Below are 55711 nucleotides of genomic sequence, written 5' to 3'. Positions count from 1 at the left end.
GGGCTTCGGGATCTTTCTTGCGAATGACACGCACGATCTTTGCCAGCTCTTCCATCAGGTCAGCGCGGTTTTGCAGTCGTCCGGCGGTGTCGATCATCAAGAGGTCCGCACCATCGGCTTCGGCCTTGGTCATCGCGTCAAAAGCAAGACTCGCAGGATCTGATCCTTCGGGCGCAGTCAGCACCGGCACACCGGCGCGGTCGCCCCAGACTTGCAGTTGCTCCACGGCGGCGGCGCGGAATGTATCACCTGCCGCAATCACCACGGATTTCCCTGCCGCGCGGAACTGGCTGGCGAGCTTGCCGATGGTGGTGGTCTTGCCAGAACCATTGACGCCAACCACCAGCACCACCTGCGGTTTAGACGGATAAAGCGGCATCGGACGTGCCACAGGCTCCATCACGCGGGCGATTTCCTGCGCCAGAAGCTCTCGGATCTCGCGACCCGACACCCGGCGCCCCATGCGACCTTCGGCGATATTGGCGGTCACCCGCAGCGCTGTATCGACCCCCATATCGGAGGCAATCAGCATCTCCTCAAGGCTTTCCAGCATATCGTCATCCAGCACCCGACGCGGCTCGGACGCTTTGCCGCGCCCCATGAGCCGACCCAATAGGCCCGGTCTGGATGCCTCCGCCTGCGGTGCAGGGGCGGGCGGAATGATGGGGTCAGGTGCAACGGTGGACGCCCCTGCCGCCGGTGTGTCGGCGGGGGGTGCATCGGCCGGAACTGGCGTTGTCTCTGCCGGAGGCTGCGTCTCTTGAACAGGCGCGGGGTCCGGGGTGGTCTCCGGCACGGGGTCCGGGGTCACGGCCCCCTCTTCCACAATCGCATCCACCTCCTTGCCGAGGCGGGATGAGGATTTCAGCAACCGTTCCTTGAGCTTTGAAAAAAGCGCCATCTGGGTCTCCGCAGGGTCGTTTGACCCTCACCTAATGCGCTTTGACGCGGGATGCAAAGCGCAATGAGATGTTTCACAAGAGAAGCACCGCGAAAAACAGGGCCTGCGCCCCCCAGTAAAGCACCCAGACCGTTGGTGCGGTCAGGCGGCGTGCGCGGTGCGCGGGCGGCAGCACAAAGGTCTCCACTGCCAGAACCATATCGGACAGCATGAACATCACCGCCGCGCCCCAGATCAGCGGCTGAGGCAAGGTGAACCCCGCCAGCGCCATCGCGACAATCACCGGCACATACAAAAGCACCGCCACACGCATCTCGCCCGCATGACGCGCCAGCATACGCGCCATCCCGATGGCGATCAGAAACAGCAACAATACGGCCCAGAGCATGGGCGCAGTTGCCAGCCGTTCAGGGTCTGACCCCGGCAGCGACAAAAACAGCCAGACATAGGCCAGATGCCCAGCGGCGAAACTGGCAACACCCGCGAGAAACGCGCGCGCTCCCGGGCGCGACAGGGCCAGATCGCCTAATGCACAGAGCCCCAGCGCCACGGCGAGGAGTGGCATCTTGAGGGCAGCCATCAGTGCCAGGATGAAAACCGCTCCGGTTTTTAAGGCAGACCGTCCCCAGCTTTCTCGGGCATGTACCAGACAGAGATACCCCAGTGCCAAAACCCCTGCCCCCAAAAGCCCAATCATGTTTGTGGTCATATGTTGCCTCCCCTGCGATCTTTCGGCAGGTTGCGCCGGGCGTTGTAGAAGGTCAAAACTGACCTTGCGCCACCTTGCCGCGCAGTGCCCTCTTGGCGCAGCCGCCAACATACGCCATGGTGCGTTTATGTTTGCATCACCTTCACAGATTGTACCTGCCTTGGCGCTGGGATTATCCCTTGGATTTTCCGGAGCTGTAAAAGCCGCTGATACCGAGCGTTTTGACAGCTACACACAAGGCCGCACCATTCATTTTGACTGGGAAGGTCAACCCTATGGAGCGGAACGCTACCTACCGGGGCAGCGCGTAATCTGGTCTTTTCTCGATGGGCGCTGCATCGAGGGCGAATGGTATATGCAGGCGGGCGATATCTGCTTTATCTATGAGGATCGCCCCGATGCGCAGTGCTGGAGCTATCAGATCGACGCCACCGGCCTGAGCGTCACTATTGAACGCGACGCTGGTCCGGCGCTGACGCTAACCGAACAAAAACGCCCCCGTGACGAGATGATCTGCCTCGGCCCGGAGGTCGGGGTCTGAGGCCCTGAGGGATGCGAGGCTCTGCCTCGCGCTCCGGGATATTTTGAGTTAGAAGAGATGGGCGTCAGAAGAGCGAGCCTTGCTCTCCCGGTGTTTTGGGGGGCTTGGGCGCGGCTGGTTTGGGCGCGGTTTTCTTTGGTGTTGCTGCGCTGGCGCCGATCTCCACCGTGCCATCCGCAAATTCGATGGAGAGTACAGCCGCGTTGCGCGCGCGCAATGTATTGGTGACCAGCGCATCCCCATCGCGCACCACCGCATAGCCACGGCTGAGGGTGGCCTTGTAGCTCAGGATTTCCAATTGGCGCGCGGTTGCCGACAGGCGATCCGCGTGACGCTCGATCCGGCTGGTTTGCGCGGCATTGAGGCGCTTGCTGATCCGGTCGAGCGCGTCGCGTTTGCGCGCCGTGTCCTGCTGGATCGGGCGAAGCGTGAGGCGTGACGACAGGTTCTTCAGGCGGTCCTTGCGTGCCTCAACAAGGCTGCGCAGGGTGGCCGGACGCAGGGAGGCTGCGCGCTCGCTGAGCGTAAGTTTGCGCCGTTGCACGCCTGCAATCAACGCATTGGGCAGACGGTCTGACACCCGGTCCAGCCGCTGGCGCGGGGTTTCCAGCAGCGTATCCGGGCGCGGCAATGCGCGAGCCACATCGCCCAGCCGTTGGCGGCGCAGCTGCACCGCGCGGCTGGTGGCATTGGCCATACGCGCGCCCTGGTTTTCAACCCAGCCCAAGAGTTCGAGCCGCACCGGCACTGCATGTTCCGCCGCAGCCGTCGGCGTGGGCGCGCGCAGGTCAGAGACATAGTCAATGAGCGTTGTGTCTGTCTCATGCCCAACTGCAGAGATCAGCGGGATCTGACTGGCGGCAGTGGCGCGGGCCACGATTTCCTCGTTAAAGCCCCAAAGATCCTCGATCGAACCACCACCACGGGCCACGATAATCAGATCAGGCCGGGGCAAGGCACCGCCGGGGCTGAGGCTGTTGAAGCCCTCAATGGCGCGCGCCACCTCGGGCGCGCAGTTGCTACCTTGCACGGCAACCGGCCAGACCAGCACCTTGCGCGGAAACCGGTCCCGCAGCCGATGGAGAATATCGCGGATCACCGCCCCCGAAGGCGAGGTCACCACCCCGATGATCTGCGGCAGATACGGCAGCGGTTTTTTGCGCTCCGGTGCAAACAGCCCCTCGGAGGCCAGCTGCGCCTTGCGTTTTTCCAAGAGCGCCATCAGCGCGCCCTGCCCCGCAACCGCGACCTCGTCGACGTTCATATTGTACTTGGATTGCCCGCCAAAGGCCGTCAGGCGCCCGGTGACAACCACCTCCAGCCCTTCTTCGGGCACCACGGAGAGGCCCGAAATCTGACCTTTCCACGTGGTGCAGGCCAGCACCGAGCGGTCGTCCTTGATGTCGTAGTAAAGATGCCCGGAGCGCGCCTTGAACACCCGCCCGACCTCGCCGCGCACCCGGACGCGACCAAAACTGCCTTCGAGCGTTTTTTTAATCTCGCCGGAGATCTCGGAGACAGAAAACTCTGGCGCGTTCTGGCCCGGAGAGGGATCATCAAGGAGGTCGGACATGGGAATTTCGGGCTCCGGTTTGATCTGCGATTGGATCTGGCTGCTCTGACACCTGCCACCGGAGGGAAACCCCGGCAAGGGCGTTCTTGTTTATACGTCGCACACAGCATAGAACGCGCATCAACCAAGGCCAAGCAGATCGGAGAATGGCTCATGAATATCCTCATCCTCGGCAGCGGCGGGCGGGAACATGCACTTGCCTGGGCGGTGATGCAGAACCCGAAATGCGACCGGCTTATCGTGGCGCCGGGCAATGCGGGCATCGCCAAGATCGCGGACTGCGCCAGCCTCAATGCCGAGGACGGCGGCGCGGTTGTGACCTTTGCCGAGGAAAACGCCATTGATTTTGTGATCGTGGGACCTGAGGCCCCGCTGGCCGCTGGTGTGGCGGACCGCCTGCGTGATGCCGGCATTCTGGTCTTTGGCCCCTCTGAGGCCGCCGCCCGGCTGGAGGCCTCCAAAAGCTTTACCAAAGAGATTTGCGACGCGGCCGATGCCCCCACTGCAGGGTATGGCCATTTCACCGATGCCGAGGCCGCCAAGGCACATGTCCGTGCAAGCGGCGCGCCGATTGTGGTCAAGGCCGATGGTCTGGCCGCTGGCAAGGGCGTGATCGTGGCGATGGACGAGCAGACCGCGCTGGATGCCATCGACGATATGTTCGGCGGTGCCTTTGGTGGGGCGGGCGCAGAGGTCGTCATTGAGGAATTCATGGAAGGCGAAGAGGCATCGCTCTTTGTGCTCTGTGATGGCGAGGAGATCCTGTCCATCGGCACCGCGCAAGACCACAAGCGCGTCGGCGAAGGCGACACCGGCCTCAATACCGGCGGCATGGGGGCCTATTCACCCGCCCCAATCCTGAGCGCCGAGGTTGAGGCGCGCGCAATGGAAGAGATCGTCAAACCCACCATGCGGGTGATGGCCGAGCGCGGCATGCCCTACCAAGGCGTGCTTTATGCCGGTCTGATGATCAAGGACGGTCAGCCGCGTCTGGTGGAATATAACGTCCGCTTTGGTGATCCCGAATGTCAGGTGCTGATGATGCGCCTTGGCGCGCAGGCGCTGGACCTGATGCAGGCCGCCGCCGAGGGCCGCCTTGCGGACGCTCGCGTCAACTGGGCGGAGGACCACGCGATCACCGTGGTGATGGCCGCCAATGGCTATCCCGGCGACTACCAGAAGGGCAGCGAGATCAAAGGCCTCGCCGCTCTGCCCGAGGACAGCATGAACATGGTGTTTCACGCAGGCACCAAGGCCGAGGGCGACAAGATCCTCGCCAATGGTGGTCGGGTGCTCAATGTGACGGCACGCGGCGACAGTCTCACGGAGGCCCGCGACCGCGCCTATGCGATGGTGGATCAGATCGACTGGCCCGAGGGCTTTGTGCGGCGCGACATCGGCTGGCGCGCGCTCTGATCCGGCCATGACTGTCGCGCCGGTTCAGATCCCGCCGAACAGCCCGCACTTGCAGGAGGTTCTGGACCTGATCCGGCGCAGCTTTGCCTATATGGACGGGCGGATTGATCCGCCCTCCTCCATGCATCACCTCACGTTGGACGCGCTTGCCGCACAAGCCGAGGCAGGCGAGATCTGGGCAATCGGCGCGCCTGTGGTTGCCTCATTGGTGCTGACACCGCGCGCCGATGTGCTTTATCTCGGTAAGCTCGCCGTTTCCGAGGATCAGCGCGGACAGGGGCTGGCACGCCATCTCATTGAGCATGCGGTCAGGCGCGCGCGGGCCTTGGGCCTCAATGCCGTGGAACTACAGACGCGAGTCGAACTGGTGGAAAACCACGCTACATTCGCCCGGCTGGGATTTACCCGCAGCGGCACCACCGTCCATGCGGGATATCAGCGACCCACCTCCGTGACCATGCGCCGGGAGGTCTGCTAATCCGCCTTGCAGGCCAGCGCAGAGGTCAGACCGGCCTTTTTGTCAAAGCGAGCGATGTCACAGCGCGTCACAGTGCCATCTTTCAGACGCGAGGCGACAATACGTGACCAGTCGGCATCGACGGTAATGATTTCGGGCCCTTGACCGCAATCGCGAATTCCAGATGTGATGAAATCCTGCCCGACCCGGTGATTGGTCAGCCCTTTGAGGGATGCGACCTCTACCAGTTTGCGCCCCTCATAGCGCCAGATCCGCAGAGTCTTGGCCAGATGTGGGCGGTCGATATAGGCGATCTCGATATTGCCGTCCCCATCAAGATCCGCCGCCCCAATAGGGGCAAGCCAGCGATTGCGCTGACCAATATGAGGAGTCTGAGCGAGTTTTTGGCCCTCAGCATCGTAAATCGCCAGCTGCGCGCCGTTTTCCACATCGGTTTCAATGACCACCACCTCGGGCAAACCGTCCCCTGTCACATCCCACAGGCGCGGCTCCAGATCCTCGAACACACGGGTCAGCGGCAGGCGCACTTCAAAACGGGCCTTCTGCTGGACAGCATTAAAGCGCGACGCCCCGGACCCGCCATTATCTACATGGATCAACAGGCTGCCGTATTCCACGTCATCGCCTAAGACTGCGTGGCCATATCGGGTGGTCGGCTCGGAAAATTCGGCGCTCAGAACACGCCAGTTTTCGCGCGCGGAGCCGGCTGCGGCATTCGCCAGCACCGCCAGCGACACACACAACGTTTGCGCCGCGCGGCGTATGGATGGGGGCTGCACGCGTGCCCGAGGACGCCGCGCCCTGCCCCCACCCGCCATCAGATCTGCTTTTCGGGCATATGAACCACCAGACCATCCAGCGCATCGGTGACCTTGATCTGGCAGGTCAGGCGCGACCGCGCGGCATCCGGCTCAAAAGCAAAATCCAGCATGTCCTCTTCCATGTCGTCCTTTGCGGGCAGTTTTTCCACCCAGTCCGGCGCAATATAGACATGACAGGTGGAACAGGCGCAGGCGCCGCCGCAATCGGCCTCGATCCCCGGAATATTGTTGTCACGTGCACCTTCCATCACGGTCAGCCCGTTGGCGACGTCGACCACATGTTCGGTCCCGTTGTGCTCGATGTAGGTGATTTTTGCCATGATCCGTCTTCCCTTTTTCGGTACTCGATAACATGTGTAGCGATCACGCTCGCACCGTTCCAGCCCCATCTGACACATCCCTCACGTCGCATGTCGTTTCCAACGGCCTGTTCTACATTTGCCCCGCGCGTGCAGCACCTGATACAACCTTTGCCTGCGTGTAAAATTCGTCTAGCATCGCCGCGAACCGGGACGCCGCCGAAGTGCCACCAGATTCCGGGCCCCAAGACTAAGGACCTGTCAGAGCAAATGCCCGCCCCGCAGCCTCAGCTTCCTGCCGCGTTATGGCGGCGGTCTGCCTTTCGCCTGATCCTCAACGTGTCCGTGGCAGGCCCATCCGTGCGGCGACTCGCGCCCATCGCCATCAGTGCCGGCCTGCTTGCGGGGTGCATGGCGCCTGCCCCCTTTGAACGGGTCGGACGTTCCGCCCCCCCCGGCGCGCCGCCCGGCACATGCTGGGAGTCGGTGATCATCCCCGCCCGTATCGAAAGCATCACGGAACAGGTCATGATCTCCGAGGCTGAGACCTCTGCAGATGGCACGATCACCAAGCCTGCGGTTTTTGCCACAGAAACCCGGCAGGAAATCACCCGCCCGCGCGAGGAGTCCTATTTTCAGACCCTCTGCCCCGATGAGTTGACACCAGACTATATCTCATCGCTGCAGCGTGCTCTGGCGGCCCGAGGTCTTTATGATGGGCTGATCACAGCCACGCTGAATACCCAGACCCGCGCCGCCATTCGCCGCTATCAACAAGAGCTGGGGATCGACAGTCAAACGCTGTCGTTGCGCGCCGCCCGCAGTCTGGGCCTCAGCGCGGTGGAACTCGGTGACTGACACCGCAAACATTCGACAATCCATGTGCAAGCTTGCGTGAACGCCTATTGCCGCTTAAAACCCGCAAAGCCGACACCCAACATACACCCCTCGGAGAACCATTATGGCCGCCGCTCCCCTCCCTGCCTCCAGCTTCCTGTTCGGAGCCTCGGAGCGTCTCAGGGCCATGCTGGACAGTCAGGCCACTGATGTGCACCTCGATACCGGGGATGTTCTGTTTGAACGTGGTGATGAGGGCGACGCCCTTTATGCGATCATCTCGGGCGCACTGGAGATTTCCACGCTCTCGGCGGCGGGGCGCAAGCTTTCGCTGGATATGATGCGCCCCGGCGCGATCTTTGGCGAGATTGCGATGTTTGATCCCGGCGAGCGCACGGCCACAGCCACCGCCGCCGAACCCAGCCACCTGCGCCGCCTGCGGCACCGCGATGTGCTGGCGCAGCTGACCAAACACCCTGAGCTTGCGGGCGATATGCTGAAACTCGCCGGGCAACGGATGCGCTGGATGAACACCCAGCTCAATGAGCAGGTGTTCCTGCCGATGCCGGTGCGGCTGGCGCGCAAACTTCTTTATCTCACGCCCGCAGATGGCAATGGCCAGTTGAGCCTGTCGCAGTCGGAACTGGCGGAATTTGTCGGCGCCACCCGTGAAGCGGTCTCAAAAACCCTGTCGAACTGGCGCAAGGCCGGTCTGATCGACATCAGCCGCGGTGGTTTGCAACTAAAAGACCGCGGCGGCCTCGCGGTTCTTGCCGATCCCGAAGGCATCTGAGCCTCCCCTCACCCGACATCTGTCGCAGAGGTATGTGGTTCTCGTCGTGCGACCAGACCTCTCGGTTACGCGGAACTGAGCGGACATGATCGACAGGGATGCAACACGAAACCGCCGTTGCAAGTGCGCCACAATCGGCACACAGGAAATCCAGCCAAGCAGAAACAATTACTTGTAGCCACTCGAAGATAAGCTCAGACTTTAGAGGGACGATGACACTTACAACTCATGGTTTTCGTTAGCGAATTTTACGCATTCATTTTTTTATGTATATACCTGCGATGGCCTTCGTGATTAGGTTTCAGACAGGTTTTGCAAGAATAAAGGACTTACATACTATGAAACGCATTTTGATGATTTCAACTTTGATGTTGATGACGGGTTGCGAAGTCCAAGATCCACAGACTCCAGAGTTTATCGCCCTGCAACAGGCCTGCCAAAATGGCGATACTCAAGCCTGCTTTCAAGTTGAGCAGATCAGAGCTGAACGGCAACGGCAACAGAACGAAATTCTCTTCGGCGGCGGCGATACGGTTATTGTTTATTAACAATCTCCAGCTCACTTGAGTTGGCCGATAAGGCAGTTCCCAAACTGTTCGTTGTTGTCAGCCGCGTCATTGCAAGATGACACACCGAAAAGTCTTGGACCAAAAACCTTTGACAAGACTGCCTTTGGTTATTGTTACATTATTGGACTGCCAATGAAGCGGTGACGCTTCGTATACAGCGCAGCATTAGTACACCACCGCCCGCCGCAGTCCACGCGAACACCTCCCGCCGACATCAAAAAAAATCCCGCGAATGTGACCTGTTTCACAGTCCGCCCTCACAGCCTCTGCCATAAGGGCCTCAAGGCGGTCATTCTCCTATCCATCCCAATGATCGTCCGTCCCATCGTGAGCCATGTGTCCGCCCGACACATGGCTCTTTTGGTTTCAAAGACGCCCCTGAAAAACAAAACGACCGACCCGATGGGGCCGGTCGCTGCGGTTGTGCTGACATGCCCCAGACCGGGGCACGCCGTCATATTATTCGAGGTTCAGCGCGACAAAGCGCGGCTCGCCCCCTCGGCGCACCATCAGGAAGATCGACTTGCGTCCCCCTTCTTCGGCAGCCGCGATCTGAGCTTCCAGATCCGCGATAGAGGACAGTTTGTTCTGTCCGGCTTCGGTGATCACGTCACCGGCGCGCAGACCTTTTTCCCATGCGCCAGAGGTTTCATCCACCGACAGGATCACCAGTCCGGTGGTGCCCGCATCAAGGTTCAGATCCTCGCGCATGTCGTCGCGCACAACACCAACCGTCAGGCCAAGCAGTTCTTTTTCGCCCTCATCGGGGATCGCCTCGCCAGACTCAGCACCTGCGTTGTTGCCAACCGCATCTTCGCGGCGGCCAAGCGTCACGCGCAGGGTCTCGGTCTTGCCGTCACGGAACACGACAACACGCACGGTCTTGCCAACCTCGGTGTCGCCCACACGGCGCACCAGATCACGGGTGTCCTTGACCTCAAAACCGTCAAAGCTGGTGATCACGTCACGCGCCAGAAGACCTGCTTCTTTGGCGGGACCCTCGGGGACATCGGTGATCAGCACGCCTTCGTCATTGGCCAGACCAATGGCCTCGGCCAAATCGTCGGTCACATCCTGAATGCGCACGCCGAGCCAGCCGCGACGGGTCTCGCCGAATTCCTTCAACTGGCCAACCACTTTGGTCACCACATTGGACGCCATGGAGAACCCGATCCCGATGGAGCCACCGTTCGGGGACAGGATCGCGGTGTTCACGCCGACCACTTCGCCATCCATGTTAAAGAGCGGCCCCCCGGAGTTGCCCCGGTTGATCGCCGCATCGGTCTGGATGTAGTCGTCATAAGACCCCGACAGCGCCCGGTTGCGCGCCGAGACAATGCCAGCCGAGAGAGAGAAGCCCTGCCCCAGCGGGTTGCCCATCGCAACCACCCAGTCGCCAACGCGGGCAGTGTCGCTGTTGCCGAATTTGACAAACTTCAGCGGCATCGGCGCATCCACTTTCAACAGTGCGATGTCGGTGTTGGGGTCAGTGCCAACAACGGTCGCGGGCAGCAGATCTGCGGGCTGGCCATCACCGGGGAAGAACTCGATCTCGATCTCGTCTGCGCCATCAATCACGTGGTTGTTGGTCACGATATAGCCATCCTCAGAGATCACAAAACCGGACCCCAGCGCAGAGGAGCGGCGCGGACGGTCGCCGCCGCCATTGCGATCTTGGAATTCGCGGAAGAAATCCTCAAACGGAGATCCTTCGGGCACGATACCTTGCGGTCCGGTGCGGCCCTCAACCACGGTCGAGGTGGTGATATTCACGACAGCCGGGCTGACTTTCTCTGCCAGCGGTGCGAGACTTTCGGGGCGGGCGGCCGCCGAGAGCGATTGCATGACCAGAAGCGCGGTCCCGAGGACCGCGATCCAGAACAGACGCCAGCCGCTCTGCGCGCCATTATGGGCGTGCTCACGGCTCAATGCCTTAGGTGATGTGATTGGATGCACGGACATACTCCTTGAATTGGCCTGTCAACTCTGTCTCCGCCCACCCCCGCATATAAGGGGAAAGGGCGAACCCGTGCCTCAGGCGCGGCACCTGACCTATAGCCAAGCGCGACGCGTTGGGGTGGGAAAACTGTGCCCTTAATGTAGCCACTCCGCGCGCAGCCGCAATGGGGCTCGCGGTCACCTCAATTCGACGTGAAGGCCAGTGAAGGTTTCGCGACCGCGTCCAGAGCGCAACAGGTAGGCGGTGAATGATCTGTCATACAGCATAGCACTGATTCAGCCGGAGTGTGTGAGGCCCAGAAAATCATCTGCCTCAGCACGGTGAAGAACGTCAGCCCCTTTCGCCACGCGCATGTTGGGCGTCGGGGTACGGGGCAAAGTGAGCTATTGCTGCTGCGCCAATGTGCCCTTGTTGTCGGCGCATTATTATTACTAATAATACCCTACCAGTCCGAATTTGCACACTTCTGCCCCATGAATAGGGAGTATAACCGTAGGAGATTGGGTGTTGAAAATAGGGTTATTTGTGGTCTGCGCCGGAATCACGGCTGCAGTCTATTTCTTTTTTTTTCAAGGCTCAGCCGCTGCACGCTTGTCCAGCAGTTTGAGTGAGCTTTTGGAGGAAGACGGCGTTGTCGAGCTACAAGATTGCAACGTATCCATTGTGGTCAACAAATTAGGAGAAGTTGGCGCAACAATCGCTTTGACACGCATCGTCATTCAAGCAGATATGCGTAACTACGACTTCGAAACGGTTCGTATTATTCCCAGTGCTTCAGGAGCAAGTCTACGGATCGATAGAGGACCGGTAGACGACTTAATGTTGTCTAATCTTTCAAAAATTATTGAAGCTGGTGGCGCGCGGGTAGCACACCTCGTCCCCGACGAAGAAACTGCAAGGAAACTTTTGGAGGCGGATGATAGTACGTTGTATTTTAGGGTCATGGCGGAAGTCGTAGAAACAGCGAGCGGAACCACAGAACTCGTAGCTCACGAAGATGCACCAGATTTCTTTGGCTTTGTAGCAGCGATTGAAATCACGGGCGCACCAATCAGTTATCGGAGCACCACAACTTTCGCAGCCAGTGCGCCATCTGCTGAAACGCTTTTGACTGGAGAAGTTGTAGCGATACCTTTTCTGCAATTCGCCGTGGCTTCGGAAGGAAAAGCAAAAGAGTTGGCTCATGCTTTCAACGATTACGCAGTTGACAAAGCCTGCAGCTAGCAACCCTTTTAGGGAAGGTACTTAACGGATGTTCACATTCGTTGCAGCATCGGTCAACATGGGCTCAAACCCGCCTCTGAACACAGTTCCCCTGAACGTGATCACAAAGGGCAATGCCTCACGATCCTGATCCCAACCATAATGCCATGCACGAATACACGCCGTCGCAATGCAAAAAGGCCACCCGCTCGGGTGGCCTTTTCGTTCTATCCGTTGCCGGAGTTACTGCGTCGCGCGCCCGGCACCCTCAGAGGACTTCAGGTAGTTGAAGAACTCATTGTCCGGCGACAGCACCAGAGAGGAATTCCCGCCCTGCAGCGAACGCGCATAGGCAGTCAGGCTGCGGTAGAATTCAAAGAATTCCGGGTCCGCACCATAAGCCTCGGCAAAGATGTTGTTGCGTTCCGCATCCGCTTCACCGCGGATGACCTCGGCTTCGCGCTCGGCTTCGGAGACCAGCTCCACCTCGGTACGATCCGCCTGCGCGCGGACACGCTGCGCGGCTTCTTCACCACGGGCGATCTCATCTGCGGCTTCGCGTTCCCGCTCTGCCCGCATACGCGCAAAGGTCGCCTCAAGGTTGGCTTGCGGCAGGTCGGTGCGTTTCAGGCGCACGTCGATTACCTCAAGACCCAGAGCCTGTGCCTGAGCGATGGCCCCGTTGCGGATACGCAGCATCAGTGCGGCCCGGTCAGACGACAGAATGTCGTTGGAGCTCACAGTACCCAGAACCTCGCGGGTCTGGTCACGCATGATGTTGTCGAGACGGCTTTCGGCCGCGCCGACATTGCCAACGCCCACCGCTTCGCGGAAGCGACGCACATCGGTGATGCGGTAGCGTGCGAAGGCGTCAACCACCAGACGACGGTCATCCAGCGGGGTGACTTCGAGCGGACCCACCTCAAGGCTGAGGATACGGTCATCGTATTTCACGACCTCATCCACGAAGGGCAGTTTGAACGCCAAACCGGGCTCTTCCTGCACGTTGACGACACGACCAAAGCGCATCACCAGCGCTTTTTCACGCTCGTCCACGATAAAGATCGACGACAGCGCGCCCACGACAATAGCGCCCAGAAGGACGAGAAGAATAACAGAACGGTTCATCAGTTGCTTCCTCCCGAACGACGGATTTCATTGAGCGGCAGATAAGGCACAACGCCTTGTCCATTTTCGCCACCGGCATTGTCGTCAAGGATGATCTTATCCACGCGGCTCAGCACGTCTTCCATCGTCTCCAGATAGAGGCGCTTGCGCGTCACTTCCGGTGCTTTTTCATATTCCGACAAAACGGCCGTAAAGCGCGAGGCCTCACCCTGCGCTTGGTTCACAACCTGCGCGCGGTAAGCTTCTGCTTCTTCGAGCGTCTGTGCGGCCTGACCACGGGCAGAGGCCAGTTTGCGGTTGGCATAGGCGTCAGCCTGCTTTTCCAGACGGTCCCGTTCCTGACCAGCGGATTGCACATCGCGGAAGGCGTCTTTTACTGGTTCTGGCGGATCCGCCCCGTCAAAGTTGACCCGGACGATATTCACACCCGCGTCATAGCTGTCCAGCGTCGACTGGATCAGCTCTTCGAGACGCTGCGAAATGATACCACGGTCACGGTTCAAGATCGGCGCAAGCTGCGACTGTGCGATAATCTCGCGCATCGCCGATTCAGAAACCGCCTGAATCGTCGCTTTTGGATCGCGCAGATTGAACAAAAACTTATCTGGTTCGTTGATATTCCAGACCACCTGGAAATCGACGTCGATAATGTTCTCATCACCTGTCAGCATCAGCCCCGCATCGGAACCGCGCGCACCTGCACCAATGCTCTCGGTTTGTTCGACGCTGACCGGTACCACCTCATAGGTGACCACAGGCCATGGCGCGAAGTTCAGACCCGGATTGCCCACGGAAGAAAACTCGCCGAGAAACAGCTCCACGGATTTTTCTTCTGTCTTCACGGTGTAAAAGCTGTTGTAGCCCCACAGGAAGACGGCCGCCACAGCGCCCAACATCAAGCCGCCCTTGGTAAACAAGGGGTTACCGCCAGAGCCACCGCCCTGTGGTCCCTGCCCGTTGCCACCGCTGCCGCCACGTCCGCCCATCAGGACGCGCAGCTGCTCTTGGCCCTTTTTCACCAGCTCGTCGATCTCGGGGATCTGGCCATCATCGGGACGACGGCCACCGCCGCCTCCGTTGCCACCGCCATTGTTTCCCCGGTTGCCTCCGCCGCCGGAGGAACCGCCGCCCCCCCAGGGGCCACCACTGTTCCCAGCCATAAGTCTCCTATCCATCTCTCCCCGCCGCATCGGCGGATATTGCCCACTAACCTGTGGTCACGGCGCTGAAATTCAAGATCTGCGCCGCCACCAAACTTTGTTTATGTGTTATACCGTCCGCACCGGTGTCTTCAGCGTCACCAATTCTTCCGACATGGTCGGATGAACCGCGACGGTGCGGTCGAAATCTTCCTTGGTCGCGCCCATTTTGACGGCAATCCCCGCAAGCTGGATCATCTCGCCCGCACCGGGTGCGACGATATGACAACCCAGCACCTTGCGGCTGGCCTGGCTGACAATCAGCTTCATCAGCACTTTTTGCGCCCGCCCGGCAAAGCTCTGCTGCATCGGTTTGAACGAGGTCGAATAGACCTCAATCGTTTCCTCTTTGGCGGCGTCTTCTTCGCTCAGACCAATGGTGCCCATTTCCGGCTGCGTAAAGATCGCGGTCGGGATCAATTCGTGATCGGGGCTGGTAGGGTTGCCGTTGAACACGGTTTCCACAAAGGCCATGCCCTCGCGGATCGCCACCGGCGTCAGGTTCACCCGGTCAGTGACGTCGCCGATCGCATAGACCGATGGCACAGCGGTCTGGCTGTATTGATCCACCTTGATCTCACCACCCTTGCCACGCGCGATGCCCAGTTCTTCCAGTCCGAGGTTGTCGGCATTGGGCTTGCGACCGGTCGCAAACATCACCTGATCAAACAGGGTCACATCGCCATTGGTGGCGGTCACGCGCATCTTGTCGCCCTCACGCTGCATCTCGGCCACGTTGTTGCCAAGCTGCAAATCGATGCCCGACTGGATCATCTCCTCAGCCACCAAACCGCGCGCCTCATTGTCAAAGCCGCGCAGGATCTGCTCGCCGCGATAGTATTGCGTGGTTTTGACGCCAAGCCCGTTCATGATGCCCGCAAACTCGGAGGCGATATAACCGCCGCCCACGATCAGAATGCTCTCGGGGAGCTTTTCCAGATGGAACATCTCGTTCGAGGTGATCGCAAGTTCCGAACCCGGAAACTCCGGCACCCAAGGGCGGCCACCGGTGGCAATCAGGATGTGCTTTGCGGTTTTTGTGGTGCCATCCGAGAGCGCAACCGTGTGGGCATCCGCCAGTTTCGCACGCGCATCAAAGCTCTCCACACCGGAGTTTTTCAACAGGTTGCGATAGATCCCTTCCAACCGGTCCAGCTCCGCGTTGAGCTTGCCCTTGAAGTGGTCCCAGCTGAAGCCTTTGTTTTCCAGATCCCAGCCGTAAGCACGGCCATCCTCGACCATGCCGGAATACTCGGAGGCAAAGACCATCAGCTTTTTGGGCACACAGCCCCGGATGACGCAGGTCCCGCCATAGCGGTCCTCTTCGGCGAGTGCCACCGACGCGCCACCTGCGGCGGCAACACGCGCCGCGCGCACGCCGCCAGAACCGCCCCCGATAACAAATAGATCGTAATCAAAGCTCATACTCGTCGCCCTTCTTATGACTTGCGCGAGGTATCCCACAGCGCGCGGTGAATTGCCAGTCTCGCAAGTGGGGGTGCGACATGGCATTTCAAACACATGCAGGCGTTCATGTCGCGAAACCGTGAAAGAGGCGTGAACGCCTCGCGCACTAGTTTCCCCCGCGCCACTCAGGCCAGTACCGATCCAGAGCCAACTGCACCCGTGCGACCTCAGGATCGGCTGGATTTGCACATTTCGGATCAAGGGACACAGTTTTAAAGGTCAGATCGTAGCGCGCCCCCTGCCGCACCTGTGCCCGCACGCGCAGCCGCGCATAACCTGTGAGCATACTCTTTGGAAAGTAGGTGACAGACACGACATCCGCCCAGCGCAGCGCGTTGACCGTTCCTTCCTTCCTCGCCCGATATATACGCCAGGCGCTCCCCCGCGAGTACGTTCTCCCGTAATGTATGCCCCAGGCGTTCACCCGCAAAAAGCGATCGTTCCACGAGCTTTCAGAGCTCAGCGCCATGATCGTCACAAAGCTCCCAACGCTCCAGATATCACGCAGGTATTCAGGTCCGGAGAACCGCGCGAGGATACTCTCGGGCAGAAGGAAGGTCAAAACCGGCGGAGTTGTGAGCGCCAGAAGAAGCATGCCCCAATTGGCGAGCCGGTCCCTCATCGGGACATCTGCGGTGGGTGACCCATCGTGCCCATCCGGGGTCTCGGAATACATCGGCGTCAAATCCAAAATGCAAAATGCTAAAACTATTCCCGCTTTGACTGCGCCAGACATCGGCATCCTGTCAAGACACATAGCCGCCCTGCAAAGAAAAACGGGGCCTTGAAACGGGCGTCTCCCTCCCCCAGATTGTGCCTCGCCGGGGACGACCCCACCAATGGTTCCACCAAGATGGTATGGCCGTTGATTTTGCCTCGGGACGACCCGACCATGAAGATGAGGTCGCCCATGCGTTCCCCCCTTGATCGTATCCGCCACGCCCTGAGTTTTGAGATCATCGCCCTGTTGTTGATCATCCCCCTTGGGGCTGTGGTGTTTCGGTTTCCCATCCATGACATCGGTGCTGTTGGCATCGTCAGCGCCACCCTCGCCACCCTGTGGAATCTGATCTACAATTACGGCTTTGACGCGCTCTTGCAGCACTGGCGCGGCAGCACGCTAAAGACGCCCAAACTCCGCGTTCTGCATGCGGTTCTATTTGAGGGCGGGCTGCTCATTGTGCTGATGCCCTTCATCGCGTGGTATCTGCAGATTTCGCTCTGGCAGGCCTTTGTGATGGATGTGTCTTTTGCGCTGTTTTATATGGTCTACGCCTTTGGCTTTAACTGGGCCTATGATCGGCTGTTCCCATTGCCGGAATGGCAAAAAGCGGCACAAAGCCACTGACCCGCTGAACCTACTGGCGCCTCGACCTATGCCTCCCTGAATCTGGGTCGGATAGGCTCAGAAACTCTCATACAAAAGCCGCCCCAAACAGGGCGGCTTTGATGACATGACGGCTGATCTGCGCACCGAGATCGGCGCGGCAACAATCACCGCCTCAATTCATGATCCGGTTGATGGCAAAACTGTTGCTCTCATTGTAATCGGCGGTCAGATACGAGAGTTTCCAGCCATTTTGGACGCAGAACTCTGCGACGGCTTCGATCACGCCGTATTTGTAGCCGGTGGCAAAATTACCCATCGTGTAATCATGGCCTGCGATAAAGCCATTCGCCTTCACTTTGGGTGCCCAGGCGCGCAGCTCGGCAATGGTCGTGGCATAGCTGTGGTCGGTATCGATATAGATCCAGTCAAAGGTCTCATCCGCAAAAGCATCCACCGCATCCAGCGAACGCGCGCGGGTGATCGCGACCTTCCCGGTTTTCAGCTCCTCGCTGAATTTCGCAAACACCCCTTGGGCCTTACCCTCGTGATACCGCGCATCCCCCCAGATATCGACGAGATGCAATTGAGATGGCGCATTATGTTCCAGAATGGCGGCGCTAAAGCCCCCCTGATCCACGCCAAGTTCCGCAACGACGCCACCGCTTGGCAGGCGTTTTAACAGCTCTTCGCGGTCCAAAACCAACTGGCAACCCGCAATATTTTCCTTACCCAGCTTATAGTTGGGGATATTGTCGATTTGCGTCTGCACACGCGCCTGATGCAGCTTCACGGCCCCGCTCACCAGTTCGCTCACCAGCTTGTTGGCGGTGACATTCAGCTGTTCCTGTTCTTGTCGCACGGTTTGCTTCCTTGTTTCACAAGACGGTCTTCTTCTCTTCGGGCCCATGCTTGCCCGCAAAAAGAGAACATTTTCCTAAGACTGTCGGAAAATCCTCACCACTTTTGGCGCCCCAAACCGGGCGGCTGTCACAAAACCACTTTCATTGGGGGTTACTCCCCCAAATCCGCAAACAGATTGTCCGTCTCGACAAAATCAATCCGGTCGGTCTCGATGGTGCCTTCATTGATGTCGCGCACCTCGACCTTGCCGTCACCATAGCCGATCACCACCGTGTCGCAGATGTCGATAAACAACCCATTCTCAACAACTCCCGGTATCTGATTGAGAACCAGCGCCAATTGCCGCGGATTGCCAATGCGGTTGAGGTGCAGATCAAGGATATGATTGCCCTCATCGGTTACATAGGGGCTGGCCCCATTCATCCGAAGCGTCGAGCTGCGCCCCATCACATCCATCGAGATCAGCGTCTCCTCGACCAGCGCCTGCGAGGTCTGCCAGCCAAAGGGGATCACCTCGATGGGCAACGGAAACGCCCCGAGCATTTCGACCTCTTTGGCCTTATCGGCAATCACCACCATCTGATCGGACGCAGTCGCAACGATCTTTTCCTGCAACAGCGCGCCGCCGCCGCCTTTGATGAGGTTCAGATCGCCGTCGAACTCATCCGCACCGTCGATGGTCAGATCCAGCCAACGCGCCTCGTCGAGGGTAATCACCTCAATCCCCACTTCGCGCGCCAGCTCCGCCGTGCGGGCAGAGGTGGGCACGCCGGTGATCTTCAACCCATCCTCGCGCACCATCTCACCCAGACAGCGCACCAGCCATGCGGCGGTTGACCCGGTGCCGAGCCCCACGCGCATGCCGTCCTCAACCAGCTCAGCCGCGCGTTTGGCGGCCACAAATTTGGCTTTGTCGATGGGGGATAGCTCGCCGCTCATGGGATATAGACCTCCGCGCTTTTTGGTGTGGCGGACCTTGGTGGCAAAAACCAATGGCCTGCGCGATCTTTATAGGCGGTTTGTGTGGCCCGCGCGAGGGGCGATCTGCGCGCGCCGCGCCTGCCGACAGGCAGGCGCGGCGCTGGTCGCTTCGGGGCACCCGAAGCGAAACACCTCTCCTCCGCCCCGAAAGGAACAGTGATGTCATTGATCACAACTGATTGGTTGCAAAGCGGCGTCAAAATCATAGGTTACACCAGCGCGTTTCCTATCGGAAACGTCGGTTTCAATCGCTCACTTCGCCCCGCACGGACCTAAGATCTCTGCATGACCACACCGCTTCGCCTTCACTATGCGCCCGACAATGCCTCGCTCATCGTGCGACTGGCGCTGGAAGAGCTTGGCCTGCCCTATGAGACAATCCTGGTGGACCGCAGCCAACAGGCCCAGCGCGCGCCGGAGTATCTACGCCTCAACCCCAATGGCACCATCCCGGTTCTGGAAACGCCGGATGGAGCGCTGTTTGAAACTGCGGCCATCCTGCTGTGGCTCTCGGATCAGGCCGCGCGTCTCGCCCCCGCACCCGGATCTGCCGAACGCGGGCGCTTTTTGACATGGCTGTTTTGGTGCTCGAACACCTTGCACGTCGATTTGCGCCAGTATTTCTACCCGGAGAAATATATCGGCCCCGATCCGTCGCATCACGCGCAACTGCGTCAGATGCTCCGTCAGCGCTTGCACGATCACCTGCGCATGGTTGACGCCGCGCTGGCAGTTACCCCGGCCCTCACCGGCAAAGACCAGCCGACGCTCCTTGACCTTTACCTGCCCTGCCTGTTGCGGTGGACCAAGCTCTACGCAGAGACCGCGCAAACCCCATGGTTTGAACTCTCCGCCTACCCCGCACTCTCTGAGGTGTGTCGCCGGGCCGAGGCGCGCAACAGCACAAAGGCCGCACAAATCGCCGAAGGGCTCGGACCGACGCCCTTCACCGCCCCAACATTCGCCATCCCTCCAGAAGGATCAGCCACCTAAATGTTCCTCTCCGTTTTTGACATGTTCAAGGTCGGCATCGGCCCGTCCTCCTCGCACACCATGGGCCCGATGGTGGCCGCCGCGCGCTTTCTTGACATGATGCGCGCCTCGCCGTTTGAGTTTCGCGGCCTGCGCGCCTCGCTGCATGGCTCGCTCGCCTTTACGGGCGTCGGTCACGCCACGGACCGCGCCACCATCCTCGGGCTCGCGGGCTTTCTGCCCGACACCTATGATAACGACAAAGCCGAAGACACGCTTGCGGCCATCAATGCCACCAAGACCATTGTGCTTGATGATCTTGGCACCCTGCAGTTTGATCCCAAGGCGGATATGATCTTTGATTATGATCACGCGCTGCCCGGCCACGCCAATGGCATGGTGCTGATGGCGACCGACGCGCAGGGGGATGTCACGCTTCGCCAGGTGTATTACTCGGTCGGCGGGGGCTTCGTGCTCACGGAGGAGGAACTGGCCCAGGGCAAGGCCACGGATGAGGGCGACCCGATCCCCTACCCGTTCAAATCCGCCGTCGAGATGCTGGAGATGGCGAAAACCTCCCGCCTCACGATTGCCCAGATGAAACGCGCCAATGAAGTCTCGCGCGGCTGCGAGGAAAGCCTCGCCAAGGGCACCCAACGCCTGTGGCAGGTGATGAACGATTGCATTAACCGCGGGCTGGAGCGCGACGGCATCCTGCCCGGTGGCCTGAGCGTGCGTCGCCGCGCCAAGGGCATCTATGATTCCCTGATGGCCGAGCGTGGCATGAACCTGACCGCGCCGCACACCATCAACGACTGGATGAGCGTCTACGCCATGGCCGTGAACGAGGAAAACGCCGCCGGGGGTCAGGTGGTGACCGCCCCCACCAATGGCGCGGCAGGCGTGCTGCCTGCGGTGCTGCGCTACTACCTCGATCATGTCCCCGGCGCGTCGGAAAAACACATCGAGGATTTCTTGCTGACCGCCGCCGCCATCGGCGGGCTGGTCAAATACAATGCCTCGATTTCCGGCGCTGAGGCGGGCTGTCAGGCCGAGGTCGGATCGGCCTCTGCCATGGCGGCGGCGGGGCTCTGTGCGGTGATGGGCGGCACGCCGGAGCAGGTGGAAAACGCGGCTGAAATTGCGCTGGAACACCACCTCGGCATGACCTGTGATCCGGTCAAAGGTCTGGTGCAGGTGCCTTGCATTGAGCGCAACGGCCTTGGCGCGATCAAGGCGGTTTCGGCGGCGTCCCTGGCGCTGCGCGGCGACGGGCAGCATTTTGTGCCGCTGGATGCGGTGATTGAGACCATGCGCCAGACCGGGGCCGACATGCATGAAAAATATAAGGAAACCTCGCTCGGTGGCCTTGCCGTGAACGTGCCCAACTGCTGAACCCGCAAACAGACGCGCCATCCGTCCAGCCGGTGGCGCAGCCCCTTTGGCGGCTCTCACTCAGCCAATGCCCGCGCCGATCTCATCCGCCAGTCGCAACAGCGGCTGCTGTGATTGCTGCGCATAGGCCATCACCCACGCCCCTTGCAGGCGGATATGCAGCGCATAGGCCGCCGCATCCGGCTCTGTTTGATTGAGCCGCCGCGCCTCGCGCGCCAGACCCTCCGTCCAGCTGGTATAGACCTCCTGCACCGCCTCTTGCAGCAACGGCGTGTCCGATGCTGCCTGCAACACGCTCAGCACCGGGCAGGCCTCGATGTGATCGACCTGCGCCAATGTGTCCGCCAGATCCCGGCAGGCCGCCTGCGCGCCACCTTCGAACGTCTCTGCCCCTTCAAAGGACCGCTGCACCAAAGCCTCGATCCAGGCCCCTGCCCAGCGCGTGGCCGCCGCCGCCAATTCGGGTTTACCGCCGGGAAAGTGATAATAAAGCGACCCTTTGGGCAGACCGGCCTCGGTCAGGATCTCGGTCAGCCCCACCCCCGAATAGCCCTTCCTGCGAAAGAGCCGTGAGGCGGTCTTGATCAGTGTGATGCGGGTGTCTGGCGCGGTCATAAAAAAGGAATAGCCTCATTGGACCGATTGGTCTACATATGTGATTAGACCGACTGGTCTACACCCAGTCAGACTACACACAGTCAGAGGTGATCTCCCATGTCCCCCACGCCCGAAACCATCCCCTTTGGCCCCAGCAGCAGCCCGCTTGTGGGCCAGTGGTATCCGGCGCAGGGGCAAATGCAGGCGGCCATGGTTCTGCATGGGGCAACCGGCGTGCCGCAGCGGTTTTATCGTCATTTTGCGGCATGGGCCGCTGAGCGGGGCATTGGCACCCTGACCTATGACTACCGGGATTTTGGCGACTCGCTGCGTGGCCCGATCCGCAACAGCCCCGCCTCCATGGCGGATTGGGCGGTTGCCGATCAGGACGCAGCACAACGCAAACTGGCCGAGCTTGCCCCCACCGGGCCGCTTTGGGTGCTTGGGCATTCGTTGGGCGGGTTGGGCGTTGCGTTTCACACTTATCCCGCGCGGGTCTCACGGATCATCACGCTGGGGTCCGGGATGACACATCACTGGGATCACCCCTGGAGCTATCTGCCCAAGGTTCTAGCCTTCTGGTTCCTGCTTGGCCCGCTTGCAACGGCGGTGACAGGCTATCTGCCGGGACGGCGGCTCGGGCTTGGCGCAGATCTGCCTGCCGGGGTCTACTGGCAATGGCGCCGCTGGTGCACGCGGCGGGATTTCTTTGCCAGCGACATTGGCCGATCTCTGCCACAGCCCGATTTCGACGCGCTCCATCCGCCACTGGAACTCTGCGTGGCGACGGATGATGTCGTTGTGCCCCCCGTCGCGGTTCAGCGGTATGCGGCGCATTTTGCGCCCAGCCGCACCCAATTGCGCATGTTTGATCCCGGCACCTATGGGCTGAAGCACCTGGACCATGTGAGCTTTCTCGGTGCAGGTCTCGGAGCGGGTCTCGGTGCGGGCAACGAGGCCGCCTGGGACGACCTCCTGCTGCAGCAGACCGCGCAGGTCGACGCAGCGCCTCTCCGGCAGGCGCGATAGCGTCTAAAGCCCACAACTTCTGAACATATTCACCACTTGCCAAGCCCTGCCGCCGCCCCTAGCGTCGCCGGATGAGCCAAACATCTGCCGCCACCCCCGATACGATGGATCGCCCGCTTCTTGGCATTGCCTTGATGCTGGGCTTTTGCGCCCTCATTCCACTTGGCGATGCAGTGGCAAAGCTTCTGTCGACGCGCATTCCGGTGGGGCAAATCGTCTTTGTCCGCTTTGCAGCACAGGGAATAACCCTCGCACCGGTGGCGCTGATGCTGGGGATCTCTCTGCGCCTGCCTGCGCGCATCATGCCCATCGTGCTGCTGCGCACGGTGCTACAGATGGCGGGCATCACCGCGATGTTCATGGCGCTGCGATTCCTGCCTTTGGCGGATGCGGTGGCCATTGCCTTTGTGATGCCCTTCATCATGCTGCTCTTGGGCAAATATGTCCTCAAGGAAGATGTCGGCCTGCGCCGCCTTCTGGCCTGTATCGTGGGGTTTGTCGGCACGCTTCTGGTGATCCAGCCGAGCTTTGCCGCGGTGGGCCTGAACGCGCTCTGGCCCTTGGCGGTGGCGGTGATCTTTGCGGTCTTTATGATGGTGACACGCACCATCGCCCGCGAAACCGATCCCATCGCCATACAGGCCGTGTCCGGTGGCATTGCCTGCGTTCTGATGGCGGGGCTCTTTGCGCTTGGCGCACAGTTTGAGCTCAAAGAGCTGAACACCACACTGCCCGCCCGCCCAGAGGTGAACCTGCTACTGCTAGCGGGGGTTTTGGGCACCATTGCGCATCTGTTGATGACATGGTCGCTGCGCTATGCGCCCACCAGCACGCTGGCTTCGATGCAATATCTGGAGATCCCGGTTGCGGTCTTTGTCGGCTGGCTGTTCTTTTCTGAACTGCCCAACACGATCGCCACCTGCGGGATCGCGTTAACCATGGCGGCAGGGCTTTATGCGGTGATGCGCGAACGCAGCGTCAGCCGTGCGGCGCGCAAAGTGGACCCAACCCCGATCAGCAAGACCGGCCTGCCTGCATCGCCTGAATAAGCCCACCGAGGCAGTGCCGCGGCAGCATCGCCAGCAGTCCCGGCCCGTCCACCTCGATCCGGATCGGCCCGGTGGCGCGATTAGAGGTGCCAATGCGCGACATCGGCGACAGGTTTAGCCCCTCGATGGGCCACTCCAGCCCCTGCGAACGCCCGGTGACGGGACACAGCGGAAAGAGTGAGACCACATCGCCCGCGTTCAGTGCCACCTCCAGCGGTGTGGTCAGATGCACCACCAGCTCATGCGCGCCGATCAGAATGCAACTGGCCGCATGTGGCTGCACCAAAACATTGAGCGCGGCCAACTGGTGATCCAGACGCGCGCCCAGAACGCCAACAGCCAGTACCAGAGGCGCGTTGACCGACCGCAGGGCCTTGTCGAAATCGGTCGTCTCCTGTTCTTCAACAAGATGCAGTATACTCTCAGAGAGGGCCGCACGGGTCGCATCAGACACCGAGTCGAAATCACCGATCACCGCCCGAGGCCGATGCCCAAGCGCCAGCGCCTGATCCGCGCCACTGTCGATGGCAACCAGACCCGGCGCATGCGCCAGCGCTTCGGCCAGATCAGATCTGGTGACATCCCCCCCGCCAATCAGCGTGACCGGGGCGGTTTCCTGAACAATTACCTCTGTCATGGAGGATATCTGGCAGAAATGGAAACAAGCCACAATGTAAACACAAAATTATACGAACAATTGCTAGGAGTCGGGCCGAATTTGACCCGAAGATGAATAGTGTTGACCTTGCGACTTTGCTGAGGACGAGCCGACGAATGGTACAGAATAACAAAGTTTTAACCGTTTCTTATGGAACGTTTTCGTGCACCCTTGAGGGGTTCGAAGACTCCTTTGACACGATGAAAGCGATTGCCGAGTACTTTCGTGATCTGGCTGCGGATGACCGTTACTTTGGTGCGGAACCGCCCCAGCCAGATGCCGAGATGATGGCCCGGATCGCCCAGCGTGAAATTGCCCGCCAGGTTGAGGCCCGCAGCAGCGACAGCGGCATTCATCTGCGCGCTGCCGCCGCTGCACCTACGGCGCCCGCTCAGGTGGCCACGCCTGCCGCGGAGACCCGCGCAGAGCCTCCACTCGAAGAGACTGCAACCAAGGACGCCGATGCGGTGGAGCCGGTCACCGATTCGCCCGCAACGACTGCTGAAATCGCAGATCAGATCGCAGAAGATCGCGAAGCGGTGACTGAAACCACTGCCGAGGATACAGATGCAGCGTCAGACTCAGTCCTTGCAGATGTGAGCAGCGCGCTTCGCGAAACACGCGCCGAGGATCTCGCCACTGATGCGGATGAGGCGGATGATATTCAAGACGACATTCAAGCGGACCTCGCAGATGACCTGATGGCCGAGGATGTCCTGGACCCGGCCCCGCGGTCCGAAGATACCGTTCCTGCCACCGACAGCATTGCAGCCAAGCTGCAGCGCATCCGCGCCGTCGTCGCCAAAACCCCCAACCGCAGCGAAGAATTCATCGAGGATGAACACGCCGATGCGGTCAGCACCGGTGAAAACAACCTGCCCGAGGATGTAGCGACTGCCTTTGAAGACGATCTGCGTGACGATGAGCCGTTCGAGGACGAAGCAACGCATGAAGAATCCGTCAGCGACATTCTGGATCGGCTGGACCTGACCGGTGCGCGTGTGGATGCGCCGGTCTCGGATGACGCAGAGGACGAGAGCGACGCCGACACGGTGTCTGAAACCATCGCCCAAGACACTCTCTCTGACGAGAGTGCGGACGAGCCAGAGGCGCAGGCACAGCCGGTGCGCCCTCAGCGCCCCCTTAAGGCGCGCACCATCCGCGTCACTCGGAACGTGCAGGCCACGCCCGAAGACTCTGATGGCACGACTGCCTCAGATGAGGGCCAGCCAGAAGCCCCAGAAACACAGGACGCTTCAGACGCGACAGCAGCGGCACCGTCTGCTGAGGCCGAAAGCCACGCAAACGCGGCGGAAGAGAAACCAGCAGCGGCTGAGGCCCCGGCAGAACCAATCCGCCCGCGCCGTCCAGTGCGTGGTCGGGTGATCCGTGTGAAACGTGCACAGGCGGATGGCTCTCTGATCGACGCCACCGCAGAAGATGTAACCCCGCGCCGCGAACCGGCCGCTGACGCCCCCAAAGCCATCGCCCCCGCCGCGCCCAAAGAAAGCAGCCTCTCGGAAGATGAAGAAGCTGATCTGATGGCCGAACTGGCCGCCGTTGAGGCCGAATTGATGGCCTCCAGCGGATCACAGGCGGATGCGACCCCGGCAGAAGACGATGCGTTTGAGGAAGACCATGCCGAGGTCGCGCCAGAGGCGCCTGTTGCGGCAGAACGCCCCGCGCGCGAGATTCTGACTTCTTCGGATGCGTCGACCGACGGGGATGTCTCGCGTTTGATGGCGGCTGCCGACGACCGTCTGAGCGACGAGGATGCAGCCTCATCGCGCGAAACCTATAATCAACTGCGTGCGGCGGTGGCTGCGGCGCAGGCGGATACCGGCGAATCGGATGACGCCCGCCGCGAGGCCCGCACCCGCGCCTTCCGCGAGGATCTCGCCCATGTGGTCCGCCCGTCCCGTGGGGGATCTGACGACGGTGCCGCTCGCGGCGCAGGTCAGGCGCGCCCCGCACCACTGAAACTGGTGGCCGAGCAGCGTATCGACCCGACCCCAGAAGAAAAACCTGCCGCAGCCGCACAAGCACAGCCGTCGGATACGCCAGTGCGTCCCCGTCGGGTCTCCAGCGTGCTGATGGGGTCTGACGAGGACGACAGCGCACCTGCGGCGCGGCAACAGGACGGCGCTTTTGCCACCTATGCGACGGAAAAAGGCGCGGTGGAGCTGCATGAACTGCTGGAAGCTGCTGCCTCTTACATGAGTTTTGTGGAAGGCCGCGAGAGTTTCTCCCGCCCGCAGCTGATCAACAAGGTGCGCATGCTTGAAGGGCAGGATGATTTCAACCGCGAGGACAGCCTGCGCTCCTTTGGCATGTTGCTGCGTGAAGGCAAGCTGAAGAAGGCCTCCAATGGGCGCTTCTCGGTGTCTTCACAAATCGGCTTCCGCCCCGGCAACCGCGCGGCAGGCTAACCGCCACAGCCGCCATGGTATCGATGATCAAAAAACACCGCCCTGAAATGGGCGGTGTTTTTGTTTGATATCAAACCCTTCATGTCGCGATAGGTTGACGACAATGTCTGAGGTGTTTCGCTTCGGGCTTTGCCCGAAGCGACCGGCGCCGCGCTCCCCTGCGGGGAGCGCGGCGCCGGGCCCAACTGGGCGATGGGTCCCGCAAGGGGCACGGAGCACGGACGGGAGCCTCCCGCCCTCACAATATATGCGCCTCTGCGGGGCCTTGTTACTTTGGATGTTCGTCGTGGAGCGCGTCGGGATCTTCCTTGCCGACACCTTTGAAAACGAACTTGAACGGCAGCACCCACACCACGCCCAGCGCGATGTAGACCAGCAGTTCCAACCAGATCGGCGGGCGACCCAGCAGATTCATGATCGTCACCGCCAGCACAATATAGAGCGGCATCCCCACAAGCAGGATCACCAGCGCCCAGATCCTCCGGGCGCGGTAGCTGAGACCATCCTTTGCCATCAGTCAGCGAAGGGGTCGGTCACCAGAATGGTGTCGTCCCGCTCCGGGCTGGTGGACAAAAGCGCGACGGGGCATTGGATCAGCTCTTCAACTCGGCGCACATATTTGATCGCGTTGGCAGGCAGATCTGCCCAGCTGCGCGCGCCCTCGGTGGACTCGCTCCAGCCTTCCATCTCTTCGTAGATTGGCGTGCAGCGCGCCTGCTGATCGGCGGCGGTCGGCAGGTAATCCAGACGGATGCCGTCCAGATCATAGCCCACACAGATTTTCAGCGTCTCAAACCCGTCCAGAACATCAAGCTTGGTCAAGGAAATCCCGTTAATGCCGGAGGTCGCGCAGGTCTGGCGCACCAGACAGGCATCAAACCAGCCACAGCGGCGCTGACGGCCGGTGGTGGTGCCAAACTCATGACCCCGGGTGCCCAGACGCTCGCCATCGGCATCCGGTTTGCCGTCCGCGCCCAGCAATTCCGTCGGGAACGGGCCTTCGCCCACGCGGGTGGTATAGGCTTTGACGATGCCGAGCACGTAATCGATGGAATTGGGGCCAATACCAACGCCAGTTGCCGCCTGACCGGCGATCACATTCGACGAGGTCACAAAGGGATAGGTGCCAAAGTCAATGTCCAGAAGCGCGCCCTGAGCGCCCTCAAACAGGATACGTTTGCCCGCTTTGCGCTTCTCGTTCATCACCTTCCAGACCGGCGCGGCGAAAGGCAGAATCTCGCCCGCGATCTCTTTCAGCAAGTCGACCAATGCGTCACGGTCGATCGGCTCCACGCCGAGGCCCTTGCGCAGTGGGTCATGGTGCTGAAGTGCCCGGTCCACACGCGCCTCAAGCGTCGCATGATCGGCCAGATCGGCCACGCGAATGGCGCGGCGGCCCACTTTGTCCTCATAGGCCGGGCCGATGCCGCGACCGGTGGTGCCGATCTTGGTGCCCTTGGAGGCCGCCTCTTCGCGGGCGCGGTCCAATTCACCGTGGAACGGCATGATCAGCGGGGTATTTTCCGCGATCATCAGCGTCTCGGGCGTGATCTCCACACCTTGGGCGCGCACGGTCTCGATCTCTTTCATCAGGTGCCATGGGTCGAGCACGACACCATTGCCGATGACAGAAAGCTTGCCACCGCGCACCACACCCGAAGGCAGCGCGTGCAGCTTGTAGACCTTTTTGTCGATGACCAGCGTATGGCCGGCGTTGTGGCCGCCCTGAAAGCGCGCGATCACATCGGCGCGTTCGCTGAGCCAGTCAACGATCTTGCCCTTACCTTCATCGCCCCACTGGGCGCCGACTACCACGACATTGGCCATCTCAGGTCCTTTGCATGCTGGGTTGAAACCGACGCCCCGTATAGCGAGGCGGCGCGGGCGAGGAAACCGGAATCTCGTCGCAGGACGGTTACAATCTCAGGTCCGCACCTGAAGCGCACTGCAAAAACGGGCTCGGAGCCTGTCCGACCGAAGAGGATTATTAAAACGGGCTGCGCTAGATCACATCATCAGGCAGATGGACCGGAGCCCCATGCGGCGTGGACAGATAGGCCTCTGCCCAGCCTTGCCGGATGCGTTCCACCTCGCCCGCATCGGTGTGTCCCTGATCCGCCATCAGCCTTTGCAACGTGGCCAGCCACACCGTGAAATAGTCGTCACCGCCATTGAGTTCGCGGCTCAGGCCCGCCTGGCGCAACCCGGCAGAGAAGCGCTCCACCCATTCGGGCCATGTAAACAGCCCGCTTTCATTCAGATGCACCGCCAGCGCAAAGGCCTGCGCGTGCCATGGGGCCTCAAAGGCTGGCTCAGGGCGCTGGGGCGTGTCAGTCATGTGGACACAGGCTCCAGATAGCTTTGCCACAGATCCAGCACCACCTCGTCACCGGGGTGCTCCGCCTGTGGCCACAGGGCTTGCGCCTGAAACACCACCGCATAAAGCGGCTCTGGTGCCTCCCCTTGGTCATGAGCATTGGAATCGGGAAAGACGTGACTGCCATGCAGGCGCAAGATCCGCCCCTCGGCGTGGCTGGCATAGGTGGGCAGCCGGGTGTGGCCGCCATCGACCGATCTATTGCCGCTTAGCCGCGTGCGCACGATGTCGCCGGGCTGATAACGCGCAGCCACGGTGCTGTCGCGATCCGCAGGTCCCCCCGCCGCAAGCACCGCCGCGACGCGCGCCGCAGGCAGGTGCCGCGCGGCGAGCGGATGGATCGTGTCTGGCGTGTCCGACACCGCGCTCAGATCCGCACGGCTCAACACCCCTTGCGCCACCAACAGATCCGCCAGCGCGGCCAGCCATTTCTCATAATAGCCGAAGTTCATATAGTCAGAGGGGCTGAGACACTCGCGCGCATGGCGCGACATATCAATGTTCCACTGCCCCAACGCACCGCAGGCCAGAGTCAGCGCCAATGCGCGGGCATGCCAATCCTGCGCAAAGATCGGCGCATCCTGAGGTTCGGGATGGATCACCCCGTCCCCGTAGCGCCCGCCCATATCATGGATGCGGCTCATGCGGGGGCCTCGCTGGCCGGCGTTGCCAATGCGGTTCCAATCATCGAATCGCGCCCCACAAGCGCTACTAAGGCGTCCTCACTCCACCCTTCGGTGCCCTCGGGGCGCATTGGCAACACCAGATAACGCACCTCAGCGGTGGAATCCCACACCCGCACCGCAGTCTCGTCAGGCAGGGTGACGCCAAATTCCGCCAGAACTTTGCGTGGCTCACGCACGGCACGCGCGCGATAGGCGTCGGATTTATACCACCCCGGTGGTATCCCCAACAGCGGCCACGGGTAGCAGCTGCATAGGGTGCAGACGACCATGTTGTGGCGCTCTGGCGTGTTCTCGACCACCACCACATGCTCCCCTTGGCGCCCATTGAGACCCATCTCATCCAAGATCGCATCCGCGTCTTGCAAAAGAGCTGCGCGAAACGCGGGATCATGCCAAGCCCGCGCCACCACGCGCGCGCCGTTCTGTGGGCCGATCTTATTCTCATAAGTATCAATGATGGCATCCAGCGCCGCCGGGTCGATCAGCCCCTTGCGGGTCAGAATCGTCTCCAGCGCCTTGACGCGCAGGGCGGGCTCGGATGGCAACAGGCTATGCGGGTGGTCGGGATCATCATGAGGCATGTTGAATGCTGGCGTCTCGCCCCCTGCTGTGTCCAGTTTCAAATCGTGATGCATACAATCAATTCCTGTTGCGCAGCCGGTTTTTGCGCCCCTCGACAAAAGACAAAAGAACTCCGCCCTTGCCCCGACCGGCAATCTTCCCTATGAACCGCCCGATACTCAGCCAACAGCCGCAGGGTCCTATGGAAAACGTCGTTCTCATCATCCATCTTCTTCTGGCGCTCGGCCTCATTGCCGTTGTTCTTTTGCAACGCTCCGAGGGCGGTGGCCTTGGCATGGGTGGCGGTGGTGGCGGCGGTGCCATGACCGGGCGCGCAGCCGCAACCGCGCTGAGCAAAGTAACCTGGGTTCTGGCCATCGCGTTCATCGCGACCTCCATCACCCTCACGGTGCTGGCTGCTCAGAAATCCGGGCGCTCGTCGATCACCGACAGCCTTGTGCCTTCGACGCAGGATAGCACGCCGGACGCACCGACCTCTCCGCTTGGCAACGATCTTCTGCCGCCAAGCTCGGGCGAAAACGCGCCGCTGGTACCCAGCGCCGACTGACATACAAAACCTAGACAGACTTGAGGGAACCGTAACAGCATCTTGCGGTTCCCTTGCGCATGCTTTGCGAATCTGATAACTGTTAAGTCCCGTGATGCTGCGGTTTTTGAGGTGTGGAAATTCACGCTGAAATCACCGCCGGGCAGCAAGAGATGCGGGGTCTTCCCCGGATCACGACTGAACCGATTTGGACCTGACACGATCTCACGGGGGCAGCCGAAAACATGGCGCGTTTCATCTTTATTACTGGCGGTGTCGTCTCTTCTCTGGGCAAGGGACTGGCCTCTGCTGCGCTGGGTGCGCTGCTGCAAGCGCGGGGCTACTCCGTCCGCCTGCGCAAACTCGACCCCTATCTGAACGTCGATCCGGGCACCATGAGCCCGTTTGAACACGGCGAGGTCTTTGTGACCGACGACGGCGCAGAAACCGACCTCGATCTGGGCCACTACGAGCGGTTCACGGGCGTACCAGCCCGCAAGACCGACTCGATCTCCTCCGGGCGGATCTACACCAACGTGCTCGAGAAAGAGCGCCGCGGCGACTACCTCGGCAAGACCATTCAGGTGATTCCGCACGTCACCAACGAGATCAAAGACTTCATCTCCATCGGAGAGGATGAGGTCGATTTCATGCTCTGCGAGATTGGCGGCACCGTAGGCGACATCGAAGGGCTGCCTTTCTTTGAGGCCATCCGCCAGTTCAGCCAGGATAAGCCGCGCGGTCAGTGTATCTTTATGCACCTGACGCTCCTGCCCTACATCAAAGCCTCTGGCGAGCTGAAAACCAAACCGACCCAGCACTCCGTGAAGGAGCTGCGCTCCATCGGTCTGGCCCCCGATATTCTGGTCTGCCGCTCCGAGGGTCCGATCCCCGTGAAGGAACGCGAAAAGCTGGCGCTCTTTTGCAACGTGCGCGCCGACAGCGTGATCGCGGCGCAGGATCTGAAATCCATCTACGAGGCGCCGCTGGCCTATCACCGCGAAGGTCTCGATCAGGCGGTTCTGGACGCCTTTGGCATCGCCCCTGCCCCGCGCCCGACGCTGGACACATGGGAAGACGTGGCCGACCGCATCTACAACCCCGAGGGTGAAGTCAAAGTCGCCATCGTCGGCAAATATACACAGCTTGAAGACGCCTATAAATCTATCGCCGAGGCGCTCACTCATGGGGGCATGGCGAACCGGGTGAAGGTGCGTATCGAGTGGGTCGACGCAGAGCTCTTCGACAAGGAAGACGCAACGCCCTATCTGCAGGGCTTCCATGCGATCCTCGTGCCCGGCGGCTTTGGCGAGCGCGGCACCGAAGGTAAGATCAAGGCGGCGCAATATGCCCGCGAGCACAAGGTGCCCTACCTCGGCATCTGTCTCGGAATGCAGATGGCCGTGATCGAGGCCGCCCGCAACGTGGCCGGTATCGAGGAAGCCGGCTCCGAGGAATTCGACCATGAAGCGGGTAAAAAGCGTTTTGAACCCGTGGTTTACCACCTGAAGGAATGGGTGCAGGGCAACCACAAGGTGAGCCGCAGCGCCGATGACGACAAAGGGGGCACCATGCGCCTGGGTGCCTATGACGCGTCCCTCGCCGATGGGTCCAAAGTGGCCGAGGTCTATGGCTCCACCTCCATCGAGGAACGCCACCGTCACCGTTATGAGGTCGACATCAAATACCGCGAAAAACTCGAGGCCTGCGGTCTGAAGTTCACCGGCATGAGCCCCGATGGCCGCCTGCCCGAGATCGTTGAATGGAGCGATCATCCTTGGTTCATCGGCGTGCAGTTCCACCCGGAACTCAAATCCAAACCCTTCGATCCGCACCCGCTGTTCAAGGATTTCGTCCGCGCAGCCAAGGAAACCTCGCGTCTGGTCTGATTCCTGCGCAACGTCACGATAACTGAACAAAGGGCATCTCTATCGGAGGTGCCCTTTTTGCATGCGCTCCTTTTTCATGCGCACTTGGCAGCGCGATGAGCTGCTGCCACACTCCGAACCTACCGGAGGGGAAGACATGCAAACATGTTTGGGGCGCATCCTCATCTATACAAAACGCATCGATGACATGGTGGCGTTTTACACCGCCCTTTTTGGCTACACCCGCCACGACCTCCCCGGCGACCGGATCGTCGAATTGCGCTCCCCAGCCGCCGGTGCAGCCCTTCTCTTGCATCCCGCCGCCCGCAGTCAGAAAATCGGCCAGTCCAGCGTAAAACTGGTCTTTGACGTTGAGGATGTGGCCGGGTTCTGCGCCGCTGCATCAAAGGCCGGCTTTGCCTTTGGCAGCCTCCACGAGGCGGACGGCTACCAATTTGCCAATCGCAAGGACCCGGACGGCAATTCAGTCTCTATCTCAAGCGGTATTTTTGCGCCCAACAGGTGAGCCTCGTTAGCAATTTAGAAGCCCCCATCTCTTATGGTCCTGAGTCGAAGTGACGACCCAAGCACGGCCGAGAATGGCCGCTGGAGACGACGATGCCAGAAACAGGCACCATAACGAGCAAAGAACCCCGAGAGGAGTTCCCGGTGATCGGAACCGAAGAGGTTCCCGCAGTCTTTTTCGACGGCGACAAGCTGCTCTTATGCTACGAGGTGGCGCCCATTGCAGGCGGCGGGCTCGCCATTTTGGAATTTGACGATGTGCTGGATTTTCGCATCGATCCCATGAATGTGGATGAACTCTCGGAATCTCCCTACCCGGTCTCGGCGTGGAATTTCACCGAAATCTGCGGCAGCGAAAAAGCCGCCCGTTGGGCCGCGATGGATGCCCGTTACTGGAGCCTGTCCTTCACCGACATGACCCTCACGGTGCTGTTTGACACCGTGCGTCTGGCCGGGCGCAGTCGCGAAAAATGCCTGCCGCACAAGGCCCTGAAACATTTTATCGGCTCCTTGCTTGCGGCGTGATGGCGATTGGCGCGTGCCCGCGCATCCGCTGGCCTCGCCTCATGATACCCGCAAAGCGTTTTTTCGCTGAAACGGCGGGACGTTAGCGCAACCATCGCAAAGCATTTGTTGTCTCCCTCTTGGCCCACGGTATAGAAGTGGCTGCAACAGTATCCGTGCATTTCCCAAGGAGGCCGCGCGTCATGGCGACAGACCCCGCAATCCATCAGCAACAGTTTGACCGCATTGCAACTGGCAAGGGCTTCATCGCCGCGCTGGACCAGTCTGGCGGTTCCACACCCAAGGCGCTGGCGCTTTATGGCGTGATGGAAGACGCCTATTCCAATGACGAGGAAATGTTCGGAGAAATCCAGAAGATGCGCGCACGCATCATCACCGCACCGGATTTCAACAGCGACAAGATCCTTGGCGCGATCCTGTTTGAAAAAACCATGGACAATGCCATCGACGGCACGCCCGTCCCCGTCTACCTCTGGGAAAAATGCGGCGTTGTACCCTTCCTGAAGGTCGACAAGGGCCTTGCAGATGAGGCAGACGGCGTCCAGCTGATGAAGCCGATGCCCGATCTCGATGCGCTTTTGGAACGCGCGGTTGCCGCTGGTATTTTTGGCACCAAGATGCGCTCTGTCGTCAAAGAAGCCAACGTCGCTGGCATCAAATCCGTGGTGGCGCAGCAGTTCGAGGTTGGCCTGCAGATCGCACGCGCCGGTCTGGTTCCGATCATCGAACCCGAAGTGGACATCAACTCCGCCACCAAATCCGAGGCAGAAGCCCTGCTCAAGGACGAAATCAAAGCCCAGCTTGACGCCCTGCCCGAGGGCACCAAGGTTTCGCTCAAACTGACGATCCCCAATGAGGCAGGCCTCTATGACAGCCTCGCGGATCACCCCGCCGTGGTGCGTGTGGTGGCGCTTTCCGGTGGCTACACCACCGATGACGCCTGCGCGCGCCTGTCGCAAAACAGCAAGATGATCGCGTCTTTCTCGCGCGCCTTGACCGAGGGGCTGAATGTGGCGATGTCGGATGCGGATTATAACGCGGCCCTCGGCTCCAACATCGACAAGATCTACAAAGCCTCGCTCTGAAGCACGTCGCAAACTGAGCGTTGTTTGAAACAGCAAAGGCCGCAGCACCCGCTGCGGCCTTTGTCACATCTGACACATCGGACCGTTAGCCCACGTTGCGGAACGCCGCATCCTGTGCGCCCTCAAACCCGCCACTTTGACTGCCCGATCCAAGCTGGAACACAGACACCAGCCCAGAGAGGGTCGATGCCTCATTGCGCATTTCCATCAGGGCAGCGGTGCTTTGTTCAACCATGGCCGCGTTTTGCTGGGTCACACTGTCAAGCTGCGACACGCCGATGTTGATCTCACCAAAGGCCGTGGATTGCTGCTCGGCAGAGCTGGCCACCTGTTGCGTGAGGTCAGCGGCTTCGTTGATGTGATTGACGATACTTTCGAGCATCTCGCCCGCGTTGCCCACAAGCTCCACGCCGCTTTCCACATGTTTGGTGCTGATGTCGATCAACTCCTTGATCTCACCGGCAGAGTCAGCCGTGCGCTGCGCCAGATTACGCACTTCGGACGCCACCACCGCAAAGCCACGGCCACTTTCGCCCGCCCGCGCGGCCTCAACCCCGGCATTGAGCGCCAGCAGATTGGTCTGAAAGGAGATATCGTCAATCACCGAGATGATTTTGGAAATCTGGGCCGAGGAGTCCGCAATCTCGTTCATTTTCTCAACCGCATTGCGCACCACCACGCTGCCCTCTTCGGCGCGCTGGCGGGTGGTATCGACCGCACCACTGGTCTGCTGCGTCGCCTCGGCAGAAGAGCGCATGCTGACGGTGATTTCCTCCACGGCGGCTGCGGTCTGCTCCAGCGTCGCGGCCTGAGATTCCGTACGTTGGGATAGATCTTGCGAGGCTTGTGAAACCTCCAGCGCCCCGCTGTCCAATTGCTGTGCAGAGGTGCGAATCCCGGAAATGACCTGCCGCAAGGCACCGATTGCAGCGTTGAAACTCTCGCGAATGCCATTGAACTGTTCCGGAAAATCGCTGTTTTCGGGTGAAGGAATATCATGGCTCAGGTCTTGTGCGGCCAGCGCTTCGATCGCATCGGTCATATAGCGAAAGCCCCGATTTTGCTCTTCTTGTACGGCCTCTGCATGGGCGTCAAAGATCAGTTGAATATCGAGCGCCATGGCCCGTGACAAAATCCCGAGCAAAATATGTGTCTCAGACGCGCGCCGAAACAGTCCACCTGTCTGGCGCTTCAGAATAAGCGCTTGGATTTGCGCATTTGCATGCGCGTAGCCGGCATTAAAAAATGCAAACGGCAGGCCGATGCGGGTGTGCACCTGACCGATATTACGCGCCGAAGATTGATAGTCTTCGCAATACTCACCGGAAAACAGTCGCGACCAATGTTTGAGCTGCTCTCCCTTCGCGCGCTCCAGCATCTTGTCGCTTTTGAAAAAGGCAGCCATTTCCGGCTCGCGCCCGACCCGATCATAAAAGTGATCCAAAACCTCAGGCAGCAGCGCCATCACCATCTTGGAGGCCTTTTGCAAGCGGGCCTGATTTGCTCCGTCCAGATCGTAAGTCGCGAGCAATGCGTTCATCTCAACCGTCACAGGAGTACTCCTCTGCATTCGTTAAAGCAGCGGTCGCCGTGAGTTTATCGCAAAATAGAGCGCCGCAGGACTTCGAGAATTATGATCGATTTGCGAACGAATGCTAAATAAATACAATTTTATGGTTTACGCCCGTCAAAAACACCGCGTTACACATTCCCCTTTCGGAATTGTGGCCAATAGATGACGCATTACTGCTCAACACCCTGAACAGGTGAATTATTTCGAATTTCCAAATTTAAAACCGCGCACAGATCGATTCGATCCAAGGCGTCAATAACCCTAAAAACAATGATATTTACTTCACCAAACAAGCTTCTTGCGAATTCAACGCGCGACCCCACGTAATGAAATCGAAAACTTCAAAATCGCGCTTTGACAGAATGTCATCTTTTATAGCTCTCCCGACACCGCCACCGCCCCTCATTCTATTTACGCGCGACAAGCGCGGGCGATGTCGTCGGCACTCAACTGGTAACGATTTGCAAACCGTTTCCGTGCGGCCACCAGCCTCGGGTCGTCCGGTGTCATGCCAAGGGTGCGGATGAACTCGACCCGCTGTTGCTTCTTCAGCGCCTCGCGGTCGATGGCCGTGCCCATCGCGCGGTCGATCACCTCACCGCCGGGCGAGACATGGAACCATTTGGAGAAATCGCGGAAATGGTGCTGGTTGTGAAGCTGGGTCACATGCCGCTCCACCCGTGTTTTGGACACTGTCAGATGCGCTGTCATGTGAAACCATTCATACCCCAGAAAGGTCGCAACCCCGCCCACCAGCACGATCGCCGCCGCAAGCGTCAGCGCATGCAGCGGCAGGACCAGCCACACCAGCCCGTAGATCAGCGCAAAATTCACCGCCAACATCGGCAGCGCCACCCAGATCGGCGCAAAGAACAGCCGGTGATTGGTCGGAAAATCATGGTGGCCGTAATGCGCCTGATAGAGCAAATCAAAGGCCCACTGTCGGCGCGGCGGCTTCAGGTGGAAGATATAACGGTGCAGCCCGTATTCATTGAGCATCTGCAAGCCGACGCCCAGCACCACAAAGCCCCATTGCCATGTCGCCCCCTGCATCAGCAGGATCGCCACACCCAGCGCCACCGCCGCCAGCATAACCGGCACCGACGGGTGCGACAGCAAGAGTTTCAACCGCATCATGTCCGCTCCTCCTCGAATGGACCTGCCCAGCCTGCGCGCCCCGGCGGCGCTACTTAAAGACCGGCGGGCGTTTTTGCATGTTTGCCATCACCACTTCCATCTGCTCGGGCTTGCCGATCAGTGCTGCCTGCTCTTCGCTCTCGCGCAACAGCACCTCTGCGGCACTCGCACCGCTTTCGGCATAGGCGATCAGGCGCTTGGCGGCGCGGATGGCATTGGGGCCCTTGCCTGCGATCTCTGCCGCAAGCGCCTGCGCGCGGGCCAACGGGTCCTCCGCGATCTCGGTGACCAGCCCCCAGCGCTCGGCCTGCTCGGCCTCCACAGGCGTTGCCGTATAGGTCAGCATGCGCAGCACGTCCGAACGCACCAGCTGCGGCAGGAGCGCCATGCCCCCCATATCCGGGATCAGGCCCCACTTCATTTCCATCACCGCGAGCTTTGCATCCGGGGCCGCAATGCGCATATCCGCCCCCAGCGCAATCTGAAGCCCTGCGCCAAAGGTTGCCCCCTGCAAGGCCGCGATCACCGGAATATCCAAGGCGCGCCACATCATGGCGACGGCCTGAAAATCATTGGCGTCCCCCTCGGTGCGATCCATGATCCAGCCGGTGTCCTGCATCTGCCCCATCGCGGCAAAGCTCATCACATCAAGGCCCGCGCAGAAACTCTTACCCTCGCCCGACAGCACCACCGCTCGCGCGTCCGAGGCCGCAACCTCCTCGGCCGCCTGGATCACCGCCGCCAGCATGTGTTTGTCGACCGCGTTCATCTTGTCGGCGCGGGTCAGGGTGACATGGGCCACATGGTCGCGGATCTCGACGGATACACGCGCGTTTTCCTCAGCCATCACAGGCTCCTCCTCTGGTCGTCTCGCGTGCCGTCGCTGTGGCACCCTCGTTGGTTGCACCCAGCTTGCCGCGCTTCGCCCGCGCTTTCCAGCCTGACGCCGGGGCACCGGATCACGCATGGCCCCTTGCCCGTCTGCGTCCGCCCGGCTAGGTCTTGGCGCATGACAGACAGCCGCCAAACCCCGCTCGCCCAGTCCCTGCCCGCTTCGGTCCCTTTTGTGGGGCCCGAAACCCATGAACGCCAACGCGGCGCGCCTTTTGTGGCGCGGCTCGGCGCGAATGAGAATCTCTTTGGTGTCTCACCCAAGGCCGTCGCCGCCATGCAGGCCTCGGCGGCAGAGATCTGGAAGTACGGCGACGCCGAAAGCTATGAGCTGCGTCAGGCGCTTTCTGATCTGCACGGCGTTGCCCCCGATCACATCATGGTTGGTGAGGGGATCGACGGGCTTCTGGGCAATCTGGTGCGGCTCTATGTGGGTGCCGGGGATGCGGTGGTCACGTCGCTTGGGGCTTATCCCACGTTCAACTACCATGTGGCAGGGTTTGGCGGCGTCCTGCACACCGTCCCCTACAAGGACGACCACGAAGACATCGCCGCATTGATGGCCAAGGCCCATGAGGTCAGCGCCAAGATCGTCTACCTCGCCAACCCCGACAACCCGATGGGCAGCTGGCATCGCGGCGCGGATATCGTCGCCGCTTTGGATGATCTGCCCGAGGGCAGCCTCTTGCTGCTGGATGAGGCTTACGTGGAATGCGCCCCCGCTGGCACTGCCGCACCGGTGGATGTGACCGACCCGCGCGTGATCCGCATGCGCACCCTCTCAAAGGCCTATGGCATGGCAGGCGCGCGCGTCGGCTATGCGATGGGCGCGGTTGAGGTGATTTCCGCCTTTCACAAGGTGCGCAATCATTTTGGCATGAACCGTTGTGCCCAGATTGGCGCAACCGAGGCGATCAAGGATCAGGACTGGCTGGCCCATGTGCAGGCAGAGATTGCCACCGCCCGTGATGAGATTTCTCGCATTGCGCGCGAAAATGGCCTGACGCCGCTGCCCTCTGCCACCAATTTCGTCGCCATCGACTGTGGCCATGACGGGGATTTTGCCAAGGTGGTCTTGGAGGCGCTGGTGGCGCGTGACATCTTTGTGCGTATGCCCTTTGCAGCACCGCAAAACCGCTGCATCCGCGTCAGCTGCGGCCCCGAGGCCGAGCGCGCCGCCTTTGCCGCCGCGCTGCCTCTTGCGCTGGAAGAGGCGCGCCGCAAACGCGGCTGACCCAGCGGCGCGGTCGCACATAGCGCAAGCGAACCGGTAAAACGTCCTGAAGGCGCGCGCGCTTTACCGGGAGTTTACCCATTTAGGGCTAGGCTGTGCGGACATTGCCTGCCTGGAGGGGTAATCATGAAACGCCGGAACACGCACCATGACAACACAGAATTCCTGTCGGCCACGCTCAGTTTTCTGGCCGTGAACCTCTTGTGGATCTTCTTTGCGCTCTGGCTTCTTTATGGAATGGTTCCGGTGCTATTGCTGGCGGTTGCGATGAACCACATGATCAACCGGCTTGAGGTGCGCATGATCCGCGCCGATACACGCGGCGCGCATCCCCTCAACCGGCGCATCTGACCCTGCAAGAGGCGAACCACAGCGGCCCGCCTCGCCATCTGACCTCAGCCCGCCTGTGATCCGGCGAGCACCTGAGCCGCCGCCTCCAGCGCGCCAGAGCCATGCGGGATATCCAGCGCACTCAGACCCGTTTCAATGCCGCCCAACAGCCCCATAATCATATGGCCGTTGACGTGCCCCATATGGCCGAGACGGAAAAAGCCATGCCACTCCGCGCTATCGGGCGGCGCCATGCCGAGCCCGATGCCCAGCGTCAGACCAAGGTTCTCCTCCAGCCACATCCGCAGATCCGTGGCCCGTGGTGAGGGCAGTCTGAGCGCTGTCACCGCATGGGAGCGCAGCGCAGGATCTGCAACATTCATCGCCAGCGCGCCGCCTTCGCTCCAGCGATCACAGGCCGCCCAAATCGCCCGCGCCAAGGTCTCATGACGATCCCAGATCTGCTCGATCCCCTCTGCGTGGATCAAATCCAATGCCGCGCGCAGACCATATAGATGATGCGTCGGCGCGGTGCCGCCAAAGAACTGATAGAAATATTCCGGGTTGGCGCGCGGCGTCCAATCCCAATAGCGGCTGACCCGAGGCACGCGCGCGCGCGCCTCTGCGGCCTTGTCATTAAAGAACACAAACGACAGCCCCGCAGGCACCATCAGCCCTTTCTGGCTGCCGGTGACCATCACATCAACGCCCCAGGCGTCCATCTCGAACCGGTCGCACCCGAGTGAGGCAATGCAATCCGCCATCAACAACGCCGGGTGGTTCTCCGCGTCCAGTGCCCCGCGCAAGCCCTTGATATCATTTCGGATCGACGTGGAGGTGTCGGTATGAACACCCAGCACCGCCTTGATCTCATGCGCCGTATCTGCGGCCAGCCGCTCTGCCACGCGCGCCAGATCAAAGGGGGCTTGCAGGCCGAAATCCATCACCTCGATCCGCAAGCCAATCGCTTCGGCCATCTCGCTCCAGCCATAGGCAAAGCGACCGGAGGCCGGAACCAGAACCTTGTCACCCTCTTGCAAGGTGTTTGACAGCGCCGCCTCCCACGCGCCGTGGCCGTTGGCGATATAAATCGCCACATGATGCTCGGTGCGGGCGACTTTGCGCAGATCCGGCGGCAGCGTATCGGTCATCTCAACCAATTCACCGGCGTAGATATTGGGAGAGGCACGATGCATCGCCTGCAATACCTGATCCGGCATCACCGAAGGCCCCGGAATCGCCAGATAGGACCGACCGGAAGAGAGTTTCACAGAATCGCGCATATTAAGTTGCCCTGCTGAGTGCTCGGGATGTCCTGTTGCGTCGGATAATCGCCCGAGACGTATTTCAATTGGCCGCAGCCTAGCGCAGCCCCCGGCAAGGTCAATTGCCTAAGGCCACCCCAAGCCCCCACGGCCCGCACCGCTTGCGCGCTGCCTCTAAGCTGCTTAAATGTCGGGACTTGTCGCAAGTCTTGCCGGCATCAGACCATAAACGACAGTCAGGAAGTGCAGAATGAGTACGCAATACATGTCCTCGCGCGAATTGTTGCGCTGGCTTTGGCGCGGCTACCTGCGGCATCACATCGGCCTGCTGGCCATCGCCGTCGTTTTTATGCTGATCGAAGGCGCATCCGTTGGTGGCCTCAGCTACATGATGCAGCCGATGTTTGATCTGGTGTTTGTCAACGGCAACGAGAATGCCTTGGTCTGGGTCAGCGTCGCTTTCTTTGCCATCTTTGTGCTGCGCGGGTTCAGTTCGGTGACCCAGCGGGTGATCCTTGCAACCATCAACCAGCGGTCCGAGGCGCATATGCGCACCGATATGCTGGACCGTCTGATCCATCAGGACGCCAGTTTTCACCAGCATCACCCCCCCGGTTTTTTGATCCAGCGGGTGCAATCTGATGTGGCGGCGATCAATCAGGTCTGGCAAGCGATCATCACCGGGTCGGGCCGGGACGTGGCGCAATTGATTGCCGTGCTCGGGGTCGCCATCAGTGTCGATTGGCGCTGGACGCTCATTATGCTGATCGGCGTGCCGCTCTTGGTGCTGCCGCTATCGATCGTGCAACGCTATGTGCGCAAAAAAGCCAGCCTTGCCCGCGACCTTGGTGCGGTGCAGGCCACCCGGCTGGATGAGGTGTTCCACGGCATCGTCCCGATCAAGCTGAACCGGCTCGAGGACTATCAAAGCGGGCGCTACCGCACCGCGACCGCCTCCTTTGTGCGCGCTCAGATCAAGGCGGCCCTTGGGGCCTCCTCCACCACTGGCATGGTCGATATGATGGCCGGGCTTGGGGTGATGTGTGTGATCCTGTTTGGCGGGCGCGAGATCATTGATGGCGACAAGACCGTCGGCGAATTCATGAGCTTTTTCACTGCGATTGGCCTCGCCTTTGACCCGATGCGCCGCCTCGCCGCCATTATGGGCATCTGGCAAGGGGCCGCCGCTGCAATGGAGCGCATCAAAGAGCTGATGGATGCCCCGATCACGCTGGTGTCGCCGGAAGAGCCCAAACCTGCGCCCAAGGGTCTGCCCGAAATCCGCCTCGACAATGTGAACCTCTATTATGGTGAGGCGCATATTCTGCGCGATCTATCCTTGGTGGCTGAAGCTGGCAAAACCACCGCATTGGTGGGCGCATCGGGGGCGGGTAAATCCACGATTTTCAACATCCTGACACGTCTGGTTGATCCGCAGAGCGGCTCTGTCACCCTTGATGGAACCGAGGTGCGCGATCTCGATCTTGGCGATCTGCGGGATCTGTTCTCCGTGGTGACACAGGACGCGCTGCTGTTTGATGAAACGCTCAAGGAAAACATCCTGCTGGGCCGCACCGACGTCAGTGACGAACGCCTCACGGAGGTGCTGGACGCCGCCCATGTCTCCGATTTCCTGCACAAGCTGCCGGATGGGCTGGAAACCCGGGTCGGACCGCGCGGCTCTGCGCTTTCGGGCGGGCAGCGTCAGCGTGTGGTGATTGCGCGCGCATTGCTGCGCGACACGCCTCTGCTGCTTTTGGATGAGGCGACATCGGCGCTCGATGCCCAGTCCGAAAAAGTGGTGCAAAAGGCGCTGGAGAAGCTCTCTGGCGGGCGCACCACCATTGTGATCGCGCACCGTCTTTCGACCATTCGCGCGGCGGATAAGATCGTGGTGATGGAACGTGGCCGCGTTATGGATCAGGGTCGCCACGAGGAGCTGCTGGAGCGCGGCGGCATCTATGCCGATCTCTATCGTCTGCAATTTCAGGACGGTAAAACGGTGATCGATACCGATGGCGTCAACGCCCAGATCACCCGCAATGATCGCCAGGACGAACGAGAGGACACAGGCCTGTTGCGCCGCTTTGCCCGTCGCCTGTTTGGCTGATCCACGGCAGGCCAGACCCGCTTGAACTCCGGCGCGTTCGGGGTCACATCTTTTGCAGACCGCGCAAACACCCCAATGGGAGACGTACATGGCCGACCGCCGCATCTTTCGCCTGCATGGACCGGACACCCACAGCTTTCTTCAGGGGCTGGTCACAAATGATATCAATCGGTTAGAAGACGGTCTGGTTTATACGGCGATCCTGACCCCGCAGGGCAAATACCTCGCGGATTTCTTTCTCGCCCCCGAGGGCGAGGCGGTGCTGCTGGATGTGGCCGATGATCTGGCAGATGATCTTCTGAAGCGGCTCAAGATGTATAAGCTGCGCGCGAATGTCACCATCGACGAGACCGACCTGAAGGTGAGCCGCGGCACCGGGGACGCCCCCGCCGGTGCCCTGACGGACCCGCGCCACCCGTCACTCGGCTGGCGTCTTTATGGCGATGTGGCAAGCGATGACGGCAGCGACTGGGATGCAATCCGGGTGGCGCATGTGATCCCGGAAACCGGCATTGAGCTCACGCCCGACAGCTATATCCTTGAAGTGGGCTTTGAGCGTCTCAACGGCGTTGATTTCCGCAAGGGCTGCTATGTCGGTCAGGAGGTCACCGCCCGTATGAAACACAAAACCGAGCTGCGCAAAGGTCTGACACAGGTTGAGATCGACGGCGCTGTGCCGGTGGGCGCGCAGATCACCGCAGCTGGCAAACCGGTGGGCCAGGTTCTGACCCAATCCGGCGGCAAGGCGATTGCGTATCTGCGCTTTGATCGTGCCAAGGGCGCGCTGGAGGCCGAGGGCACCGCGCTGCGCTGGCCAGAGGCCCCCACAGACTGAGGCAATTGTTTAACCCTTGGTCGTTAGTCTTGCGCGTACTGGCCACCTAGTCGCGACACTGGCGCGCTCAGAGCAGCACACAGGTTCGCGCACAGGGTCAGAAACAGGGCCGGGCAGACAACAAGGGACACGGGATGACACGATTTTTTCTGACGGCACCGCTAATCGCTGCATCTGCTTTGATCGCACCAGCCGCGCACGCACAGGATTATTGGGAATACGGCGACTGGCGCGTCATCATCACCGAAGAGGACACCGGCGAAGACCTTCGCCGCATTTGCCACGCTTTGACTGGCGGGGACGGGATGCCGACGCTGCGTCTGGAAATCAGCAATGGCGACGCAGGGCCGCCACATGGTTTTCCAACGCCAACCTATTTCTCCAGCGCACCACGTGGCCACCGCACCCAGATTGGCAATGCCCAGGGTGTGGCCTTTGTGTTCGACCAGCAAGGGGTGTTCTTTGGCGTTGCCGAGGGCGGCTTTGACGACGATGGCATCGCATGGGTATCTGCCACACCGCGCTGGCAGGATGTGAAAAACGCGCTCTTGTGGATGAAAGCGGCCTCTCATATGGAGGTGCGCGCCTTGGACGCCTATCGCGCCAGCACCCAGACCTATGTGGCCTCGATGAACGGGTTCACCGCCGCCTATGGCAAGATGATGGACAGCTGCGGCCATTCCGTAGAGATCCCGCGCTGATCCAGATCCGAGGGGGCTCCCGCCCGTCTCGGGTCCATTAAAATGCCCCCTCCCCCGTTGGGCCCGGCGCCGCTGCGCGGCGTGCGCTGTCCTGCACAATGCGCAGAAAAAAGCCCCGGCCCCGCAGGATGCAGGACCGAGGCTTTGCAATAAAACTCTGCGCGGTTCAGGCGCGTTCGGAATATTCCATGGTCTCGGTGTTGACGACGATCATCTCGTCCTGACCCACGAAGGGCGGCACCATGACCTTGACGCCGTTATCAAGGATCGCCGGTTTAAAGGAGTTCGCAGCCGTCTGGCCTTTGACCACCGGCTCGGTCTCGACAATCTTGCAGGTCACTTTCTGCGGCACGGTCGCATTCAGCGCCTCAGCCTCGTAGAATTCCACCACAATGGTCATACCGTCCTGCAGGAACGGACGGCGATCGCCCAAAAGATCGGCAGGCAATTCGATCTGCTCGTAGGTTTCGGTATCCATGAACACCAGCATCCCATCTGTCTCATAGAGGAACTGCTGGTCTTTTTGCTCCAGACGTACGCGCTCGACCTTGTCGGCAGACCGGAACCGCTCGTTCAGTTTGGAGCCGTTGCGCAGGTTGCGCAGCTCGACCTGAGCAAACGCGCCCCCCTTGCCCGGCTTCACATGATCGACCTTGACCGCAGCCCAGAGGCCGCCGTTGTGCTCCAGAACATTGCCGGGGCGGATTTCATTGCCGTTGATCTTGGGCATGGAAAACTCTTTCAGGTGGTTGATGACAGCTTGAACACCCCTATATCCGGCAGGTGTAAGGCTGGCAAGATGACGATATATCGTGTCTGACGGATAGGTGACCGCGAAATAGGCATGCACAAGATGCATAAAAGATATGCATCTTTGGGGTACCCGAATCGTCACAATTCCGCCATAAGGAGCGTCACGCCGAAAATGCAATAGCAAGAACAACAAAGGAAACGAGATGCGAGATTTCGTTGACGGCACCGCATACAATAACGAACAGGGCAACCGAGCACGCAAGCTGTTTGCGGCGGTTGTACTGGCTGCACTGGATGATGCCATTGCTGACGACAAAAAATACGGCAACGGCCCCGAGCAGATCGCCCGCTGGGCACGTTCGCGCGATGGGCGCGAAGTATTGACCTGCGCAGGCATCGACCCCAACGAACGTGTGGTCGAAGGCCTGATGGATTTCGTTGGTCGCGGTGTACGGACCTCTGTCGCGCTGTCGCGCGAAGAAAGTGAACGTCGTAACGCGGCGCAGGCCGAAGCGGCCTGAACGCTAAAATAAGCTGCCAAGCTTGAACGAAAAGCGCGTCCCTGGGGGGCGCGTTTTTCTTTTTGGGGGTTTGCTATTGCCTACGCCCCGCCCCAACGGCACCGACAGATCCCCACCCCGTGCCAACCTGCGCCAACCTGCGCCAACCTGTGCGATTGACCTTTGGCCTCTGGCATTGCAACCCTCGCCACAGACCGACAGCAAAAAAGACACCCAAATGACCACCAAGGCCCTCATGATCCAAGGCACCGGCAGCAATGTCGGGAAATCCATGCTGGTGGCGGGGCTGGCGCGCGCCTTGCGCCTGCGCGGGCTCTCAGTTGCGCCGTTTAAGCCGCAGAACATGTCCAACAACGCCGCCGTGACCGCTGACGGGGGTGAGATTGGCCGAGCACAGGCGCTACAGGCCCGCGCGGCGGGGCTCGCGCCGCACACAGACATGAACCCGGTGCTCTTGAAGCCTGAAACCGACACGGGCGCACAGGTGATCGTGCAGGGCAAACGGCGCGGCACCCGCGCGGCGGGGTCGTTTATGCGCGACAAGGCGGGGCTGCTGGAGGCCACACTGGAGAGCTTTCACCGCCTCGCCGCCCAGCATGACATTATCCTCATTGAGGGCGCAGGCTCCCCGGCAGAAACCAATCTGCGCAAGGGGGACATCGCCAATATGGGCTTTGCCGAGGCCGCAGGCGTGCCGGTGGTCCTGGTGGGTGACATCCACCGTGGCGGCGTGATCGCGCAGATCGTCGGCACCCATACGGTGCTGGACGCAAACGACCGCGCGCGTATCAAAGCCTTCGCCGTCAATCGCTTTCGCGGCGACCTCAGCCTCTTTGATGGCGGGCGAGACGACATTGCGCGCTGGACCAGCTGGCCCTCGGTGGGCGTGGTGCCGTGGTTTTGGGATGCGTGGAAACTGCCTGCCGAGGATATGATGGATATCGCCTCACACGCGGGCGGAGCCTGCAAGGTGGTGGTGCCGCAACTGGAACGGATGGCGAATTTCGACGACCTCGACCCGCTCGCCGCTGAGCCCTCCGTCACCGTTGAGATCATTCCCCCCGGCCGCGCCCTGCCCGGCGATGCGGATCTGGTGCTGATCCCCGGCTCCAAATCCACCATCGGGGATCTGGCTTACTTGCGCGCGCAGGGCTGGGACATCGACATCCTCGCCCACCATCGGCGCGGCGGTCATGTGCTGGGACTGTGCGGCGGCTATCAGATGCTCGGCCAGACCATCGACGACCCCGACGGCGTCGATGGGCAGCCGGGCAAGGTCGCGGGGCTTGGCCTTCTGGATGTGCATACGGTGATGGCCGGCGACAAACGCGTCACCCTGAGCGACGCGCGCACGCTTGCGGGCGATCTGCCCGTGTCTGGCTATGAGATCCACATGGGCCGCACCACCGGTCCGGATTGCGCCCGCGCGTGGCTGACGCTGGAGGGGCGCGCGGAGGGTGCGACCTCCGCCGATGGCCGCGTGCGCGGCTCTTACCTGCACGGGTTGTTTGCCTCGGATGCATTTCGCGCCCGCTTCCTTGCCGACCTCGGCCACCAGTCCGACATTGGCTATGACGCAGGTGTGGAGGCCACGCTGGATGCGCTGGCCGCCCATCTGGAGCGCTACATGGATATCGACCGCCTGCTGGAACTGGCGGAACCGATCCCCGCCCGCCCGCGCTAAACACCCTGCCTGCGTTAGCCAAAACACCCGCACCAAGACGCACCCGCAGCGGGCGCCAGCCCGCTGCCCGGCCCAACCAGACGGCGGGTTTTCGCAGAAAACATGCCGGATGGGCGGGAGCGCCCCCGCCGTTACTCAGAAGAGTGCAGCACCACGCTTAATGTTTTGAGTTAATGGTGAAGTCTCGCGCGCCGCGTCAGAGCAGCTCTTGCGTCGCCAAGGCGCGCTGGATCTCGCGGCGCACCAGCTTGCGCACGTTGCGGGTGATCCGCTCGCCAAGCGCCCCCTGCAACTCTTCCCGCACGATGTCAGAGACCAGCTCGCGCAGACCTTCCTCATCAAGGAAATCCTCATGCGCCGCCAGCCGGTCCATCGCGGCCTCCGTCAGCGCATCCCCCGCCATCTCACGCGCGTTTCCCGCCACCGAATCGCGGGCCGAAGCAAAGGATGCACCACCGGACGCCTCTTCCTGATGATCTTCCCACTGGATGGTCTCAACCGTGGGGCCACTATGGGGCACCGCTTCGATCTCATCCTCATTGATGTCCGGAACGCGGCGGCTGCTTTGGTCTGCGGCCTCCGGCTCGGCACGCCCAGCGGTTTCAAGCTCGGCAATCCGGCGCACCACGGCAGCCACGCGAGAGCTTTGTTCCCGCTGCATATTCTGCGGCTCTGCAGAGGTGGGCTGTTCGGCTTGTGCGGTACCGGGCTCCAAACTGTCATAGAGCCGCGCCTCCGGGTCGCGCCAAGGTGCATCATCCCCTGCCGCACCATCCGCTGCCGTATCATCAGCCGCGACCTCATTCAGCGCCCTATCCGCGACAGCTGCCGGGGCCTCGGGCCTTTCTGTTTCAGGGAAGCGCGGCGCGCTTTTGGTGTTCAGCAGGATGGGCGCGCTGCGCTCGGATTCCTCAAACGTCTGAGCCTCGGCGTCGTCCACATTGACAAATGGGGCCTCAGCGACGGGCTCATTCTGTTGGAAACTGTCGACCATGGCCGCTTCTGACGGGGCGGTTCTGACCAATTCCGGCTTGCGCGGCGCATCAACCGGCGCGCTGGCCCGAAACAGCACGCGGCTGGGTTCCTGCGCAGATGTCTCGTCACCTGCCTCACCCGCCTGCTCTGGGGCAGCCCGCTCAGGGGACACGCCCTGAGGATTCAGCGGCCCGGACGTCGCAGCTTCATCGCGATGCGGCTCGCCTTGCGGATCTGCAGTGTCAGTTTGTGTGGTGAGTTTGTCTGTCGCCGTCCCGTTGCGCGCGGTCCCATTGACCTGCGGCATCACCGGCTCTTGGGGTTGCTCTGGTGCAGCATCAAACGCGGCATCACGCGGCGTGACTGCATCAGAGTGAGGCGCCCCGCCATGCTGCACCGCATCATGTTTCGCCGCATCAGAACGCGCGACCTCAGCTTCGGGCACCCGCAGCGCCGGTGTCAGCACCAGACGCGTTGCGGGTTTGGCTGCAGGACGCGCAGGTTCCTCCGCCCGCCCAGTCTCACTGACCAGGCGACGGATGGAGGATAGGACGTCTTCGATTTCTGCGTGCGTAACGGGTTCAGACATTTTTATTGGCCAAGCTCACCTCTTACGGCAAGTGTAGCCAGCTTGCCCGCATCACACAACAGCAACGTCAGATTTTCAGTTCTTTCTCAGAGCCTTGAGAACACGGTCCAAATCCTGCCCGCGTTTGGTCACGAAGGCCGGGGCGGACCGGACCTGATTGTGATAGATCTCAGGGTCATAGCGTTCCACAGCCAGGTTCAGGTTCTCTGCGGTCAACAGCCCCTGCGCCTGCAGCAACTGATAGGCCGCCAGGGCCTGATTGGCGCGCGCCGACAAACGGGCGGTCTGCGCATCCAAAAGCTCCTGCTCGGCTTGCAACACGTCCAGCGTGGTGCGCGACCCCAGCGTGGCTTCCTCGCGGATCCCGTCAAAAGCCACCTGCGCCGCACGCACCCGCTCATTAGAGGACACAAGGCTCGCCGCCGCCGTGTCAAACGCGGTATAGGCACTTGCGGCATTGCTGGAAATGCTGCGCTGGACCGAAAGGAGCGAGCCGCGCTCTGCATCCACACGCGCCAGATCGGCGCGCCGCGCGGCAGCCAGCCCGCCGCCCGCATAAAGGGTCTGGTTCAGCGAAAGGCCCAGATCAAAGTTGTCAGAGGTTCCGTCAGTGCCGCGCACCTCACCATGAGACGCGCTCGCCGTGAACTTCACATTCGGCCCCATGTCGCGCAAGGAACTGTCAGCCGTCAGCTGCGCCGCTTTCACCGAATGCTGCTGTGCCCGCAGGCTCGGGTGACTGCGCAGCGCCCGCGCCTGCGCATCAGACAGGCTGGCGGCACGACGCGGCAATGGCGGATAAGAGGCCACCGCGCCCGGCGCGCGTCCCACGACTTCTTCATAGGTGGCACGGGCGGTCAGCAATGCGCCGCGCGCATCCGTCAGATTGGCGCGCGCCTCTGCCACTTGGCTTTCAGCAAGCGCCACGTCGGTGCGGGTCACTTCCCCCACCTCAAAACGGTCATTGGCCGCGCGCAGCTCTTCTTGCAGCAGACGCAGGTTGTTCTGGCGTAGCGCCACAATATCTTGTTGGGTCAAGACGTTGACATAAGACTGCACCGCCGCGAACAGCACTTGCTGCTCCACATCCAGCAGGGTCTGACGGGTCGCCAGCACGGTTTCCTGCGCCGCCGCCCGATCAAGCTGGGTGGCCCCGTTATCAAACAGCAGCCACTCCATACCCACCCGAAGCGTCGCGCCGGTGTTGTGGTTGGAGCTTGCGCCCAATGCGCCAAGTCCGGTGCGGTTATAGTCCCGCGCAATCCCGAGCGTCGCGGTCACCACGGGGCGCAACTTGGCAACCGTGGCCGCAACCCCTTCATCCGCAACCCGCAAAAGCGCGCGGTTTTGTTCCAAAAGGCCACTGCTGGTATAGGCGCCGATCATTGCATCGGTCACATTGTCTGCCCGTGCCTGCGGTGCGCTCACCACGGCGGTGGCAAGGACGCCGATAGCAGCAAAAGCCCTGATCCGCTTTGTTTTCAGTATTCGTTGCATCCTGTCGCCTCGATGTCTTGTGGGGTTTTTTGCCCCGTTATCAATCTCGTTTGCGCCAAACATATGTGAACGTCACATCTATTTGAAAAGAGCCTATCTTGCTTATCTGACCGAAAAGACAGGAGCGCGACAGGATGGCCTGCGTCAGAGCGAAAAGACTTCCGGCTTGGCAAAGCCGGGCAACACGGGTGCCCCCGCATTAAATTCAAAGCGCCAAGACACGCGACCGGCACTCTTATATCCTACCTTAACTTCGCCCAACGCGCCACTCATGAACAACGCCGCGATACGTCCGCCGTCTTTGAGTTGCGCCAAAAGCTCATCCGGCACCTCTTCGACGCCGCCTTCAATGAGGATCACATCATAGGGACCATGCTCGGCGGCCCCCTCGGTCAGCACTCCTTGATGCACGATGGCATTGTCGGCGCTGCTGTTGCTGAGGGTCTCTTGCGCCTCAGCGGCGAGGCTTTCGTCTTCCTCGACCCCGATCACCATCTGTGCCAGCCGCGCTACCACAGCGGTGGAGTATCCAAGCCCGCAGGCCACATCCAGCACCAGCTCATCCTGCCGCACATCCAGCGCATCCAGCATTTTTGCCAAGGTGCGCGGCTCAGGCACCACGCGCCCGTCGCTCAGGGGCACCGATTGGTCTGCATAGGCAACCTCGCTTTGCGAATCCGGCACGAAGTTTTCGCGCGGAATGGCAAGCAGGGCTTCGATGATCGGGTATTTGGTCACATCCGCCGGGCGGATCTGGGTGTCTACCATCATGCGGCGGCGGTCGGAGAAATCAGTCATCTGCTAAACTCATATGGTCAGGCATTCGCATGGGTTTTGCCACATCACCACCTGCGCGGCAACGGCCCCGATGCACAATGGCTAAGGTTTAACGAACCTGTTGCCCGCACTCTGCTGTCGTCGCGGTGAAATCGCGCGCCCATTGCCACATGCGCCCGCTTTCAAATCGTGGCCCTGCCCGACCCCGATATATCCCCGAAAGATTGAGACCTTCTGTGTTGTGAAATGCACCTTATGAACACATAGCCCGGCATGATGCCTTCGCCTCACGCCAGGCTCCGCCTCAATTTTGGTGCTCGTCCTGCCGCCTCAGGCGGAGCAGGATTCGCAAAAGGGTATTTCGGGATGCGCCCGCAGTTGCTCCGGCGCGATATCGGCGCCACAAATCCGACAATAGCCGTATTCCCCGGCCTTCAGACGGTCCAATGCGGTCAAAATCGCCCGCATTTCCCGCCCCGCCAACGTCGAAGCTCTGCTTCCCCGCCCGGCAATCTGCGCCTCACTCGCACGCGCAAGGGCCGATAACCCCTGCCCCGCGAGCATTCCGGCCGAGAGTGCGCTCAGCCGGGTTTCGAGACATTTCTTCTGAACATTGAAATCCATCGTCTCTCCTCGCAAACAGTTGTCTTTTGATTTGGGGCTGGCCTTCACGCAAACAAGTGCAACGCCCCTCCCCAAGGGCAGCCAAGCGAAAATTCGCCATCTTGCAATGCAACGAATCCCCCGCTCACCACCGGTATAATACCGCGTCAACGCAACCTAAGGGCGATAAAGAAGCGACAAATTTATGCTGCAATTGCACAGAATGCAGCGCGCGCCGCCTTGTCTTCGCTCTTGCCATTTTCGAAAACATCGGGAATTTTCATCAGATCAGACGCCGCCCTCTCGCGGCACCGCACCGCGATGGAGACCCGCCCATGATCCGCCCTCTGCTCCTGACCCTTGTGATCTTCGGCCTTGCCGCCTGTGAGACCACCAAAGGCGCAGGCCGTGACCTGCAAAAAGCCGGAGAGGCGATTTCAGGCACGGCCCAAAACGTGCAAAACGCGCTCTGACGTCACGACCATCACAGCGCGCCGCTGCCCCGGCTCACCCGCCATAAAGCTTGCGCGCAACGATCGCACTGACTGGCACCGCCAGCACAAAGCCCACCACAGCCGCGATCAGGATCGTCCAGATCGTGGAATACCCCATCACCAGCGCGGCAATGACGGCGCTGCCACCCAGCGTGGAGCCGATAAAGATGTGCAAGATCAGGGCCAAGCGAAGCATTTCGAAACCTCATATTTAATGTGACGCGCGTTTGCATATGCTCATGCGCAGCAAGGCCCTGTTTCGTCTTTGATCTAAGTCAGATGAGCAGTGCAGAGACCTCAGCGCAATACCACCGCGCATAGTCATCTGGTGAACTGGCGCGGCGGCGCTGCCGACCGGCCATGGACCCCCGACCACATCCTGACCGGCACTTGCTATGCGGTGCTTTACTTCTATCGGCGCGATCATCTTTACCCCAGCGGCGTGCCCAGATACGCCTTTGAGCTGGATGGCCCGCCGCTCTATGACATCCGCAAAGACAGCACCGTGGGCGGCAACGGATCGCACCGTTTCAATGATCCGGCAAGCTGGGATCAGACCGCCAATCCCCTGGTCATTGCCTACAATGTCCTGCGCGGCATCGCCCTACCGAGTGGCGATATCTGGGGCGGCGGGTTTCCGGCTGAAGACCTGCCCTATACCGAGTGGGCCGAGGCCATGGACGCCTGCGATATTGGCATTGAAGGGGTTGGCCGCGCGCAGTTTGAAGCCGGGTTTGAAGTCAAGTTTGAAGAGGCCCCCGCCGACTTTCTGGAAGAGTTGTTTTCCGCCGCGAATGCCCAGATCGTCGAGACCGGCGGCTATTGGTATCCGATTGTCGGCAGCGCCACCGCCGCCTCGGCCACGATTTCCGATGATGATGTTCTGATCTCGCAGGCGTGGCAGCACGACCCTTTTCCCGGCCTTGAAAACACCTTTAACGCGGTCACCACGACCTACACCAGCCCGGCCTCTTTGTGGGAGGCCTCCACGCTGGAAACCATCGTCAAAGACGAGTGGGTCGCAGAGGATGGCCGCCAGAAGCTCTTCGAGCTGAACCTGCCGATGGTCTACATCGCCGAACAAGCGCGCCAGCTCACCGATGCGCTCTTGCGGGAAAACCGCCGGTTTCGGACCCACCGCCTGCCCCTGCCCGGTGAATACGCCCGCCTGCGTCCGCTGCAGAATGTGCATTTGAGCCTTCAGGACTACGGCTACGACGCCAAGACCTTCCGCATCACCGAGGCGGCCTATGACCTGCAGACGCTGAACGTTTCCCTCTCGCTGCGCGAAACCGACCCGACAGACTTTGACCCGGATCCGGCGCTGGAGCTGCCAGAGACACCGCACCCGACCGGCCCGATCCCGGTGACCGACGCGGGCGTTGTCGGCTTGGCCGTTGCCGGTGAGACCATCACGGCAGCGGATGGCAAGGCCCATGCGCCCGCAATCCGCATTGTCTGGGACGGTCGGCTATCTGACACCTGCACCGGCCTGACCTTCCAGATCCGCGTGCAGGGGCGGCCTGAAGCCGAGGCCGATACCGTCAGCACCACCAATGTCGCGGGGGGCAACTACCGCCACCACCCGGTGCAGCCGAATGCTGACTATGAAGTACGCGGCAAAGCCATCGCACCCACGCGGCAGACCAAGTGGTCTGGGTGGCTGCCCGTCACAACGCCTGATGTGCGGATCAATCCGGGGGCACTGGACGATGACGTCTGGGACGCGGTTGGGGATGAGGCCGCAAGTGTTGCCGCCGCCCTCGATGATGATCTGGTCATCAATGAAATCCAGCCGCTGAAACGCGAGGTGGATCTGCGCACCGCGGAACAGCGCACCGTGTCCGAGGCAGTTGCCATGATTGGCGATCAGGTGCTGTGGGTGACGACACAACTGTCCGAGGTGGATGGCAAGTTCGCAGACGCCGGGATCGTGACAGATCCAGAAACCGGCAAGGTGCGAATTTATGCGCTTGAGCAAGAGGCAGAGCGCATCAGCGAGGCTGAAATCCGCCTGAGCGCCGCTGAGGCCAGTATCGCCCTTTCTGCCACGCAAGCATGGGTGCGCGGTCAGATCACAGAGGCGCTGCTGGACCCAAGCCAGCTCCCGCTGGTCGAGGATCTGCAATTGCAGGTCAACCAAGTGGAGGTGGAGCTGGACGCGATCAATGGGACCCTGAAGGAAACGGCCACGCAGACCGTTGTCGATGGGCTGATCACGCGCCTTTCCACCGCCGAGACCGAACTGGATGCCGCGCAACAGGCCATCAGCCTCAAGGCCGAACAGACGCAGCTAGAGACCTTGCAGGGCCGCGTTCAGACCGCAGAACAAGTGCTCAGCGCCTTTGATGGGCCGCAGCTTACCCAGACCGT

Annotated in this window: 56 protein-coding genes (2 of these 56 only partly in view); 27 read left to right on the top strand and 29 right to left on the bottom strand. The window is 60.8% G+C overall.

From position 1 onward, the window contains the following. Together ftsY and UB90_RS17725 are read right to left on the bottom strand one after the other, a co-directional pair. Positions 1-901 carry the 5' portion of a signal recognition particle-docking protein FtsY gene (gene ftsY / locus UB90_RS17730; RefSeq protein ID WP_065325726.1) on the bottom strand. 266 nt of this gene lie to the left of the window's left edge, so the window shows 901 of its 1167 coding nt (coding positions 1-901); its start codon is at positions 899-901; its stop codon lies beyond the left edge, outside the window. Positions 902-974: 73 nt separating this feature from the next. Continuing rightward, positions 975-1610 carry a lysoplasmalogenase family protein gene (locus UB90_RS17725; RefSeq protein WP_065325725.1) on the bottom strand — a complete coding sequence of 212 codons (636 nt, stop codon included), beginning with the start codon at positions 1608-1610 and terminating at the stop codon, positions 975-977. Positions 1611-1737: 127 nt separating this feature from the next. Here UB90_RS17725 and UB90_RS17720 point away from each other — a divergent pair, with 127 nt between their 5' ends. Further along, complete coding sequence (locus UB90_RS17720) at positions 1738-2151, top strand: hypothetical protein (protein ID WP_065325766.1); 414 nt, start codon at positions 1738-1740, stop codon at positions 2149-2151. 64 nt (positions 2152-2215) lie between these two features. On the opposite strand, the gene xseA is transcribed toward UB90_RS17720, so the two are convergent. After that, positions 2216-3724 (bottom strand): exodeoxyribonuclease VII large subunit, encoded by a 1509-nt coding sequence (xseA, locus tag UB90_RS17715; RefSeq protein ID WP_065325724.1) that lies wholly within the window; start codon positions 3722-3724, stop codon positions 2216-2218. A 153-nt stretch (positions 3725-3877) separates the two neighbouring features. Here xseA and purD point away from each other — a divergent pair, with 153 nt between their 5' ends. Together purD and UB90_RS17705 are read left to right on the top strand one after the other, a co-directional pair. Then, the gene (gene purD, locus UB90_RS17710; protein ID WP_065325723.1) at positions 3878-5140 is read left to right on the top strand and encodes a phosphoribosylamine--glycine ligase; all 1263 of its coding nucleotides are present in this window, start codon (positions 3878-3880) and stop codon (positions 5138-5140) included. Between the two features lie 7 nt (positions 5141-5147). After that, complete coding sequence (locus UB90_RS17705; RefSeq protein WP_065325765.1) at positions 5148-5618, top strand: GNAT family N-acetyltransferase; 471 nt, start codon at positions 5148-5150, stop codon at positions 5616-5618. Here UB90_RS17705 and UB90_RS17700 read toward each other — a convergent pair. Both UB90_RS17700 and UB90_RS17695 read right to left on the bottom strand, forming a co-directional pair. Then, positions 5615-6436, bottom strand: a complete 822-nt coding sequence (locus UB90_RS17700; RefSeq protein WP_065325722.1) for an FG-GAP repeat domain-containing protein — start codon at positions 6434-6436, stop codon at positions 5615-5617. The genes UB90_RS17705 and UB90_RS17700 overlap by 4 nt on opposite strands. Continuing rightward, entirely contained in the window at positions 6436-6759 is a 324-nt protein-coding gene (locus UB90_RS17695; RefSeq protein WP_005680878.1) for a 2Fe-2S iron-sulfur cluster-binding protein, read from the bottom strand. Before UB90_RS17695 ends, UB90_RS17700 begins: the two co-directional genes overlap by 1 nt. 249 nt (positions 6760-7008) lie before the next feature. On the opposite strand from UB90_RS17695, the gene UB90_RS17690 reads away from it, so the two are divergent. The 3 genes from UB90_RS17690 to UB90_RS17680 all read left to right on the top strand — a co-directional run bounded on the left by UB90_RS17690 (position 7009) and on the right by UB90_RS17680 (position 8916). Next, positions 7009-7596: a peptidoglycan-binding domain-containing protein gene (locus UB90_RS17690; protein WP_227512096.1), complete on the top strand. Its 588-nt coding sequence runs from the start codon at positions 7009-7011 to the stop codon at positions 7594-7596. A gap of 103 nt (positions 7597-7699) precedes the next feature. Continuing rightward, positions 7700-8368: a Crp/Fnr family transcriptional regulator gene (locus UB90_RS17685; RefSeq protein ID WP_009176175.1), complete on the top strand. Its 669-nt coding sequence runs from the start codon at positions 7700-7702 to the stop codon at positions 8366-8368. A 338-nt stretch (positions 8369-8706) separates the two neighbouring features. Continuing rightward, complete coding sequence (locus UB90_RS17680) at positions 8707-8916, top strand: hypothetical protein (protein WP_065328112.1); 210 nt, start codon at positions 8707-8709, stop codon at positions 8914-8916. 480 nt (positions 8917-9396) lie between these two features. Here UB90_RS17680 and UB90_RS17670 read toward each other — a convergent pair whose 3' ends face one another. After that, positions 9397-10899, bottom strand: a complete 1503-nt coding sequence (locus tag UB90_RS17670; RefSeq protein WP_065325719.1) for a Do family serine endopeptidase — start codon at positions 10897-10899, stop codon at positions 9397-9399. Between the two features lie 505 nt (positions 10900-11404). On the opposite strand from UB90_RS17670, the gene UB90_RS17665 reads away from it, so the two are divergent. Beyond that, on the top strand, positions 11405-12121 hold the full coding sequence (locus UB90_RS17665) for a hypothetical protein (protein WP_065325718.1): 717 nt from the start codon (positions 11405-11407) through the stop codon (positions 12119-12121). A gap of 222 nt (positions 12122-12343) precedes the next feature. On the opposite strand, the gene hflC is transcribed toward UB90_RS17665, so the two are convergent. The 4 genes from hflC to UB90_RS17645 form a co-directional block, all read right to left on the bottom strand. Further along, entirely contained in the window at positions 12344-13228 is an 885-nt protein-coding gene (gene hflC, locus UB90_RS17660; protein WP_065325717.1) for a protease modulator HflC, read from the bottom strand. Then, on the bottom strand, positions 13228-14388 hold the full coding sequence (gene hflK / locus UB90_RS17655) for an FtsH protease activity modulator HflK (RefSeq protein ID WP_009176160.1): 1161 nt from the start codon (positions 14386-14388) through the stop codon (positions 13228-13230). The genes hflC and hflK overlap by 1 nt, the downstream gene beginning before the upstream one ends. Positions 14389-14496: 108 nt before the next feature. Next, positions 14497-15852 carry a glutathione-disulfide reductase gene (gene gor, locus UB90_RS17650; RefSeq protein ID WP_009176506.1) on the bottom strand — a complete coding sequence of 452 codons (1356 nt, stop codon included), beginning with the start codon at positions 15850-15852 and terminating at the stop codon, positions 14497-14499. Between the two features lie 148 nt (positions 15853-16000). After that, positions 16001-16570 (bottom strand): hypothetical protein, encoded by a 570-nt coding sequence (locus UB90_RS17645; RefSeq protein WP_227512097.1) that lies wholly within the window; start codon positions 16568-16570, stop codon positions 16001-16003. A gap of 234 nt (positions 16571-16804) precedes the next feature. Between UB90_RS17645 and UB90_RS17640 the strand changes: the two genes are divergently transcribed. Next, a complete protein-coding gene (locus UB90_RS17640; RefSeq protein WP_065325716.1) occupies positions 16805-17242 on the top strand; it encodes a PACE efflux transporter in 438 nt (145 codons plus the stop codon). Between the two features lie 154 nt (positions 17243-17396). On the opposite strand, the gene UB90_RS17635 is transcribed toward UB90_RS17640, so the two are convergent. Next, a complete protein-coding gene (locus tag UB90_RS17635; RefSeq protein WP_065325715.1) occupies positions 17397-18083 on the bottom strand; it encodes a class I SAM-dependent methyltransferase in 687 nt (228 codons plus the stop codon). Positions 18084-18235: 152 nt separating this feature from the next. Beyond that, entirely contained in the window at positions 18236-19024 is a 789-nt protein-coding gene (gene rpiA / locus UB90_RS17630; protein WP_005619953.1) for a ribose-5-phosphate isomerase RpiA, read from the bottom strand. 327 nt (positions 19025-19351) lie between these two features. Here rpiA and UB90_RS17625 point away from each other — a divergent pair, with 327 nt between their 5' ends. Together UB90_RS17625 and UB90_RS17620 are read left to right on the top strand one after the other, a co-directional pair. Further along, on the top strand, positions 19352-20059 hold the full coding sequence (locus UB90_RS17625; protein ID WP_065325714.1) for a glutathione S-transferase family protein: 708 nt from the start codon (positions 19352-19354) through the stop codon (positions 20057-20059). Beyond that, positions 20060-21433 (top strand): L-serine ammonia-lyase, encoded by a 1374-nt coding sequence (locus UB90_RS17620; RefSeq protein WP_065322654.1) that lies wholly within the window; start codon positions 20060-20062, stop codon positions 21431-21433. A gap of 60 nt (positions 21434-21493) precedes the next feature. Here the strand turns inward: UB90_RS17620 and UB90_RS17615 are convergent, their stop codons facing one another. Continuing rightward, positions 21494-22048: a TetR/AcrR family transcriptional regulator gene (locus tag UB90_RS17615; protein WP_065325713.1), complete on the bottom strand. Its 555-nt coding sequence runs from the start codon at positions 22046-22048 to the stop codon at positions 21494-21496. A gap of 99 nt (positions 22049-22147) precedes the next feature. Here UB90_RS17615 and UB90_RS17610 point away from each other — a divergent pair, with 99 nt between their 5' ends. Both UB90_RS17610 and UB90_RS17605 read left to right on the top strand, forming a co-directional pair. After that, a complete protein-coding gene (locus tag UB90_RS17610) occupies positions 22148-23059 on the top strand; it encodes an alpha/beta hydrolase family protein (RefSeq protein WP_065325712.1) in 912 nt (303 codons plus the stop codon). Positions 23060-23130: 71 nt separating this feature from the next. Continuing rightward, the gene (locus UB90_RS17605; RefSeq protein WP_065325711.1) at positions 23131-24108 is read left to right on the top strand and encodes a DMT family transporter; all 978 of its coding nucleotides are present in this window, start codon (positions 23131-23133) and stop codon (positions 24106-24108) included. On the opposite strand, the gene UB90_RS17600 is transcribed toward UB90_RS17605, so the two are convergent. After that, positions 24074-24745, bottom strand: a complete 672-nt coding sequence (locus UB90_RS17600) for a thiamine diphosphokinase (RefSeq protein ID WP_065325710.1) — start codon at positions 24743-24745, stop codon at positions 24074-24076. The genes UB90_RS17605 and UB90_RS17600 overlap by 35 nt on opposite strands. Positions 24746-24882: 137 nt before the next feature. Here UB90_RS17600 and UB90_RS17595 point away from each other — a divergent pair, with 137 nt between their 5' ends. Continuing rightward, the gene (locus UB90_RS17595; RefSeq protein ID WP_065325709.1) at positions 24883-27195 is read left to right on the top strand and encodes a chemotaxis protein CheA; all 2313 of its coding nucleotides are present in this window, start codon (positions 24883-24885) and stop codon (positions 27193-27195) included. Between the two features lie 268 nt (positions 27196-27463). Here UB90_RS17595 and UB90_RS17590 read toward each other — a convergent pair whose 3' ends face one another. The 5 genes from UB90_RS17590 to nthA all read right to left on the bottom strand — a co-directional run bounded on the left by UB90_RS17590 (position 27464) and on the right by nthA (position 30839). Then, on the bottom strand, positions 27464-27709 hold the full coding sequence (locus UB90_RS17590) for a DUF2842 domain-containing protein (protein ID WP_065325708.1): 246 nt from the start codon (positions 27707-27709) through the stop codon (positions 27464-27466). Then, a complete protein-coding gene (locus UB90_RS17585; protein WP_065325707.1) occupies positions 27709-29022 on the bottom strand; it encodes an adenylosuccinate synthase in 1314 nt (437 codons plus the stop codon). The genes UB90_RS17590 and UB90_RS17585 overlap by 1 nt, the downstream gene beginning before the upstream one ends. A gap of 175 nt (positions 29023-29197) precedes the next feature. After that, a complete protein-coding gene (locus UB90_RS17580; protein ID WP_009176937.1) occupies positions 29198-29533 on the bottom strand; it encodes a nitrile hydratase accessory protein in 336 nt (111 codons plus the stop codon). Further along, complete coding sequence (gene nthB, locus UB90_RS17575) at positions 29530-30216, bottom strand: nitrile hydratase subunit beta (protein ID WP_065325706.1); 687 nt, start codon at positions 30214-30216, stop codon at positions 29530-29532. Before nthB ends, UB90_RS17580 begins: the two co-directional genes overlap by 4 nt. Continuing rightward, complete coding sequence (gene nthA / locus UB90_RS17570; RefSeq protein ID WP_065325762.1) at positions 30213-30839, bottom strand: nitrile hydratase subunit alpha; 627 nt, start codon at positions 30837-30839, stop codon at positions 30213-30215. The genes nthB and nthA overlap by 4 nt, the downstream gene beginning before the upstream one ends. A gap of 182 nt (positions 30840-31021) precedes the next feature. Here nthA and secG point away from each other — a divergent pair, with 182 nt between their 5' ends. The 5 genes from secG (at position 31022) to UB90_RS17545 (ending at position 35369) form a co-directional block, all read left to right on the top strand. Next, a complete protein-coding gene (secG, locus tag UB90_RS17565) occupies positions 31022-31387 on the top strand; it encodes a preprotein translocase subunit SecG (protein ID WP_009176593.1) in 366 nt (121 codons plus the stop codon). Positions 31388-31611: 224 nt separating this feature from the next. Then, entirely contained in the window at positions 31612-33255 is a 1644-nt protein-coding gene (locus UB90_RS17560; RefSeq protein WP_009177176.1) for a CTP synthase, read from the top strand. Positions 33256-33391: 136 nt separating this feature from the next. Then, the gene (locus UB90_RS17555) at positions 33392-33760 is read left to right on the top strand and encodes a VOC family protein (protein WP_065325761.1); all 369 of its coding nucleotides are present in this window, start codon (positions 33392-33394) and stop codon (positions 33758-33760) included. Positions 33761-33852: 92 nt separating this feature from the next. Further along, on the top strand, positions 33853-34284 hold the full coding sequence (locus UB90_RS17550; RefSeq protein ID WP_227512098.1) for a hypothetical protein: 432 nt from the start codon (positions 33853-33855) through the stop codon (positions 34282-34284). Positions 34285-34466: 182 nt separating this feature from the next. Then, positions 34467-35369, top strand: coding sequence for a fructose bisphosphate aldolase (locus UB90_RS17545; protein WP_065325705.1), 903 nt, complete (start codon positions 34467-34469; stop codon positions 35367-35369). A gap of 85 nt (positions 35370-35454) precedes the next feature. Here the strand turns inward: UB90_RS17545 and UB90_RS17540 are convergent, their stop codons facing one another. The 3 genes from UB90_RS17540 to UB90_RS17530 all read right to left on the bottom strand — a co-directional run bounded on the left by UB90_RS17540 (position 35455) and on the right by UB90_RS17530 (position 38926). Continuing rightward, complete coding sequence (locus tag UB90_RS17540; RefSeq protein ID WP_065325704.1) at positions 35455-36921, bottom strand: globin-coupled sensor protein; 1467 nt, start codon at positions 36919-36921, stop codon at positions 35455-35457. A gap of 432 nt (positions 36922-37353) precedes the next feature. Next, positions 37354-38079 (bottom strand): sterol desaturase family protein, encoded by a 726-nt coding sequence (locus UB90_RS17535; RefSeq protein ID WP_009176525.1) that lies wholly within the window; start codon positions 38077-38079, stop codon positions 37354-37356. 49 nt (positions 38080-38128) lie between these two features. Continuing rightward, complete coding sequence (locus tag UB90_RS17530; protein WP_065325703.1) at positions 38129-38926, bottom strand: crotonase/enoyl-CoA hydratase family protein; 798 nt, start codon at positions 38924-38926, stop codon at positions 38129-38131. Between the two features lie 162 nt (positions 38927-39088). On the opposite strand from UB90_RS17530, the gene UB90_RS17525 reads away from it, so the two are divergent. Next, on the top strand, positions 39089-40204 hold the full coding sequence (locus tag UB90_RS17525; RefSeq protein WP_065325702.1) for a pyridoxal phosphate-dependent aminotransferase: 1116 nt from the start codon (positions 39089-39091) through the stop codon (positions 40202-40204). Positions 40205-40330: 126 nt separating this feature from the next. Further along, positions 40331-40555, top strand: coding sequence for a hypothetical protein (locus UB90_RS17520; protein ID WP_065325701.1), 225 nt, complete (start codon positions 40331-40333; stop codon positions 40553-40555). A gap of 44 nt (positions 40556-40599) precedes the next feature. On the opposite strand, the gene UB90_RS17515 is transcribed toward UB90_RS17520, so the two are convergent. After that, entirely contained in the window at positions 40600-41817 is a 1218-nt protein-coding gene (locus tag UB90_RS17515; RefSeq protein WP_065325700.1) for a pyridoxal-phosphate-dependent aminotransferase family protein, read from the bottom strand. Between the two features lie 232 nt (positions 41818-42049). Between UB90_RS17515 and UB90_RS17510 the strand changes: the two genes are divergently transcribed. The 3 genes from UB90_RS17510 to UB90_RS17500 all read left to right on the top strand — a co-directional run bounded on the left by UB90_RS17510 (position 42050) and on the right by UB90_RS17500 (position 45445). Then, on the top strand, positions 42050-43909 hold the full coding sequence (locus UB90_RS17510) for an ABC transporter ATP-binding protein (RefSeq protein WP_227512099.1): 1860 nt from the start codon (positions 42050-42052) through the stop codon (positions 43907-43909). 88 nt (positions 43910-43997) lie between these two features. After that, complete coding sequence (ygfZ, locus tag UB90_RS17505; protein WP_065325698.1) at positions 43998-44744, top strand: CAF17-like 4Fe-4S cluster assembly/insertion protein YgfZ; 747 nt, start codon at positions 43998-44000, stop codon at positions 44742-44744. Between the two features lie 134 nt (positions 44745-44878). After that, positions 44879-45445: an invasion associated locus B family protein gene (locus tag UB90_RS17500; RefSeq protein ID WP_065325697.1), complete on the top strand. Its 567-nt coding sequence runs from the start codon at positions 44879-44881 to the stop codon at positions 45443-45445. 166 nt (positions 45446-45611) lie between these two features. Here the strand turns inward: UB90_RS17500 and efp are convergent, their stop codons facing one another. Further along, on the bottom strand, positions 45612-46175 hold the full coding sequence (gene efp / locus UB90_RS17495; protein WP_039982969.1) for an elongation factor P: 564 nt from the start codon (positions 46173-46175) through the stop codon (positions 45612-45614). Positions 46176-46401: 226 nt separating this feature from the next. Between efp and UB90_RS17490 the strand changes: the two genes are divergently transcribed. Both UB90_RS17490 and UB90_RS17485 read left to right on the top strand, forming a co-directional pair. Next, positions 46402-46719 (top strand): DUF6280 family protein, encoded by a 318-nt coding sequence (locus tag UB90_RS17490; RefSeq protein ID WP_005613937.1) that lies wholly within the window; start codon positions 46402-46404, stop codon positions 46717-46719. 217 nt (positions 46720-46936) lie between these two features. After that, entirely contained in the window at positions 46937-48403 is a 1467-nt protein-coding gene (locus UB90_RS17485) for a cobyric acid synthase (protein ID WP_065325696.1), read from the top strand. Between the two features lie 196 nt (positions 48404-48599). Here the strand turns inward: UB90_RS17485 and UB90_RS17480 are convergent, their stop codons facing one another. From UB90_RS17480 to UB90_RS17465, 4 genes are all read right to left on the bottom strand, one after another. Continuing rightward, the gene (locus UB90_RS17480; protein WP_065325695.1) at positions 48600-49967 is read right to left on the bottom strand and encodes a hypothetical protein; all 1368 of its coding nucleotides are present in this window, start codon (positions 49965-49967) and stop codon (positions 48600-48602) included. Between the two features lie 75 nt (positions 49968-50042). Beyond that, on the bottom strand, positions 50043-51464 hold the full coding sequence (locus UB90_RS17475) for a TolC family outer membrane protein (protein ID WP_065325759.1): 1422 nt from the start codon (positions 51462-51464) through the stop codon (positions 50043-50045). Between the two features lie 144 nt (positions 51465-51608). Then, positions 51609-52262 carry a protein-L-isoaspartate O-methyltransferase family protein gene (locus UB90_RS17470; RefSeq protein WP_065325694.1) on the bottom strand — a complete coding sequence of 218 codons (654 nt, stop codon included), beginning with the start codon at positions 52260-52262 and terminating at the stop codon, positions 51609-51611. A gap of 309 nt (positions 52263-52571) precedes the next feature. Further along, complete coding sequence (locus UB90_RS17465; protein ID WP_065325693.1) at positions 52572-52865, bottom strand: TraR/DksA family transcriptional regulator; 294 nt, start codon at positions 52863-52865, stop codon at positions 52572-52574. Between the two features lie 314 nt (positions 52866-53179). Here UB90_RS17465 and UB90_RS22590 point away from each other — a divergent pair, with 314 nt between their 5' ends. After that, on the top strand, positions 53180-53317 hold the full coding sequence (locus tag UB90_RS22590; RefSeq protein WP_009176605.1) for an entericidin A/B family lipoprotein: 138 nt from the start codon (positions 53180-53182) through the stop codon (positions 53315-53317). Between the two features lie 34 nt (positions 53318-53351). Here the strand turns inward: UB90_RS22590 and UB90_RS17460 are convergent, their stop codons facing one another. Beyond that, entirely contained in the window at positions 53352-53534 is a 183-nt protein-coding gene (locus UB90_RS17460) for a hypothetical protein (protein WP_005650801.1), read from the bottom strand. A gap of 90 nt (positions 53535-53624) precedes the next feature. On the opposite strand from UB90_RS17460, the gene UB90_RS17455 reads away from it, so the two are divergent. Then, positions 53625-55711 carry the 5' portion of a DUF1983 domain-containing protein gene (locus UB90_RS17455; RefSeq protein ID WP_131818791.1) on the top strand. It continues 1123 nt past the right edge of the window, so only the first 2087 of its 3210 coding nucleotides appear in the window; it begins with the start codon at positions 53625-53627; its stop codon lies beyond the right edge, outside the window.

It is taken from the genome of Tritonibacter mobilis, from assembly GCF_001681715.1.
Classification (GTDB): Bacteria; Pseudomonadota; Alphaproteobacteria; order Rhodobacterales; family Rhodobacteraceae; genus Epibacterium; species Epibacterium mobile.
This window is presented reverse-complemented; position numbering and strand designations above follow the sequence as displayed.

What these genes read in the sequence shown, in the direction of transcription:
- UB90_RS17725 (WP_065325725.1), bottom strand. Translation starts at nt 1,610, where the DNA reads ATGACCACAAACATGATTGGGCTTTTGGGGGCAGGGGTTTTGGCACTG.
- UB90_RS17720 (WP_065325766.1), top strand. Translation starts at nt 1,738, where the DNA reads ATGTTTGCATCACCTTCACAGATTGTACCTGCCTTGGCGCTGGGATTA.
- xseA (WP_065325724.1), bottom strand. Translation starts at nt 3,724, where the DNA reads ATGTCCGACCTCCTTGATGATCCCTCTCCGGGCCAGAACGCGCCAGAG.
- purD (WP_065325723.1), top strand. Translation starts at nt 3,878, where the DNA reads ATGAATATCCTCATCCTCGGCAGCGGCGGGCGGGAACATGCACTTGCC.
- UB90_RS17705 (WP_065325765.1), top strand. Translation starts at nt 5,148, where the DNA reads ATGACTGTCGCGCCGGTTCAGATCCCGCCGAACAGCCCGCACTTGCAG.
- UB90_RS17700 (WP_065325722.1), bottom strand. Translation starts at nt 6,436, where the DNA reads ATGGCGGGTGGGGGCAGGGCGCGGCGTCCTCGGGCACGCGTGCAGCCC.
- UB90_RS17695 (WP_005680878.1), bottom strand. Translation starts at nt 6,759, where the DNA reads ATGGCAAAAATCACCTACATCGAGCACAACGGGACCGAACATGTGGTC.
- UB90_RS17690 (WP_227512096.1), top strand. Translation starts at nt 7,009, where the DNA reads ATGCCCGCCCCGCAGCCTCAGCTTCCTGCCGCGTTATGGCGGCGGTCT.
- UB90_RS17685 (WP_009176175.1), top strand. Translation starts at nt 7,700, where the DNA reads ATGGCCGCCGCTCCCCTCCCTGCCTCCAGCTTCCTGTTCGGAGCCTCG.
- UB90_RS17680 (WP_065328112.1), top strand. Translation starts at nt 8,707, where the DNA reads ATGAAACGCATTTTGATGATTTCAACTTTGATGTTGATGACGGGTTGC.
- UB90_RS17670 (WP_065325719.1), bottom strand. Translation starts at nt 10,899, where the DNA reads ATGTCCGTGCATCCAATCACATCACCTAAGGCATTGAGCCGTGAGCAC.
- hflC (WP_065325717.1), bottom strand. Translation starts at nt 13,228, where the DNA reads ATGAACCGTTCTGTTATTCTTCTCGTCCTTCTGGGCGCTATTGTCGTG.
- hflK (WP_009176160.1), bottom strand. Translation starts at nt 14,388, where the DNA reads ATGGCTGGGAACAGTGGTGGCCCCTGGGGGGGCGGCGGTTCCTCCGGC.
- gor (WP_009176506.1), bottom strand. Translation starts at nt 15,852, where the DNA reads ATGAGCTTTGATTACGATCTATTTGTTATCGGGGGCGGTTCTGGCGGC.
- UB90_RS17645 (WP_227512097.1), bottom strand. Translation starts at nt 16,570, where the DNA reads ATGTATTCCGAGACCCCGGATGGGCACGATGGGTCACCCACCGCAGAT.
- UB90_RS17640 (WP_065325716.1), top strand. Translation starts at nt 16,805, where the DNA reads ATGCGTTCCCCCCTTGATCGTATCCGCCACGCCCTGAGTTTTGAGATC.
- rpiA (WP_005619953.1), bottom strand. Translation starts at nt 19,024, where the DNA reads ATGAGCGGCGAGCTATCCCCCATCGACAAAGCCAAATTTGTGGCCGCC.
- UB90_RS17625 (WP_065325714.1), top strand. Translation starts at nt 19,352, where the DNA reads ATGACCACACCGCTTCGCCTTCACTATGCGCCCGACAATGCCTCGCTC.
- UB90_RS17620 (WP_065322654.1), top strand. Translation starts at nt 20,060, where the DNA reads ATGTTCCTCTCCGTTTTTGACATGTTCAAGGTCGGCATCGGCCCGTCC.
- UB90_RS17615 (WP_065325713.1), bottom strand. Translation starts at nt 22,048, where the DNA reads ATGACCGCGCCAGACACCCGCATCACACTGATCAAGACCGCCTCACGG.
- UB90_RS17610 (WP_065325712.1), top strand. Translation starts at nt 22,148, where the DNA reads ATGTCCCCCACGCCCGAAACCATCCCCTTTGGCCCCAGCAGCAGCCCG.
- UB90_RS17605 (WP_065325711.1), top strand. Translation starts at nt 23,131, where the DNA reads ATGAGCCAAACATCTGCCGCCACCCCCGATACGATGGATCGCCCGCTT.
- UB90_RS17600 (WP_065325710.1), bottom strand. Translation starts at nt 24,745, where the DNA reads ATGACAGAGGTAATTGTTCAGGAAACCGCCCCGGTCACGCTGATTGGC.
- UB90_RS17595 (WP_065325709.1), top strand. Translation starts at nt 24,883, where the DNA reads ATGGTACAGAATAACAAAGTTTTAACCGTTTCTTATGGAACGTTTTCG.
- UB90_RS17590 (WP_065325708.1), bottom strand. Translation starts at nt 27,709, where the DNA reads ATGGCAAAGGATGGTCTCAGCTACCGCGCCCGGAGGATCTGGGCGCTG.
- UB90_RS17585 (WP_065325707.1), bottom strand. Translation starts at nt 29,022, where the DNA reads ATGGCCAATGTCGTGGTAGTCGGCGCCCAGTGGGGCGATGAAGGTAAG.
- UB90_RS17580 (WP_009176937.1), bottom strand. Translation starts at nt 29,533, where the DNA reads ATGACTGACACGCCCCAGCGCCCTGAGCCAGCCTTTGAGGCCCCATGG.
- nthB (WP_065325706.1), bottom strand. Translation starts at nt 30,216, where the DNA reads ATGAGCCGCATCCATGATATGGGCGGGCGCTACGGGGACGGGGTGATC.
- nthA (WP_065325762.1), bottom strand. Translation starts at nt 30,839, where the DNA reads ATGCCTCATGATGATCCCGACCACCCGCATAGCCTGTTGCCATCCGAG.
- secG (WP_009176593.1), top strand. Translation starts at nt 31,022, where the DNA reads ATGGAAAACGTCGTTCTCATCATCCATCTTCTTCTGGCGCTCGGCCTC.
- UB90_RS17560 (WP_009177176.1), top strand. Translation starts at nt 31,612, where the DNA reads ATGGCGCGTTTCATCTTTATTACTGGCGGTGTCGTCTCTTCTCTGGGC.
- UB90_RS17555 (WP_065325761.1), top strand. Translation starts at nt 33,392, where the DNA reads ATGCAAACATGTTTGGGGCGCATCCTCATCTATACAAAACGCATCGAT.
- UB90_RS17550 (WP_227512098.1), top strand. Translation starts at nt 33,853, where the DNA reads ATGCCAGAAACAGGCACCATAACGAGCAAAGAACCCCGAGAGGAGTTC.
- UB90_RS17545 (WP_065325705.1), top strand. Translation starts at nt 34,467, where the DNA reads ATGGCGACAGACCCCGCAATCCATCAGCAACAGTTTGACCGCATTGCA.
- UB90_RS17535 (WP_009176525.1), bottom strand. Translation starts at nt 38,079, where the DNA reads ATGATGCGGTTGAAACTCTTGCTGTCGCACCCGTCGGTGCCGGTTATG.
- UB90_RS17530 (WP_065325703.1), bottom strand. Translation starts at nt 38,926, where the DNA reads ATGGCTGAGGAAAACGCGCGTGTATCCGTCGAGATCCGCGACCATGTG.
- UB90_RS17525 (WP_065325702.1), top strand. Translation starts at nt 39,089, where the DNA reads ATGACAGACAGCCGCCAAACCCCGCTCGCCCAGTCCCTGCCCGCTTCG.
- UB90_RS17520 (WP_065325701.1), top strand. Translation starts at nt 40,331, where the DNA reads ATGAAACGCCGGAACACGCACCATGACAACACAGAATTCCTGTCGGCC.
- UB90_RS17515 (WP_065325700.1), bottom strand. Translation starts at nt 41,817, where the DNA reads ATGCGCGATTCTGTGAAACTCTCTTCCGGTCGGTCCTATCTGGCGATT.
- UB90_RS17510 (WP_227512099.1), top strand. Translation starts at nt 42,050, where the DNA reads ATGAGTACGCAATACATGTCCTCGCGCGAATTGTTGCGCTGGCTTTGG.
- ygfZ (WP_065325698.1), top strand. Translation starts at nt 43,998, where the DNA reads ATGGCCGACCGCCGCATCTTTCGCCTGCATGGACCGGACACCCACAGC.
- UB90_RS17500 (WP_065325697.1), top strand. Translation starts at nt 44,879, where the DNA reads ATGACACGATTTTTTCTGACGGCACCGCTAATCGCTGCATCTGCTTTG.
- efp (WP_039982969.1), bottom strand. Translation starts at nt 46,175, where the DNA reads ATGCCCAAGATCAACGGCAATGAAATCCGCCCCGGCAATGTTCTGGAG.
- UB90_RS17490 (WP_005613937.1), top strand. Translation starts at nt 46,402, where the DNA reads ATGCGAGATTTCGTTGACGGCACCGCATACAATAACGAACAGGGCAAC.
- UB90_RS17485 (WP_065325696.1), top strand. Translation starts at nt 46,937, where the DNA reads ATGACCACCAAGGCCCTCATGATCCAAGGCACCGGCAGCAATGTCGGG.
- UB90_RS17480 (WP_065325695.1), bottom strand. Translation starts at nt 49,967, where the DNA reads ATGTCTGAACCCGTTACGCACGCAGAAATCGAAGACGTCCTATCCTCC.
- UB90_RS17475 (WP_065325759.1), bottom strand. Translation starts at nt 51,464, where the DNA reads ATGCAACGAATACTGAAAACAAAGCGGATCAGGGCTTTTGCTGCTATC.
- UB90_RS17470 (WP_065325694.1), bottom strand. Translation starts at nt 52,262, where the DNA reads ATGACTGATTTCTCCGACCGCCGCCGCATGATGGTAGACACCCAGATC.
- UB90_RS17465 (WP_065325693.1), bottom strand. Translation starts at nt 52,865, where the DNA reads ATGGATTTCAATGTTCAGAAGAAATGTCTCGAAACCCGGCTGAGCGCA.
- UB90_RS22590 (WP_009176605.1), top strand. Translation starts at nt 53,180, where the DNA reads ATGATCCGCCCTCTGCTCCTGACCCTTGTGATCTTCGGCCTTGCCGCC.
- UB90_RS17460 (WP_005650801.1), bottom strand. Translation starts at nt 53,534, where the DNA reads ATGCTTCGCTTGGCCCTGATCTTGCACATCTTTATCGGCTCCACGCTG.